The sequence below is a fragment of the Curtobacterium citreum genome (assembly GCF_006715175.1).
Lineage (GTDB): Bacteria > Actinomycetota > Actinomycetes > Actinomycetales > Microbacteriaceae > Curtobacterium > Curtobacterium citreum.
This window is the reverse complement of sequence record NZ_VFMQ01000001.1, coordinates 2,918,321-2,974,990: the sequence shown is the minus strand read 5'-3', so window position 1 is coordinate 2,974,990 and position 56,670 is coordinate 2,918,321. Positions and strand designations below refer to the sequence as shown.

Sequence of the window (56,670 nt, the reverse complement as noted above, 5' to 3'; positions counted from 1 at the left end):
GCACGGCGTCGTCGACGATCGCCCGCAGGCTGGCCCGGTCGTCCGGGATCGCGGCGTCCGAGGGCAGCGTCGCGGCGACCTCGGCGCGGTCGGCGCTGACGAGCCGGGGCACGGGGTCGAGCCCGCGGAGCGTCCGCACGGCGACGAGGGCCTCCTCGAACGTCGGGAACGACGCGTACACGGCGCGCCACTCCTGCAGCGGTTCGAGCCGGACGGTGGCGCGGGCGATGATCCCCGCGGTGCCGTAGGTGTGCACGAACGGCTGCGCCTCGTCGCCCTCGACGTGCAGCAGTCCGTCGGCGCCGGGCAGCGCCACGTCGAGCGCCGTGACGAAGCCCTGCCAGTTGGACCCGTGCGCGATGGACCCGGTGCCCCCGGACCCGCCGGACAGGAACCCGCCGATCGTGGACTGCGCGGTGGACGGGTACATCCAGAGCTGCTGGCCGGTGGCGGCGGCGGCCTGCTCGAGCGCGACCATCGAGGCGCCGGCCTCGGCCGTGACCCAGCCCTCGCCGACCTCGACGACGGCGCGCGCCCGCGAGGTGTCGAGCACGAGTCCGCCGTGCAGCGGGATGCCCTGGCCGTAGTTGCCGGTGCCCTTCCCCCGCGTGGTGACGGGGACGCCGTGCCGGACGGCGGCGCGCAGGGTGGCCGCGACGTCGTCGGCCGACGCGGGGTAGGCGACGAGGTCGGCGAGGCCGAGGGGCAGCTGCGCGCTGAGGATTGGGCTCATGGTCGCCTCGTCGACGGAGGCGCGGGCGCGGGTGCGCTCGTCGGCGCTCACCCCGCGCTCGCCGAGGAGCGTGACGAGATCGGCGCGGAGCGCCGCCAGGGCGGCGGGGGTGACGGTGGTGGCGGCGGGGGTGACGGTGGTCATGCTCACTCCTGTGGGGTGGGTGGTGCGGGAACGGCGGACGGGAGGCGCGGGGCGGGCGTGCCCCGCGCCTCCCGTCCGGTGGTGGGTCGGCTCAGTGCGGTCGGCTCAGCCGACCCGGGTCACTTGCCGAGCCCGATCTGCTTGTCGAGGAACTCGTTCGTGTACAGGTCCGAGGCCTTGAGGTCGCTCTTCACGTCGCCGGAGCCGGCGAAGACGGGCTTCGCCTTCTCGATGAAGTCCTGCATGCGCTGGTCGTCGACGGAACCGATGTACCCGTCGGTGTCCTTCGCGATGCCGAGCTTCACCATCTGCGCGGCGGCGAACGCACCGACCTTCGAGTCGTACGTCCAGCCGTTGTTGTACTGCTGCACGAGCTTCGTGATCAGGTCGTTCGTCGCCTGGGGTGCCTTCAGGTAGTCGACGTCGGCCTGCTGCATCACGGGGACGAGCTTCTGCAGGCACGGGGTGAGCTTCGTCAGGTCGCCGCTGCGCACGGACATCGCCTCGGGGTAGGGGTTCCACCCGGTGCTCGAGATGAGCGCGTAGTCGACCTTCTTGCCCCAGGCCGCGACCTGGTTCTGGTAGATGTACGGCTCGGCGGTCGCGAAGCCCTGCTGCGCGTCCTTGCCGCCGGCCGACACGAACTTCGACGGGGTGCCGTCGTAGCTGCCGTCGAGGACGCTCTTCGGCAGGGTGCCGGACTGCTCGAGGTAGGTCATGTACGCGGCGCCGTTGAAGTAGCGGACGACACCGCCGTCCTTCGCCAGGGCCTTGCCGAGGCTCGCGATGCTGTCGACCTTCGGGTAGGTCTTCGGGTCCCACATGATCGCCATCGGGGACGTGTCGTTCTCGGCGAAGACGGACGTGGTCGGCAGGTTGCCGGAGAACTGCACGGCCTCGTCGGTGGAGACGTAACCGAGGGTGATCGACTTGTCCTGGTACATCTGCGACGAGACCTTCGAGTAGCCGATCGCGGGGCCGCCGGCGCGGATCTCGAGCTTGACGCCCGTGCTCTTGCCGTTGGCGTACAGGTCGCCGGTGACGGTCTTGCCCGAGGCGTCGATCTGCGGGTCCGGCCCGAGCATCTGGTACAGGTGGCCGTGCTCGCCCTCGGGGTTCCAGTCGGTCTGGACGACGACGGTCGCGGGGCAGACCCCGGACAGGTCGACCTTCGGGCCGGAGGCGGACTGCGCGGTCGCGGCGGTCGTGCTCGATCCGGAGGACGAGCCGGCGGCACATCCGGTGAGGGCGAGCGCGGTCGCGGCGAGGGCGGCGGTCGCGACGCCGAGTCGGGTGGTGGTGCGCATGGAGGCTCCGTTCGTGGTGCGGGTCTCGTGGTGCTGTCGGGAAGGGGTGGTGCGGGGAGGGGTGGTGGGGGACGGGTGTGCTGTGGGGGTGGAGCGGGACCGGCGGGCCGGTCAGCTGAAGTCGTGCCAGCGCCCGACGGCCAGGCGGCCGACGAGTCCGAACACGAGGAAGACGGCGACGCCGTAGAGCGAGGCGATGATGATCGTCGCGTAGAGCTCCGCACCCATCAGGCGCGAGGCGGTGACCTGGATGAGGACGCCGAGGCCGGGGTTGCCGCGCTGGAAGAACTGGTCGCCGACGATCGCGCCGATGACGCTCAGGCCGGCCGAGGTGCGCAGGCCGACGAAGATCGACGGCAGGGCGGCGGGGAACTGCAGCTTCACGAGCCGGGCGAACCGGCTCGCCCGCTGCAGCCGGAACAGCTCGCGCTGCGCCCGGTCCGCGGACTGCAGGCCGAACAGGGTGTTCGACACCATCGGGAACAGGGCGATCATCACGGTGACGATGACCCGGCTGGCGAACTCGTAGCCGAACAGGGCGCCGATGAGCGGCACGAGCGCCAGGATCGGCACGCACTGCAGCACGACGGCGTACGGGTAGAGCGAGCGCTCGAGCCACTTCGCCTGCGCCATCGCCATCGCCCAGGCGACGCCGATCACGATCGCGAAGGCGAGTCCGACGAGCGACACCACGGTGGTGCGGCCGAGGGCGGACCACAGGTCGGTGCCGAAGGTGGAGGGCGACCCGTCCGGCATCGTCGGCGCGACGATCGCCTTGAGCACGAGGTGCGGGTACGGCACCAGGAAGGCGAGCCCGCGGACGTGGTCGTAGTACGCCGCCGCCGCGTACCAGATGCCGACGAGCACGGCGAGGACGACGAGCGGCGGCCACCACGTGACGGCACGACGGGGACGGCCTGCGGTGCGGCGCGCGGCGGTCCGGACGGCCCGGGCCTCGGAGACCTCCTGCAGGGTGACCATCAGCGGTGTCCTTCCCGGAGTGCGTGCGAGACCTCGCCGACCAGTTCGGCGAACTCGGGGGTGAAGCGGATGTCGGGGTCGCGGGGCATCGGGAACGGCACCTCGAACCGGCCGACGATGCTGCCCGGACGGCCGGACATCACGATGACCTCGGTGGACAGGTACACGGCCTCGGACACCGAGTGCGTGATGAACAGGCCGGCGAAGCGCTGCTCGACGAACAGGCGCAGGAGTTCGTCGTTGAGGCGCTCGCGGGTGATCTCGTCGAGGGCGCCGAACGGCTCGTCGAACAGGAACAGCTCCGGGTCGAGCGTCAGCGACCGGGCGAGCGAGACGCGCATCCGCATGCCGCCGGAGAGCTGCTTCGGCAGGTTCGTCTCGAAGCCGGTCAGCCCGACGAGGTCGATGGCGCGCGCGGCCCCGGCGGCTCGCTCGGCCTTCGGGACGTGGCCGAGCTCGGCGAGCAGCTCGACGTTGCCCTGCACCGAGCGCCATGGAAGCAGGGTGGCGTCCTGGAACACGTAGCCGATCCGGTCGGTCGCGACCCCGGCGGTGCCGTGCGACGCGGACTCGAGCCCGGAGGCGATGCGGAGCAGGGTCGACTTGCCGCAGCCGGAGGGGCCGACGACGGACACGAACTGTCCGCGGTCGACGGTCAGGTCGACGCCCTGCAGGGCGACGGTCCCGTTCGGGAAGGTCATCTCGACGTCGCGGAAGTCGAGCAGGGTGTCCGTCGCGGTGACGGGCGGTGGGGCGGTGGTGGTCACGGTCACCTCGGGTCCTCGGTGGGTGTGCGGATCGGGTCGGGGGTGTCGGGGTCAGGCGGGCACGGGCGCCGCGGTCGCGGCGACGGTGGTGCGCACCTCGGTGCGGGCGACGAGCCGCCCGCGGGACAGGACGATGCGGTCGGCCGGGGCGTTCGCGACGGCGTCGGTGACGCTGGTCGCGGCGATCGCGAGCAGGTCGGCTCGCCGTCCGGGGACGGGACCGGCGGCCGGGAGGCCCATCACGCTCCGGGCGGTGTCGCTCACCATCGCGTACGCCTGGTCCGGCGTCACGTGGCCGGCCGTCACGAGCAGGGACGCGGTCTCGAGTGCGTCGCTGCGGCCGACCGGGTTGAACGGGTCGCGGACGTTGTCGGCGCCGGCGGCCACGCGGACGCCGGCCGCCGTGAGCGCCTGGATCGCGGTGAGCCCGCGGGGCGTGGACACCGGGTGCTGCCAGCCCTGCAGGTACAGGTTCGTGATCGGCAGCGTGACGATGCCGAGGTCCGCCGCGGCGACGTCGGCGACGACCTCCGCGCGGCGCTCGGGCCCGAGGGTGCCGAGCCGGACGCAGTGCCCGGCGGTCCAGGTGCGGCCGTCCGTGCCCGGATCACGGCGAGCACTGACGGCGCGGGCGAAGTGGTCGAGCGTGACCGGTCCGTCGAGGTTCTCGTCGGTGTGCAGGTCGACGCCGACCCCGTGCCGGTCGGCCAGGGCCAGCAGCCGGTCGACGTCGGCGAGCGGGTCCTCGGCCAGGTGCGGGGCGCCGCCGACCAGGTCGACGCCGCACGCCAGCACGGCCTCGACGTGGTGGTCGGGGGCGAGCGGTCCGGCCAGGGCCACGAGCTCGAGGTCCATCAGCCCGGCGAGCTCGTCACGGACCCGCACGAGGGCCTGCGCACCGCGCACGGCGGACTCGACGGGGGCCGGGGCGTCGTCGACACTGCGGCGACCGCTCAGGACGTCGACGTGGCTGCGGACCGCGGTGGTGCCGGCGGCGAGCATGGTCAGCGCTGCGGTGCGGGCGCGGTCGGCGATCTCGTCGACGGTCATGGTCGTGGCGTGGGCGGACCAAGACGCGATCGCGGCACCGAGGTCGCCGAGCGGCGGGCGGATCGCGTCGGCGCTCAGGGCCTTGTCGAGGTGCGCGTGCGGCTCCGCCGGGGCGGTCAGGAGCAGTCGTCCGGCGAGGTCGAGTGTGCCGTCGACCGAGCCGCGGAGCGTGCCGGCCGGGGCGACCTCGGCCACGGTGTCACCCGAGATCGCGACGTCGACGAGCCGTCCGTCGTGCAGCAGCGCACCGCGCAGCAGGTCGACCGGACGCGGTGCTGACGAGTCCATGGCGGCCTCCCGGGTTGTGTGAGAATGTTGATCGCATCAACATCTCCGATGCTAGGGCGGGTGTGTTTCCCCCTCGTTTCACGGCGGTTGCCGTGTGTGACACCCGCTCAGACCCGGAACGACACCGAGAGGAGTCCGCGTGAGCACCGCGACCCCCACCGAGAACGACCGCGTCGTCGACGAGCAGACGCAGCGCATCGGCGAGCACATCCGCGCACGTCGTCGCGCCGCCCGGTTGACGCTCGTGCAGGTGGCCGAGACCACCGGCCTGTCCCACCCGTTCCTCAGCCAGGTCGAACGCGGACACTCCCGCGCGAGCATGGTGTCGCTCGAGAAGATCGCCGCCGCGCTCGGCACCACCCAGGTCGAACTGCTCGCCGCCGGCGCCCCCGAGCGCCCGGAGCAGGACGACCGCGCCCCCGAGGTAATCCGGGCGGGGGAGGGCGCCCGCGGGCCGTTCTCGAGCGGCGAAGCGCGGCTGCTCGTGCACGCCGGACCGCACGCCTTCGAACCGCTCGAGTGGACCGGGGACAACACCGACCTCGGCGAGTACTTCGAGCACCGCGAGGACGAGTTCCTCACCGTGCTCGCCGGCGACGTCCTGCTCGACCTCCGCGGACAGGAGCCGCTCCGCCTGGGGCCGGGCGACTCCGCCTACTACCGCGGCGGCACCGGCCACCGGTGGTGCAGCGCGGACGGCAGCCGCTTCCACATGATCGTGGTCAAGGAGACCCCGCGCGCCGGAGTGGTCGCGTGACCGGGGCGCCCGAGCGCCGGCGGCTGCGCGTCGCCGCCCGCCGGACGGTCGCGACCGACGTCGTCGCGCTCGACCTCGCGCCCCTCGACGACCCCGCGCTGCCGGACTGGGAGCCGGGCGCGCACGTCGACCTCGAGGTCGCGCCGGGCACGGAGCGGCAGTACTCCCTGGTCGGCACGACCCCCGAGGGGCACTGGCGGATCGCGGTGCTCCGGGAACCGGACGGGCGCGGCGGCTCGGCGGCCGTGCACGACGGCCTGGCGGTCGGCACCGAGGTCGCGGTCGCCGGTCCCCGCAACCACTTCGGCTTCGACCCGTCCCGCCCCGCGGTCTTCGTCGCCGGCGGCATCGGGATCACCCCGATCACCGCGATGATCGCCGCCGCGGAGCGTGCCGGGACGCCGTGGGAGCTCCACTACGCCGGGCGCACCCGCGACCGGATGGCCTTCGTCGACGACCTCGTCGCGGCGCACCCCGACCGGGTCGCCCTCGCGGTCGCCGACGAGCACCCGCGGCTCGATGTGGTCGGGCTCCTCGCCGAGCCGCGCGACGCCGTCGTGTACTGCTGCGGCCCTCGCGGCCTCATGGACGCGGTCGAGGCCGCGGCCGCGCACTGGCCGGCCGGCAGCTTCCGGGTCGAGCGCTTCGAGCCGGCCGCCGACGTGGACGCCCCCGGCGAGCCGTTCGAGGTCGAGCTCGCGGTCACCGGCGTCACCGTCACGGTCCCCGCCGACCGGACCCTGCTCGAGGTCGCCGAGGAGGCCGGCGCGTTCGTGCTGTCCTCCTGCCGCGAGGGCACGTGCGGCACGTGCGAGACCCCGGTGCTCGAGGGTGCGGTGGAGCACCGCGACACCGTCCTCAGTCCCGAGGAGCAGGCCGACGACCGCAGCATGATGGTCTGCGTCTCGCGCGCGCGGCGCGGCTGTCCGCGCCTGGTCCTGGAACTCTGACGGGGCCGGGGCCGGGGACGGACGGACGGGAGGCGGTGCGCACGACGTGCGCACCGCCTCCCGTCCGTCCGCGTCCCCGACCCGGGTCGGGGACCGCCCCTACGGACGCTCGGTGTCGTCGAGTGCGCCGCCGGTGAGCGCCGAGAGGCGCTCCAGCCCCGCCTCGGCGACCAGCTGACGGGCGAGGGGGCGGGCGCGGGCGACCGCCTCGCGCACGTCCACCCGTGTGACGTCGTGGTCGGCGACGCTCAGCTCGCCGTCGACCCAGACGTCGCGGACCTCACGGCTGCCGGCGACGAAGACGACCGCCTGGTACGGGTCGTGCACGTTCGCCAGCGTGGGGGAGTCGCCGTCGAACACGACCAGGTCGGCGCGCTTGCCCGGCTCGAGCGAGCCGATCTCGGCGTCCATCCGCAGCGCGCGGGCGCCGCCGATGGTCCCCATCTCGAACGCCTCGCGCGCACTCATGGCCGTGGCCTGCAGGTCCCGGACGCGCGCCAGGAGCGCCGCCGTCTTCATCGCCTGCAGGAAGTCCTGCGAGTCGTTGGACGCCGGCCCGTCCACGCCGATGCCGACCGGGACGCCGAGGGCCCGGAGCTCCGCGACCGGGGCGATGCCGCTCGCCAGGATGCCGTTCGCGACCGGGTTGTGGGCGACGCCGACGCCGTTCGACGCGTAGCGCTCGCGGTCCTCCCGGTCGACCCAGACGCTGTGCGCCGCGATCACCGGCACCTGGAACATGCCCGTGGCCTCGGCGTGCCCGATGGCCGTGCGGCCGGTGCGCTGCCGGGCTGAGGTGACCTCCTCGCGGACCTCGTGGAAGTGCACGTGCACGCCGTGGCCACCGGCGACCGCGTAGTCGACGTGCTCCTGCCAGGTGTCGTCGGTGTACCGCCCGATCGACGACACCCCGACCCGGAACGTGCTGTACCGGCTGGCGTCGGCGGCCTCGCGCAGGGCCTCGAACTCCTCGAGGATCGGCGTCGCACCGAAGTCCCGGTCGACGTCCCCGGAGCCGAACGACACCACGCCGCGCAGGCCCAGGTCCTCGAGTGCCGCGACGACCCCGGGGGTCGCCGGTTCGTCGGGCATCGGGTCCGCGCAGAACATGTCGTTCGCGGTCGTGACACCGCTCCGGAGCAGCTGGATGCCCTGCAGCACGGTGCCGGCGTAGGCCTTCTCGCGGGTCATCACCGGGTTGACGCGGCCGATCAGCGCCGTGAGCCACTCCCACAGGGTGTACTGCGAGCCGATGCCGGTGATGAGCCCCTCGCTGAAGTGCCCGTGCGTGTTCACGAACCCCGGGGTCACGACGTCGTACGCGCCCCCGCGGACCGGGGCGTCCGGGTGGGCGGCGGACAGTTCCGCGAAGGTGCCCACGGCGGCGATGCGGTCCCCGTCGAGCAGGACGGCGCCGTCGCGGATCGCGGCGGGGGTGGCGGCGTCGTCCGGTGCTGCGGTCAGCACCCAGCCGGCGCGGATCAGGGTCTGTGACATGGGGCGAACCTAGGGTGCGCGTGTTTCGCGGGTGTCACCGCGGGGTTTCCCGGAGCGTGCCGGGTGCCCCGTCGGAACGGCGGAGCGGTACATTGCGGTGTGGTCTCACTGCAGGACGTCTACGACGACGAGGACGCCGGGCTCGACCAGGCCTCGCGTCTCCGGACCGTGCAGGCTGCGCTGCTGCCGGACGGTCGCGCGGGCACGGGGTGGTCTGCGGCACACGTCGCCCGGGCCGCTGCGGGGGTGTCCGGCGACCTCGCACAGTGTGCGACGGCCCCGGACGGCCGCAGCCTGGTGGTCACGGTCGGCGACGTGATGGGCAAGGGCGTCCCGGCGGGCTTGCTGGCCGCCCACCTGCTCGGCGCGCTCGACGCCCTGGTCCGCGAGACCCCCGGCGTCGCGGTGGAGGGGGCGGAGGGTGCCGTGCGGGGCCGGTTGGAGCGGGCCTCGGCGTTCGCCACGCTCTTCCACGCCCGACTCCGCCTGGCCGACGGCGCACTCGAGTTCGTCGACGCCGGCCACGGGTTCGCCGCGATCGCCCGCACGGACGGCTCGACCCGGCGCATCCCGTCCGCCGACCTGCCGATCGGGCTGCAGCCCCGGGGCTTCCCGCGGTTGCCGCGGCACGACGCGCTCGGGCCGGGCGACGTGCTGCTCGTCGCGTCCGACGGGATCCTCGAGCTCCCCGACGCCGACTTCGAGACCCTGACCGCGCTCGCCCGGCGGCTCGTCGACGCGCCCGCGCTCGACGACACGCTCCGGGCGTTCCTCGACGACGTGCCCGCAGTCGTGGGCGACGACCTCACGGTGCTCGCGGTCCGACGTGACGTGGACCCCGCCACCGCAGCAGCCACGACCGATCCTGACGGAGCCGACCGATGACCCTCCGCTGCCTCGTCTTCACGACCGCACGCACCGGCCGACTGAGTCACGACGACCTCGCTCACCTCGTCTCCGTCGAGCGGGCGAGGAACGCCGAGCTCGGCATCACGGGGGTGCTCGCACTGCACGACGCGAACGTGCTCGGGATCGTCGAGGGCCCCGCCGACATCGTCCGGCAGCGCGTGCACGAGGTGGCCGCCGACCCGGCGAACGTCGACGTGCAGGTCCTCCTCGACGACCCGGTCGAGGAGCGGTCGTTCGACGACTGGACGATCGCGTTCCGGACCGACGACCCCGCGGTGCACGCGACCCCGGGCTACGTGGACCTGTTCGACCCGGAACGACCGGCGGACCCCGCAGCCGAGACCTCGCGGGCACACGCCCTGCTGGAGTGGTTCCGCAGGACCCCGCCCGAGCAGCTCTCGACCCGTCGGTCGAGCGAGCCGGTCCGCACTCGCGTGCTGCAGGGGGCGATCGGCGTCCTGCGGGACGTGGGGCCGTCTCGCTGCACGTCCGGCCTCGTCGCCGAGCGGTCCGGCGTGTCCGAGGAGACGGTGACGGCGCACTTCCCGACCACGCCGCACCTGCTCGCTGCGACGCTCGCGACGTGGCTCGAGCAGGTGACGACGCCGCTCGCCCCGCTCGCCGCGACCGAGGGGACGGTGCCGTGGCTGCGTGCGCTCGTGGTGGCGTTCTCGGCTGACCCGGCACTCGACCGCCTCATCGTCTCCGCACTCGCCCCCGCTGCCGACCCGGGCGAGGCGGCCGGTGAGGCGTTCCTGGTGAGCTACCGCGCGTTCCGATCCTCGATCCAGCAGGCGTTGGCGCACGACGTCGCGACCGGACGGGAACCGTCGACCACCGACCCGGTCCGCGGGGCGCACCAGCTCCTGGCGCTCTTCGACGGGTTGCGGATCCAGAACCTGTTCGACCCCGACCCGGACATCGCCACGTCCTTCGCGACCGCTGCCGAGCAGTTGCGGACGGGATGGGCGACGGGTCAGGGGGCCGGCGAGGGCGTGCCCGTGGCGAGTTCGCCGAAGTCGCCGTCCGCGCACGGTGACCCACCGTCGATGCTGTAGCCCCCCTCGGCCGACGAGAGGAAGTCGATGCTGGTGAGCGGACCGCCCCGTCCGGACACCCCGAGGTCCGGGTCGTCGCCACCGCTGCGGTACCGCTTCGTCGTGATACCGAGGCGCTGCCAGAACGCCTCGACCCTGCGGAGATCGTCCTCCGGGTCGTCCGAGCCGGGCCGCTGCGCGATGTACACCCACGTGACACCGCCCGGGTCCTCGGCATCGCCGGACCCGTCGGAGCCCGGGCACAGACCGAGTCGCGGCCCGCTGAGGACCTTCCAGTCCCCGTCGACGATCGCCGCGGTGCGGTCCACCACGTCGGTGACCGACCGTCTCGCGGCGTCCGACGAGACGCCGCGGTGCAGGGATGCGCCGGACTCCACGGGTTCTCCTCCTGCACAAGCAGTCGACAGCGACATCGTCAGGGCCACGACCACCGCCGCGCCGATGCGCTTCGAGAGGATGCCGAGCATCGACCGCGCCACGACACCGTCCGACCCGAGACCACCCACGTCGTCCACCCCCATCCGACCTGGTGCGAGCGTACACAGGCACCCCCGAGGCATCCGCCGTCACGCCCCGGAAACAGGCGGCTGCTAGAACCGTCGCATGCTGACCGTCACCGGTGCCCGCCGTGTCCTCGTCGACCCCCGCACCGAACGGGACGGTGACGTCGTCGTCGACGACGGCAGCGACCTCGAGACCACGCTCGACGCGTCCGGATGCGTCGTGACGTCCGGCCTCGTCAACGCCCACCACCACCTGCTGCAGACCGCGTTCCGGACGCTGCCGGGCACGCGCGGTGTCCCGATGGCGGACTGGCTCCCGACGATGGCCGCGGCGTACGCCCGGGCGGGGCACGATCCCGAGCTGTACGGACTGGCCGCGTCCGCCGGAGCCGCGGAGGGCCTCCTGTCCGGCGTCACGACGATCGCCGACCACCACCTGAACTGGCCCGCGGACGCGACCACCGACGACACCGTGGTGCTTGCGGGCGCGACGGTCGACGCCGTCCGCGGGCTCGGCGGACGGCTCGTGTTCGTCCGGGGGTCGGCACGCGACGACCCGGAGCATGCCGCCGCGTCGGCGGACGCGATCGCCGGGCGGCTGCTGCACGAGCGCGCCGTCGGCGGGGTGGATCCGGACGGACGGCTCCAGGTCGCGGTGGGGCCGGCCGGGGTGCACTCGGACGGTGAGGCGACCTTCCGGGCGCTCGGCGAGGTCGCGGCGCAGCACGGGTTGCGCCGGCGGACCCAGGCGAACGAGCAGGTTGACACCGCCATCGCCCTCGAGCGGTACGGGCGGCGGCCGCTCGACCTGCTCGAGGAGTGGGGGTGGCTCGCACCGGACGTGACGATCGCGCACCTGTGCGACGTCACCGCCGACGAGGTCGCCCGGCTCGCGGACGCCGGGGTGAGCGCGACGCACGCGCCGGGGTGCGACGTGCCGATGGGGTGGGGGATCGCCCCGGTCGCGGCGCTCGCCGACGCGGGGATCCCGGTGGGCCTCGGGACGAGCGGAGGCGGGAGCAACGACGCGGGGCACCTGCTCGCCGACGGCCGGCTGGCAATGCAGGTGTCGGCGCTCGTCGGGCAGCAGCTCCCGGCACGGCAGGTGCTCGGGATGATGACCGAGGGGTCGGCGGCGGGACTCGGACGCCCGGAGCTCGGGCACCTCGGTGCGGGCTCCGCGGGCGACCTGTGCGTGTGGGACGTCTCGGGCGTCGCGGACGCAGGCGTTGCCGACCCGGTCGGCGGGCTGCTCTGGGCGTCCCCGGGGCGGCGGCCGAAGCACGTGGTCGTCGGCGGGCGCGTGGTCGTCCGGGACCACCGGCTCGTGACGGGGGACGAGCGCGAGATCGCGGCGCGGCTCGCGGAGCGCCTGGCGCGCACGCCGGTGTGACGGCGGCGGGCCGTCACGCGCCCGGATGCGGGACACCCGGGATGCACGAGACGCCTCCAGGTGTGCGAGACGCCCCCGGATTCGGCGGCGCCTCGCGCGCTCGGAGGCGTCTCGGCGGGACGGCGACGCCCCGCGCCCCCGCAGCCCGCCGCCGCCGCGACCGCCCTGGCAGGATCGGAGCGTGCTGACCGACCAGGCGATCGTCGCCGCGCTCCGGGCCGCTCCGCCACGGGACGGCTACCGGTGCTCCGACGTCCGGGCCGAGGGCGGTGTCCTCGGCGTGACCTTCTCGCACTCGGGAGCTCCCTCGGCTCGGCTCGAGGTCCGCCTGCCCTCGACCGGTGCGCCCCAGTGGTGGCTGTTCGCACCACCGGAGGACGCCGACGACTGGGTGAGCCAGTTCCTGGTCTGGACGGACGAGGAGGTCCACACGGACGGCCTCGGCGACAGCCGGGAGCGTCTCGACGTCGACGGTGTGAGCCACGTCGTCCCCACGAACTACGGATGGCAGCTGTCCGACCCGCGGGAGCACGCCCGGCTCACCGTGCTCGCCGGACCCTTCGGCTGGCACGACGGTGGGCGGACGACCTGGCCCGACGGCTCGCGCTCGGTGCCGGCGGAGTGGGAGCTCGAGGTCGACGGCGAGCGCTTCCTCGTCAGCGTGCGGGGCAGCAGCACGCAGGTCACGTGGCTGACCGGGCCGAACCCCGGCTACGGCTTCGGCGGGACGCTCTCGTCCTCCGCCCCGGGACCAGCGCCCGACGAGCTCGCTGCCACGAACCTCCGGCTGTGCGCGGACGACGAGCGGATGCGCAGCGACCTCCGTTCCTTCCTCGCGGAGATCGACCCCGACACCGGGTACGTGCGCGACGACTGACGCCCGCGGGCGCTCGCCAGAGCGGGCGGGACGGAGAGCGGGACCGGGCGTACCTGGGCGGGACGTCCGACCAGGTACGCCCGGAACGACCAGGCACGCCCGAGACCGGCCCCGTCCCACCGCTCAGCCCGCCGCCACCGCCCGCCGGTGGATCGGCCCCGCCCCGCCGGCGAGCGCCCCACCCGGAGCACCCCGACGCACGGCGATCACCTCGGCCATGATCGCGACCGCCATCTCGGCCGGGGTCTCCGCGCCGATGTCGAGCCCGATCGGGGACCGCAGCCGCCCGAGGTCCGGCGTCCCGAGCGCGCGCAGCTCCGCCGTCCGCCGTTCGTGCGTCGCACGGGAGCCCATCGCCCCCACGTACCCGGCACCGCGGCGGAGCGCGAGGTCGATCACCGCGGCGTCGAACCGCTCGTCGTGCGAGAGGACCACGACCACCGTCGACGCGTCGATCGGCAGCCCCTCGAGCACTCGCGTCGGCCACCCCACGATGCGCTCGTCCGCGGCGGGGAAGCGCTCGTCGGTCAGGAACACCGGCCGCGGGTCGACCACGGTCACGGCGTGCCCGAGCACCGCCGCCGCGTTCGTCACGGCGACGGCGAACTCCACGGCCCCGACGACGATGCACCGCGGCCGGGCGTCGGCGCGCTCGACGAACACCCGGCCGCGGCACCCGTCCGGCGCGGTGACGACCGCACCGAGCGTGTCGGGCTCGAGCGAGACCGTGAGCGACGTCGGCACGCCCGACGCCGCCCGTCGCAGGACGTCCACGACGGGGTCGCCGGGGACGATCCGGCGCACCAGGACCTCGACCCGGCCCCCGCAGCGGAGCGCCGGCGCCCACACCGCGTCGGGGTCGTCCGTGTCGTCGTCGAAGCCGAAGCGCTCCAGCACGGGCACGCCGTCCGCGAGCACCTGCTCGGCGGTCACGAACAGCGACCCCTCGACGCAGCCCCCGGAGATCGTCCCGACGACCTGGCCGCCCGGCAGGACGGCCATCGACGTCCCCACCCCGCTGGGCGCGCTGCCGGACATCGCGACGGCCGTCGCGACGACGACGGGGTCGCCGCCGTCGAGCACGGCCAGGAGGCGCGGTGCCAGTTCGAACATCACGCACCCCCGGCGTCGGTCCGGTCCACGGCCGCGTCCTGGAGGAGCGCCCAGACCCGGTCACGCGTCATCGGCAGGCGGTACGGCCGGACGCCGAGGGCGTCCCGCACGGCGTTCGCGACCGCCGGCGCGACGGGGTTGTACGGCGCCTCGCTCATGGACTTCGCGCCGAGCGGTCCGAGCGGGTCCGAGGTGACGGCGAACCGGACATCGGTGCGCGGCACGTCGGAGATCTTCGGCACCCGGTAGGAGCGGAACGCGTCGGTCGTCACCCGACCGTCGTCGTCGAGCACGACCTCCTCGTACAGCGTCGAGCCGATGGCCTGCGCGGCACCACCCTCGACCTGTCCGCGCAGCTGCTCGGGGTTCAGGACCGTGCCGGCGTCGACGGCCTGCACGCTGTGGAGCACGCGGACCTCACCGGTCGGCCGGTGCACCGCCACCCGGGCGCCGTGCACCGTGAAGGCCAGCGAGCGCGGGGTGCCGTCGTGGCTGCCGTGGGCGACGAGCGGTCCCTCGGCGAGCAGTTCGGCGTGCCCGACGAACTCGTCGCCGACCCGCACCCCGTCGGGCAGCACGGCGACCGCGGGGCCGAGCGGACCGACGGCGGCGCGCGGCGTCCGGGCCGCGACGAGCGTGAGCGCCCTGCCGGTCATCTGCTCGCGCAGGTCGAGCGCGGCGGCGTACAGCGCCTTGCCCGCGACGACCACCCCCGCCGACCCGAACGCTCCGGTGTCGTACCGTGCGGCGTCGGTGTCGGACTGGTGCACGTCGACCCGGTCGGGCGTGGTGCCGAGCGCCGTGGCGACGAGCTGGGTGTGCACGGTCGTGGTCCCGTTGCCGAACTCCGCCGTGCCGACCCCGATCCGGTAGCGGCCGTCGGCGTTGGCCTCGACGGACGCGTGCGCGTGGTGTCCGCGGGGCGGCATCGTGGCGATCGCGGCGAGGGCGATCCCGGTCCCGTGGGCCCAGTCGCCGGAGTCGTCGAGCACGGGCCCGTCCATCGCGGGGACCTCGGACAGGGGTGCGCGGAGGGCGTCCTCGACCAGGTCCAGGCACTGGTCGAGGCCGTAGCTGCCCTCCCAGCGCAGGTCGTCCTGTTCGTCGGGGTCGGTGACGACGAGAGGGTCCCCCGGCACCACGACGTTCCGGCGGCGCAGCTCGAAGGGGTCCAGGTCGAGGCGGCGCGCGAGCTCGTCCATCGCCGACTCGATCGCGAAGACGACCTGCCCGAGGCCGTACCCGCGGAACGCCCCGGACGGCAGGTTGTTCGTGTAGACGGACTCGGCGTCGACCCGCTTGACCGGGCAGCGGTACACGGCGACCGACTCGCTGACCGAGTGGAACATCACGCCGACGCCGTGGTTGCCGTACGCCCCCGTGTCCATCGTCTGGTCGACGTGCATCGCGGTGAGCCGGCCGTCCGCGTCGGCGCCCAGCCGCACCCGCACGCGCATCGGGTGCCGCGTCGGCGCGATCGTGAACTCGTCGCGTCGGCTGAACTCGTACTGCACGGTCCGTCCGGTGCGGAGCACCGCGAGCGTCACGAGGTCCTCGGTGAGCATCTCCTGCTTGCCGCCGAACCCGCCGCCCACGCGCCCCGCGACCACGCGCACCCGGGCCGGGTCGAGACCGAAGACGTGCGCGATCTCGTCCCGCACCAGGAACGGGACCTGCGTGGCGGTCCGCAGCACGAGCCTCCCGTCCCGGTCCAGCGACCCGCGGGTCGCGTGCGTCTCGAGCGCGGCGTGCGAGACGCGACCCGTCGACCACGTGCCCTCGACCGTCGCCGCGGACGCGGCGAGCGCGCCATCCAGATCTCCGGTCCCGCCGTGCAGGGCGGCGACGACGTTCCGGTCGGGCTCGGCGATGCGGTGCTCGGCGGTGGTCTTGTCGCCGTGCAGCAGCGGCGCGCCAGGACGCCGAGCGGCGTCGACGTCGTGCACGCTCGGCAGCACCTCGTACGAGACCCGGAGCAGGGCGCAGGCCTGCTCGGCGACCCGGATGCTCTCCGCGACGACGGCCGCGACGCGCTGTCCGCGGAACCGCAGGACGGTGTCGAACACGCGGGTGTCGTCGGGGTCGTCGAGCCGGGAGTCGTGCCGCCCGGTGGAGAACAGCACACCGGGGTCGTCCCGGTGGGTGAGCACGGCGTGCACGCCCGGGAGCGCCTCGGCGGCGCTCGTGTCGATCGCGGTGACGCGGGCGTGCGGGTGCGGGCTGCCGAGGACCGCGAGGTGCAGGAGCGCCTCGGTCCGGCGGACGTCGAGCGTGTACTCCTCGTCGCCGGTGACGATGCGCATCGCCGCGGGTGCCGCGACCGAGGTCCCCACGGCGTCCCCGGCCGTGGCGCAGGCGGTGTTGCGGACCCCGTCGAGGGCGTCCTCGATCGCGCGGTACCCCGTGCACCGGCACAGGTTCCCCTTGAGCGCCCGGTGCCGGTCGGTCAGCTGGTCGTCGTCGAGCGTCGACGCCGTGACGACGTACCCGGCGGTGCAGAACCCGCACTGGAAGCCGGGCGCCTCGGCGAACGCGCGCTGCACGGGGTGCGGGTCGGCGGCGGTGCCGAGGCCAGCGGCGGTGGTGACCGTGCGGCCCTCGAGCCGGTGGGCGGGCGTGATGCAGGAGTGCACGGGGACGCCGTCGAGCAGGACCGAGCAGGCACCGCAGTCACCGGCGTCGCAGCCCTTCTTCACCGCGGTCACGCCGTGCTCGCGGAGCAGGGTGCGGAGGACCTGGCCGGGCTGCGGGGTGGTCTCGAGGGCGGTGCCGTCGACGGTGAGCCTCATCGGGCGCCCCCGGCTCGACGGTTGCCGCTGTGCCCGGTCGCGCCGGCCTCGGCGACGAGCTCCGCGGCGAAGCGGCGCGAGACCCCGCGTCGCCAGGTGGGGGAGCCGTGCGGGTCGTCGTACCAGTCGTCGTGGCCGGCGAGGACCGCGTCCACCGCGGCCGCAGTCGGGACGGTGTCCCAGCGCAGCACGAGCGGGCGCGGGACGCCGCCGGTGACGACCAGGACGAAGCCGGCACCGGTGGCTGTGCCGGCACCGGTGCCGGTGTCGGCGTCGCGGTCGGTGCTGCTCCACCGTGCGGTGACGAGCGTCCCGGTCCGGCCGTGCGGGCTGAGCGACACCCGGCGGAACCCGGTCTCCTGGCGCAGCGCCGCGGCCGGCACGTCGAACGCACGGACGACCTCGCCCGGGGCGAGCGTGGTCGAGCGCGGTCCCGTCACGAGCTCGGCGACCGGCACCCGGCGCTCCCCGCCGTCCGTCGTCCACACCACGGCCGTCGCGTCGAGCGTGACGAGCAGCGCCGTCACCGCGCCCGCCGGCAGCGCCGTCGCGACGTTGCCGCCGACGGTCGCCGCGTTCCACACCTTGAAGGACGCGAGCAGGGCGTTCACACACCGGTCGACGAGCGGCCAGGCGCGCCAGTTGCTCCGGGGTCAGCCGCAGCAGCGCCGCGAGCGTGCACGTCGCGCCGAGCCGCAGCCCGTCCGGGGTGCGCTCGGCGTCCGGCCAGCCGAGGCCCGTCAGGTCGACGAGGCCGGTCGTGCCCGGCTGCTCCTCGGAGTACAGCCAGGTGCCGCCCGCGAGGGGCTGCTCACCGGGGGCGAGCGCGAGGTCGTCGCGGTGCGACGGTGTCCGCACGGTGCGGACGGAGACGAGGTCCATGAGGGGGTCCGATCAGGGTGACGGTCGACGGGTCGGGTGTCGTCGCCGGCCGTCGACCGTGCGCGATCATGCCGCGGTTCCACGCCCCATGGGCAGACCTGGACGCCGCTCGGGGTGCGGACGTGCGCGCCACGGGGCCTCCTCGGGTCGGATCGGTTCGTGGCGGCAACGCTAGGGAACCGGTGTTTCAGCGTCGTTACGGGCCAGCGACGCCCGGGTCACGTCCGGTGCCGGAACCCGTGACCTGATCGACGCACCCCCGAAACAACCGGGTGTCATCGTCGCCGCATGGACACCACCGCCACCGCAGCCCCCGTCACGACCTCCGTCCGCCTCGGCGCGAACCAGTACGGCAAGGCCGAGGTCCGACTCGTCCGGGTGACCCGCGACACCGACCGGCACGAGATCGAGGACCTCACCGTCACGACGCAGCTGCGGGGCGCGGCGCTCGCCGAGTCCTACACCGAGGGCGACAACGCGAAGGTCGTCGCCACGGACACGCAGAAGAACACCGTCTACGCCTTCGCGAAGGAGCACGGCGTCGGCACCCCCGAGGACTTCCTGCTCCGCCTCGGTCGGCACTTCGCGACGGCGTTCGACTGGTACGACGGCTCGACGCTGTCCGCCGAGCAGCACGCCTGGGAGCGCATCGCGGTCGACGGCCGGGAGCACGACCACTCGTTCGTCCGCTCGGGTCGGGGCACCCGCACCGCCGTGGTGCAGGTCGACGGCGACGACGTGCACGTGCTCGCCGGTGTCACCGACCTCACCGTCCTGAAGTCGACCGGCAGCGAGTTCCACGGCTTCCCCCGCGACGGCTACACGACCCTGGCCGAGACCGACGACCGGATCCTCGCGACCTCGGTCACCGCCCGCTGGCGGTACACGCCCGAGGCGGTCGCCGCCGGCATCGACTACGACGCCCTGTACGCCGGGGTCCTCGACCGGATGCTCGCGACCTTCGCGGACCTGCACTCGCTCGCGCTCCAGCAGACCCTGTTCGCGATGGGCCGCACCGCGATCGAGGCGTTCCCGGAGATCGCCGAGGTGCGCTTCTCGATGCCGAACAAGCATCACTTCCTCGTCGACCTCGCGCCGTTCGGCCTCGAGAACCCGGGCGAGGTGTTCTTCGCCGCGGACCGCCCCTACGGCCTGATCTCCGGCACGGTCGTGCGGGACGGGGTCGCCGAGGCCCCGGCCGCGTGGGCGTCGGTGCCCGCCTTCGTGTGACCGGCGACCCCGTGCCGGAACGGCGCCGCGTGGTCGGGGTCGTCCTCGCCGCGGGTGCCGGCACCCGGATGGGCACGCCGAAGGCGCTCGTGCGGAGCCCGGACGGCGTGCCGTGGCCGACGCTCGCAGTGGACGCCCTGCGCGCGGGCGGCTGCGCCGAGGTCGTCGTGGTGCTCGGTGCCGCCGCCGACCGTGCACGGCCGCACGTCCCGACCGCTCCCGACGTGCGGGTCGTCGTCGCCGAGGACTGGGCGGCCGGGCCGGGGGCGTCGCTCGCCGCGGGGCTGCGTGCCCTCGGCGACGAGGACACCTCCTGCGTCACCCTCGTCGACCTGCCGACGCTGCCCGCCGCGGTCGTCCGGCGCGTGCTCGGCCCCGGGTCGGACCGGGACGTCCTGCGGCGGGCGGTGTTCGGGGAGCGGCCGGGTCACCCGGTGCTCGTCGGTCCGGACCACCGCGCAGCGCTGCTCGCCGCGGTCACGGCGGACCCGGGGGACCGGAGCGCGGGCGTCTGGCTGCGGCGGGCCGGCGTGACGGGCGTCGACTGCGCCGACCTGTGGGACGGCGAGGACCGGGACCGGGACCGTGATGGTTCCGAGTGTCCCGTCCCATCGCAGCTGCCGTAGGAAGCCGAACCGCGCATGGTCGGTCGTTCCTCCCGGCCTGCAACGCGCGGATCAGCATCCGATGCGCGGATCGTCCTCCTCCGCGCGGTTCGGCAGGGCGGGTGGCGGAAGCGACCGGGAGACGGACGGGAGGCGCGGTGCCGGCTGGCACCGTCCTCCCTCGCAGGCTCGGTCGGCGCGCCCCGCGCAACGCTTCGCGTTGCCGCTGAGCGGGGCGCGCCCGTCCTGTGCTGTGGTCGCGTCGACTACGCGGCCTGCTCCTGGGACTCGGCCAGCGTCGGGTAGTCCGTGTACCCCTCGGCGGTCGCGCCGTAGAAGAGCTCCGGGCGTGGCTCGTTGAGCGCCGCGTCCTGCTCCCAGCGCTCGGCGAGGTCCGGGTTCGCGATCGCGGCACGGCCCACGGCGACGGCGTCCGCGAGGCCACCGTCGAGCAGGGTGATCGCCTCGTCGCGGGTGGTCATGGAGGAGAAGCCCGAGTTGGCGATGAACGGCGCGCCCGCGGTGCGGCGGACGTGCTGCACGAGCTCGCTGCCCGGCTCCGCGTTCAGGACGTCCACGAAGGCGAGCCCGAGGGGCGCCAGGCCCTCGGCGACCGCCGTGTAGGTGGCCAGCGCGTCGGCGTCGTCCTCCTCGAGCACGCCCTGGATGTTGTGCTGCGGCGACAGGCGGATGCCGACGCGGTCCGCGCCGATCGCCTCGGCGACCGCCGCGGTGACCTCGACGGCGAAGCGCGCGCGGTTCTCCGGGGAGCCGCCGTACTCGTCGGTGCGGGTGTTGGACACGGGGGAGAGGAACTCGTGGACCAGGTACCCGTTCGCGCCGTGCACCTCGACCCCGTCGAGCCCCGCCGCGATCGCGTTGCGGGCGGCGCGGACGAAGCCCTGCACAGCCTCGCGGACCTCGTCGGTGGTGAGCTCGTGCGGGACCGGCATGTCGGCCTTCGAGCCGTCGGCCAGGTGCGTCTGGCCCGGGGCAGCGATCGCGGACGGGCCGACGATGCGCGGGGTGCCGGAGATGTCGGTGTGCGACACACGGCCACCGTGCATGAGCTGCATGACGATGGTGCCGCCGCGCTCGTGGACGGCGTCGGCGACGCGACGCCAGCCGGCGACCTGCTCGTCGGTCTCGATGCCGGGCTGGCCGGGGTAGGAGCGGCCCTCCTGCACGGGCCAGGTGCCCTCGGTGATGATCATGCCGAGCGAGGCGCGCTGGGCGTAGTGCTCGACGAGGAGGTCGTTCGGGACACCATGGGCCCCGGCGCGCGTCCGGGTCAGGGGTGCCATGACGATGCGGTTGCGGAGGTGGAGTGCGCCGAGATCGGCGGGTTCGAAGAGCTTCACGGCTCCGTTGAACCACGTGTTGCCGGGTGCAATTCCCCGGGCACGGCAGATGCTCAGCGACCGGGGCACACGAGCGTGCTCGAGCGGACCTGTCCCTCGGGGCGGATCACCGTGTGCTGCGACAGCGGCTGGTGGCAGATCGGGCACGGACGGTCCACCGAGCGGTCGTCGACGCCTTCGGCGTGCCCGGCGCCGATCTGCGACGGACCCATCTTCTCGATGAGCGTACGGTTCCAGCGGTCGTACCAGCTGCCGAAGCGACCCATGGTCCGTCCTTTCATTCGTGCACCAACCATTGTGGCACGAAGGAGTTCGTCAGTCGAGGGCGTCGATCCGACCGAGCAGCTCGGTCAGGTCGTCCTTCAGGCGCTCGAGCCGTTCGAGTGGCCAGCCCAGCCGGTCCGCCACGGCGAGGGGGACCGCGCGCGCCTGTTCCCGGAGGGCACGGCCGGCGGTGGTGAGCGACACCTCGAGCTGTCGTTCGTCGGCGGTGCTCCGGGCCCGGCGGACGTACCCGGAGGCCTCGAGCCGCTTGAGCAGCGGGCTGAGGGTGGCCGAGTCGAGGCGGAGCTCCCCGGCGATCTCGCGCACCGAGCGGGGGTCGTGCTCCCACAGGGCGAGCATCACGAGGTACTGCGGGTGCGTCAGGCCCATCGGGTCGAGCAGGTCGCGGTAGAGCCCGATCACGCTCCGGCTCGTCGCGGTGAGGGCGAAGCAGAGTTGGCGGTCGAGCGCGAGCGGGTCGACGTCGGTCGAGGTCATGCGTCCACGGTACTTCGTGCGCGAACGGTCGGCGAGGTTCGAGCCCATCGCAGCCGACGTGGGATGACGAACCGCGCGAGGGAGGCCGGAACTTCCTGCCTCCCTCGCGCGGATCGGTCACCCACGCGCGGAACGGTCACCCACGCGCGGAACGGTCACCCACGCGCAGCGCGGCCCCCTACGCGCGGTGCGTCGGCGTGTGTCCCTCGTGCGGGTTCGCGTCCGGGGCGACGTCCGCCGCGTGCGACCCGCGGTGCTCGGCGTCGCCGTGTCCGCGGCCGTCCGTCGGGTGCGAGCGCTCCAGGCTCGCGCCCTCGACGTCGACGTCCGGCAGGATCCGGTCGAGCCACTTCGGGATCCACCAGGCGCTCTTCCCGAGCAGGTGCATCACCGCCGGGATGAGGAGCATCCGGACCACGAAGGCATCGATCAGCACGCCGAACGCGAGCCCGAAGCCGATCGGCTTGATGGTGGAGGAGTCCGAGAAGATGAAGCCCGCGAACACCGAGATCATGATGATCGCGGCGGCCGTGACCACCGCGCGGCCGGCGTGCAGCCCGCGCTGGACCGCGACCTTCGCCGAGGCTCCGTGGGCGTAGGCCTCCCGCATGCCGGACACCAGGAAGAGCTGGTAGTCCATCGCCAGGCCGAACAGGATGCCGATCTCGATGATGGGCAGGAAGCTCAGGATCGGCGCCGGGTCGTGCACGCCGAACACGGAGCCGAGCCAGCCGAACTGGTAGATCGCGGTCAGGCCGCCGAACGAGGCGAGCACGGACAGGATGAACCCGGCGGTCGCGGTGATCGGCACGAGGAACGACCGGAACACCACGATCAGGATGATCAGCGACAGGCCGACGACGACCGCCAGGTACAGCGGCAGCACGTTCGAGAGCTTCTCGGACACGTCGATGTTCGCGCTCGCGTTGCCCGCGACGCCGAGGGTGACCGTGCCGTCGTCGGTCGACACCGTCTGCTCGCGCAGGTCGGTGACGAGCCGTTCGGTCGAGATGCTGTCCGGGCCGCCGGCGGGCTTCACCTGGAACGCGATGATGTCGCGGTCCTTCGAGGCGCCGATCGGCAGCACGGCCTGCACGTCGGAGTTCTTCGCGATCGCCTGGCCGATGGTGACCTCACGTGCGGTGACGTCGTCCTCCGACACCGACTTCGGCAGGTCGGCGACGACGAGCAGCGGGCCGTTCTGTCCGGCGCCGAAGTCGCGGTCGAGCGCCTTGTACGCCTTGTACTGGCTCGAGTCGACGGACTCGGACGCACCCGAGGGCAGGCCGAGGCGCATCTGCGTCGCCGGGATCGCGACCACGCCGAGCACGAGGACGCCGGCGACGAGCGTGACGACCGCGCGCCAGGTCGACATCGGCTTGTTCGGCACCCGGATCGAGCCCGTGTTGCCGATCCGCTGCCGCTCCTTCCTCCGCAGGATCCGCATGCCGAGCAGCGAGAGCAGCGCCGGGGTGAACGAGGTCGCGATGAGGATGGCGAACAGGACCGCGACCGCGCCGACGGTGCCCATCAGGCCGAGGAACGGGATCCCGGTGATGTTCAGCGCGAGCAGGGCGACGATGACCGTCGTGCCCGCGAACACCACGGCGTTGCCGGAGGTGCCGTTCGCGAGCCCGATGGACTCGTGGACGTCCATGCCGGCCTTCAGCTGTGTCCGGTGCCGGTTCAGGATGAACAACGAGTAGTCGATGCCGACCGCCAGGCCCAGCATCACCCCCAGCACGGGCGTGACCGAGATGAACTCGACCAGGCTCGAGAACGACAGTGAGGCGAGCGACGCGATCCCGACGCCGAGCACGGCGGAGAGCAGCGGGATCGCGGCGCCGATGATCGTGCGGAGCATGAGGAACAGCACGAGCGCCGCGATGATGACGCCGACGATCTCACCCGGGCCGAGGATGGACGGCACGCCCTGCGCAATGTCGTTCGAGACGTACACGGCGACGCCGTCGATCTTCGCCGACTCGGCCTTGTCCGAGATCGCCTGCTTGGTCTCCTGCGGCACCTCGTAGGTCGACTTCGTGAACTGCACGGTGCCGATCGACGACTGGCCGTTCGACGACACGAAGCGGATGTCCTTCGACAGGTCGAGCAGGTCGGAGCCCTGCTCGAGCTCCTGCTCGCTCGTGTCGAGCTTCTTCGTGTTCTCGTCGATTTGCTGCTGGGCCTGCGTGATCTGCTGCTCGCCCGCGGTGATCTGCTGCTGCTGGGCGTCGATCTGCGCCTGCGCCTGGGCGAGCTGCGCCTGGGCCGCGGTGGCTGCGGCACCACCGGCCGCGGCGGCCTGGGCCTCCTTCGCGTCGAGCTCCTGCTGGGCGGTCGCGATCTGCTGCTTGCCGGACTCCAGCTGCGCCTTCTGCTGGTCGAGCTGCTGCTGTCCGCTCGTGATCTGCGCGCGGCCGTCCTCGATCTGCTTCCGACCGTCGGTGATCTTCTGGCGCTGCTCGTCGAGCTGGTCCTGCGTCGTGAACCCGTCGCGGACGCCCTTGACCCCGTCGAGGTCCTTCAACCCGTCCAGGAACGACTTCACGTCGGCCTTCTGGGTGTCCGTGAAGGCCTTGCCGTCGGTGGTCTGGAACACGATCGTCCCGTTGCCGCCGTTCGCCGACGGGAACTTGTCGGCGAGCTCGTCCTGCACCTGGCTCGTCTTGGTGTTCGGGATCGTGATCGACGACGAGATCGACCCCTGGAACAGGCTGAAGGTGAGCCCGGCGATGCCCATGATGACGATCCAGGCGATGATCACCAGCCAGTGCCGTCGTGCGGAGAACCGTCCGAGACGGTAGAGGAGACCGGCCATGCGGCTGCCCCGTCCTTTCGTGTCAGGTGCTGTTGCGGTTCGGGGTGCGCCGGTGGACCCCGGGGGAGGGAGGTGTCAGTGCGCCGGCATGTAGCCGGAGCGGACGCTGTGCACGAGGCGGCTCAGCAGCTCGTCCCAGGCGCGCAGGGTCGCCGGGGTGAGCTCGGGGCCGTGGTGGACGAGCCAGTGCTCGGCGATCACGACGATGCCGCTCATCAGGGAGTCGACGAGCAGGGCGGTGTCGAGGACGTCCGCGCCGGGGTGCCGCCTTGCGACCTCGTCGCGCAGGCGCTCGGTGACCCGGCCGAACGCGGTCTGCGTGAGCACCGCGGCCTTCGGGTCCTCTTTCCCGGGGTCGCCCAGGATGTTGTACATCCCGGCGATCGCGGGGGCGAGGTCGGCACCGCGCGCGGCGGACTCGAGCTCGTCGAACATCGAGGCCCGGCTGCCGTCGCCGATCGGCGTGCGCGCCATGTCCGCCAGGAACCGGTCGATGATCACCGACAGTTCCTGCTCGCACACCGCGAGCAGGACCTCGTCCAACGAGGCGAAGTGGTTGAACACGGTGCGCCGGGCGATGTCCGCCCGGGCGGCGAGGTCGTCGACGCTGAACCCGCGTCCACCCTGCTCGTCGACCAGGTCGCGTGCGGCCTGCAGGATCGCCGCACGGTGCTTCGCCTTGAGGGCGGCACGGCGGTCGGTCGAGATGGTCACGGGTTTGAACACTAGGTGCATCGATGCACTCGGTGCAACGACTCCGAGGGCTTGCCCAGTTTCGTCCCCCGACCCTGAGACGACGAGCGGGACGGCGGCGCGCGGGTCGCGCGCGGTGCACGTCGGACCGGCGGTCGGACGGGAGGCACGGGGCGGGCCCGCCACGCGCCTCCAGGCCGTACTGTGGTCGCGTCGTGAACCGCACCGATCGTCTCTACGCGCTCGTCGAGGAGCTGCGCGCGGCCGCGCCCGCGCTGCGGAGCGCGCGGACGCTCGCTGCGCGGTACGGCGTGAGCGCACGGACCGTCGAGCGCGACCTGCGCTCCCTGCAGGAGGCGGGCGTGCCGATCTGGGCGGAACCCGGCCGGACCGGCGGCTACACGCTCGACGCCCGCGCGACGCTGCCGCCGCTCGGGCTGACCGCGGAGGAGGCGCTCGCCGTCGCCGTCGGCCTCGGGGCCCTCGCGACGAGCCCGTTCCGCGACGCCGCGCGCAGTGCCGCGCAGAAGGTGCGGGCGGTCCTGGCGGAGGACGACGCACGGCGCAGCGCCTCGCTCGCCCGACGGGTGCACCTGCTCGAGACCGGTGACCGGGTGCCGGGACCGACCGCGCTCCTGCCCGCCCTGGCCGGCGGCCGGGTCGTCCGGCTGCGGTACCGGGACGCGCAGGGGAACGAGACCGACCGGGCGGTCGAGCCGCTCGGGTACGTCGGCAAGGGCGAGGACTGGTACCTCGTTGCGTGGTGCCGGCTGCGCGACGGGGTCCGCGCCTTCCGCGGCGACCGCGTGCTCGGGGTCGAGTCGACGGACGAGCGTGTGCCACGGCGGGCCGTGCGGTTCGAGGAGCTCGACATCCCGCACGGGGTGCTCCGGTCCGTGCTCGCGGACTGAGCGCATCCGGCGGAACACCGACAGGACGCTGTCGCGGGGCTGCGTGAACCTGGTGCCGGGCGGTCACCGCAGGCCGCCCGGAGAGGACAGCGTGGAGTTCACGTCGATCAGGATCATCACCGCCGACCTGGCGGGCACGACCGCCTTCTACGAGGCGGTCACCGGCACCACCGCACACGGACCGGCGCCGGTCTTCGCCGAGGTCCGTGCCGGCGGGCTCGTGCTCGCGCTCGCGGCGCCGGAGACCGTCGCGGGGCTCGGTGCGGGGGCGCCGGTGCCCGGGCCGAACCCGGGGCTCGTCGTGGAGTTCTCGGTCCCGGACGTCGACGCGGCGTTCGACCGGCTGCAGGGGTCCGGCGTGCTCGGCGAGGTCGTGCTGCCGCCGACGACGATGCCGTGGGGCAACCGCTCGACCCTGTTCCGGGACCCGGAGGGGAACCTCGTCAACCTGTTCAGCCGGCCGGCCTGAGCCGCAGCCGGACCGTTCCCAGCGCTGCGTCGGCCGGGTGCGGCAGGCTCCGACGCGTGGGAGCGACGAGGACGACGGACGCGCGGACGACGGGCGTGCGGAAGGCCGGCGCGCGGGCGGCGGCGGTCGGGGTGGTGGCGCTGACGGCGGTGCTGCTGACGGGGTGCACCGCGGGCGGGGGCCCGGGCGGGTCGGGGTCGCCGGCCGGGTCCGCCACGCCCGCTGCGGCACCCACCCCGACACCGTCCGCCGTGCCGACCGCCACCGTGCCGACGGCGACGGTGCCGATCATCGACGGCACGACCCGGCAGGCGTTCGCGGACCTCGAGCGTCGGGACGGTGCCCGGGTCGGGGTCGTCGCCGTGGACACCGGCACCGGCCGGTCGCTCGGGTACCGCGCGGACGAGCGGTTCGCCTTCGCCTCGACGAACAAGGTGCAGATCGCCGCCGCGGTGCTCGCCGCCTCGTCCCCGGCGGACCTCGACGAGGTCGTGCACTACGACCGCGGCGACCTGCTGTCCCACGCCCCGGTGACGACCCCGGCCGTCGACACCGGCCTGACCGTGCGGCAGCTCGTCGACGCGGCCATCCGGCAGAGCGACAACACCGCGGCGAACCTGCTCGTCGAGCGGGTCGGCGGCGTCGCCGGGGTGACGCGGTGGCTGCGCGGCCTCGGTGACACGACGACGGACGTCTCGCGCACCGAACCGGACCTCAACACCGCCGTTCCGGGGGACCGTCGTGACACCACGACCGCGGCGCAGTCCGCCGCGGACCTCCGCGCCGTGCTGCTCGGGGACGCGCTCGACGCCGACGACCGATCGCTGCTCCGCGACTCGATGCTCGGCACGACGACCGGGGCGTCGACGATCCGCGCCGGCGTCGACCCGTCCTGGACCGTGGCGGACAAGACCGGGACCGCGTCCTACGGCGTGCGGAACGACGTCGCGGTCGTGACCCCGCCGTGACGGGACCCGATCGTGCTCGTCGTGATGACGGCGCACGGCGCGGCGGACGCCGAGCCCTCGGACGCGCTCGTCGCCGAGGCCACGCGGATCGCGATCGCGCACCTCGGCTGACACCCGCCGTCGGTCACGACGGGGTCACGACGAGCCCCTCGGGGTAACGATCCGTACCGACTCGGTCCTTTCCCAGCGCGCGTGCCGGTGTCACCCCGGGAAACCCGGGCGGACGTCCGAACAGCGCTGGGAGGGTCACCCCCCGGACGCCATCGATCGACGAGGGGGAATCATGACCGGACGACGGGTGACGGGGGCCGCTGCCGGCTTCGTGGGCGGCAGCGTGCTCGCCGGGCTGCTGGTGGGGATCGGGGTCACGCCCGTGCTGGCGGTCGCGGGGGTGGGGACGACCTCGGCGATCGACCTGTTCGACTCGATGCCGGAGTACATCGAGATCGGCGACCTGCCGACCCGGAACGAGGTCTGGGCGTACCAGGGCGGGCAGCCGGTGCACCTCGCGGACGTGTGGGACCAGAACCGCCAGGAGCTCGCGCTGGACCAGATCAGCGACACGCTCGAGCACGCCGCGATCGACGGCGAGGACAAGCGCTTCCGGGAGACCGGCGGCGTCGACCCGACGAGTCTCGTGCGCTCGCTCGTCAGCGTCGTCGCGTCGGGCGGGGACGGCGGGACGGGCGGGTCGACCCTGACGATGCAGCTCGTCCGGAACATCAAGATCCAGCGGGCGAGCGAGCTGCCGACCGAGCAGGAGCGCGAGGCCGCGACCGCCGAGGCGACGAAGCGTTCGCTCGACCGGAAGCTCGCCGAGGTGAAGCTCGCGATCGGGCTCGCGAAGGAGTACTCGAAGGACGAGATCCTTGCCGCCTACCTGAACATCGCGTACTTCGGCGACCAGACCTACGGCGTGCAGGCGGCCTCGCAGCGGTACTACGGCAAGGACGCCGGCGACCTGTCCCCGGCCGAGGCGGCGTCGCTCATCGCGATCGTGCAGTGGCCGGACGCACGCGACCTCTCCTCGCCGGAGCACCACCCCGACAACCAGGCGCGCCGAGACGTCATCCTCCGCTCGATGCACCAGCAGGGGCACCTCAGCGACGCCGACCTGCAGGCCGCGTTGGCATCCACCCCCGCTGACTACGTCCGCCTGACGGCACCGAGGCAGGGGTGCGAGTCGGCCGTCCGCGGCGCGGAGTTCTTCTGCGCGTACGCCGTGCAGGTGGCGCAGTCCCTCCCGCAGCTCGGCGCCGACACCGCCGCGCGGGAGCAGGCCTGGCGCACCGGCGGCTACCGGGTCCAGACGACGCTCGACCTCGACCTGAACACGCAGCAGAAGGACCTGCTCGATCGGTACGACCGCGCGGGGGAGACCCGGTTCGCCCTCGGCGCGACGCTCGACACCGTCGAGGCCGGCACCGGGCGCGTGCTCACCATGGCGCAGAACACCGACTACGACCGGTCGTCCGCGGCACCGCCGACCGCGACCTCGCTGAACTACGCGACCGACGAGTCGAACGGCGGCTCGAAGGGGTTCCAGGTCGGGTCGACGTACAAGATGTTCACGCTCCTGCAGTGGCTCGAGTCCGGCCGCAGCCCCGACGCCGTGGTCGACGGCACCCGCACGGCCCGCAGCGTCTGGACGCAGTGCGGGGAGCGCGTCACGACGAAGGCGTGGAACCCGAAGAACGACTCGGCGGGCCAGACCGGGCCGTACTCGGTGCGGGCAGCGACGGCGCAGTCGGTGAACGCCGCCTACGCGGACATGGCGTCGAGGCTCGACCTGTGCGACATCCGCGACACCGCCGCCCGCCTCGGCGTGCACCCGGCGACGGGCGGCGAGCTCCCCGCGAACCCCGCCGCGGTGCTCGGGACGACGAGCATCGCGCCGCTGACGATGGCGGCCGCGTACGCCGGGATCGCGAACGGCGGCGTGTACTGCGCGCCGGTCGTCATCGACCAGGTGACCGGCCGCGACGGCACGCAGCTCGGTGGACAGCCCGCCGCGTGCACCCGGGCGGTCTCCGCCTCGGTCGCCCGGACGGCCTTCCAGGTGATGCAGGGCGCGTTCCGCGGCGGCACCGCGAGCGGCGGGCAGACGCCGGACGGCACGACCCTGTTCGGCAAGACGGGCACGACCGACTCGGCGGACCAGATCTGGCTCGTCGGGGGCAGCGAGCGGGCGGTCACGGCGTACTGGCAGGGCAACACCGATGGTGGCCAGGCGAACCTGCGGCACTCCGCGAACGGGCAGGGCGGCACGTACGCCGGGTCCCGCGCAGCCGTGTGGCGGCAGGCGCAGACCGCCGTCAACGCCGCCCTGCCCGTCGGCTGACCTCCGCCGTCCGACATCGATGGAGCAGCAGACGTCGGGTCGTCACCGGACACCCGACGGCTTCTGCTCCATCGACGGGACGGGACGGGACGGGGACGGGGACGAGACGACGGCGGGCAGGGACGGGTCGCGTCCGGACGCGACCGGGAACGGACGGGAGGCGCGGTGCCAGCCGGCACCGCGCCTCCCGTCCGTGGGGTGGTGGGGTCTACGAGACCTTCTTGCTCTCGCCCAGCCAGCCCGCGAGCTTCGTCATGTAGTCGGCCTGCGACGCGTAGTCGAGGGCCGGGAAGGTCCAGCTGTGCACCTGGCCGGCCTGCAGGGCCGCGTTGTCGGCGAACGTCGGCTGCTTCTCGAGGTCGGACACCTGGTAGCCCTGCTGCGACAGCAGGATCACGTCACCGGAGATCTGGCCGGCGTTCTCCCACGAGTAGATGCCCCAGTAGAAGCCCTTCGGCTTCGGGGTCACGAAGTCGACGCCGAACGACGAGTACATCTGCAGCGTGGGCTCGTCGGAGGGTCGCGTGACGTACGCGCCGTCGCCGTCCGCGTACATCGAGACGACCGAGACGTCGCTCGCCTTCGCGGCCTTCTCGAGCTCGTCCTCGGCCTTGTCGAAGCGGTCCTCGGCGGTCTCGACCGTCGACTCCGGGGCACCGAGCGACTCGGCGAGGTCGGCGATCTTCTCGATGACGTCCTCGCCCTTCCCGCCCCACTCGACCTGGACGACGGGCGCGATGGCCTCGACCTGCTGCTGCTGTTCCTTGTCCTTGAAGCCGTAGCCCGGCTGCGTGGTGTCGAGCGTGCCCTTGTCGTCGGTGGGGTAGACCGACGTGACGACGAGGTCCGGCTTGAGTGCCGCGAGCTGCTCGAGGTCGATGTCGCCGTAGCCGGTGCCGAGCTGCGCGATGCCCTTGGTGTCCAGGCCCTCGAAGCGCTGGTCCTTCGCCATGGTGAGCTGCCCGAAGGTGCCGACCGGGCGGAGGCCGTACTCGATGAACGAGATGGCGATGTCGTTGAGGACCACGACGCGCTTCGGGGTGCTGTCGAGCTTGACGGTCTTCCCGGTGGCGTCCTCGTACGACCAGGGTCCCTTCGCGGCGGCGCTCGAGCCGGAGCCGGCGGCGCTGCCGTCGCCGGAGCGGCCGGAGCCGTTCGAGCCGGTGCAGCCGGCGAGCAGGAGGGCCGAGAGGGCCACGGAGGTCACGAGGGCGGCGCGCAGGGAGCCGCGGCGGGGGATCTTCACGTTAGGAGAGCCTAACCTAAGTCTGTACGGCCTGCCAGCCCCTGCTGGTTCAGGCCGGTCCTGCTCGTCCGGTTCAGTCCTGCTCGTCCGCCTCGGGGACGATCATCGGGGCGCCGGTCACCGGGTCGGGGACGACGCGGGCGTGCAGACCGAAGGCCCGCTCGAGCACTTCGGGCGTCAGGACCTCGTGCGGGGTGCCGTCCGCGACGACCCCGCCGTCGTGCAGCACCACGAGCCGGTCGGAGTACCTCGCGGCGAGCGACAGGTCGTGCAGGACCATCACGACGGTGGAGCCCTGCTCCCGGTTGAGCCGTCGCACGAGCCGCAGGACGTCGAGCTGGTGCGCGAGGTCGAGGTACGTCGTCGGTTCGTCGAGCAGGAGCGTCTCGGCCTGCTGCGCGACCACGAGCGCGATCCACGCCCGCTGGCGCTGCCCGCCGGACAGGCTCGCCACGTCGCGGTGCGCCACCTCGGTCAGCCCGGTCGCGGCGATGGCCTGCTCGGCGACGTCGGCGTCCTCGGCGGTCCAGGGGCGGGCCCAGGACTGGTGCGGGCTCCGGCCCCGCATCACGAGGTCGAGCACGCTCGTGCCGGCCGGGGCCACGGGGGTCTGGGGCAGGATCGCGAGCTTCCGCGCGACCGCACGGTTCGGCTCGCGTCGGATCGGGGTGCCGTCGAGCAGGATCTCGCCGGCCTGCGGCCGCAGCACCCGGCCGAAGGCCTTCAGCAGGGTCGACTTCCCGCAGCCGTTCGCTCCGAGGAAGGTCGTCACGGTGCCGCGTTCGATGCGCAGGTCCAGGTCGCGGAGCACCGGTTCGCGGTCGTAGCCGACGGACAGGCCGCGGGCCTGCAGCACGGGCACTCCGACTGGAGGCGCGGTGCGGGTCGGTCCGTCGGCCGGCGTCGTCGAGGTGGTCGCGGCTGCGTCCGTGGTGGCGGACGTGGCGGCCGTCGCTGCCGTGGTGTCTGCGGTGGTCGCGGGTGCGGTGCGTGCGGTCATCGGGACATCTCCTTGCGGTGCCGGACGAGGAGCCAGATCAGGTATGGGGCGCCGACGACGGTCGTGACGATGCCGACGGGGACCTGCCAGGGGAAGGCGGACCGGGCGAGCAGGTCGGCACCGAGCACGAGCACGGCCCCGAGGGCGCCGGCGAGCAGCAGCGGCGGCCGGTTCGTCCCGGCGAGCCGCAGCGCGACCTGCGGCACGACGAACGCGACGAACCCGACGGGTCCCGCGGCGGCGACGGCGGCGGCGGTCAGGACCACGGCCAGCGCGATGACGAGCAGCCGGTGCCGCTGCACCCCGAGGCCGACGCCCGTCGCGACCTCGTCACCGAGCTGCCCGATGCCGAGCGCCGCACTCGTCGCGAGGGCCAGGGGGACGGCGAGGGCGGCCACCACGAGCAGGGGCCACACGGACGACCAGGACGTGCTCGACAGGCTGCCCACGAGCCACTGCGAGGCGGCGGTCGCCACGGTGATCTTCGCGCGGACGAGCAGGTAGCTCGTCATCGCGTCGAGGGTCGCGCTGACGCCGATGCCGACGAGCACGAGCCGGTAGCTCTGCACACCGCCGCGCCACCCGAAGCCGTACACGGCGGCGGCCGCGACGAGGGCGCCGATCGTCGCGGCGACCGGGATGCCGCCGCTGGTGACGACGCTCGACACCGAGTACGAGCCGCCGCCGAGGACGATGGCCGCCACCGCACCGACGCTCGCGCCGGAGGTGACGCCGATGATGTCCGGCGTGCCGAGCGGGTTGCGCGTGACGGTCTGGGTCAAGGCGCCCGCGACGCCGAGGACGAGCCCGACGAGCGCGCCGACCAGCACCCGGGGGAGTCGGAGCGTCGTGACGATGAAGCCCTCCGGGCCGTCCTCGACGCCGAACAGGGCGCGGACGACGGTGCCCGGTGCGATCCAGGTGCTGCCGACCGCGACGCCGAGGACGACGAGCACGACGGCGAGGGCGAGCGCGGCGACCGTGTACCCGAGCACCCGCGGGCGCCAGGCCAGGCCGACGGGGCCGACACGGACGCCGCGGCGGACCGGGGCGGCGGTGCTGCGGGGTGCTGCGGCGCTGCGCGGTGCGGCGGCGCTCACAGGGACACCAGCGATCGGCGGCGGGCGACGGCGACGAAGACCGGGCCGCCGATGACCGCGAGGACGATGCCGACCTCGACCTCGGAGAACCCGCCGACGAGCCGCCCGACGACGTCCGCGACGAGCACGAGCGACGCGCCGACGAGGGCCGAGACGGGCAGGGTCCACCGGTGCCCGGTCCCGACGAGGGCACGGGCGACGTGCGGCACCGTGAGTCCGACGAACCCGATCGGACCGGCGGCCGCGGTCGCGCCGGCGGCGAGCAGGGTGATGCCGCCGAGGCCCACGAGCCGGGCGACGAGGACGTTCTCACCCAGGCCGCGCGCGAGCTCCGCGCCGAGGCCGAGCGCGTCGAGCGACCGGACGTTCCAGATCGCGAGCGCCAGCCCGACGAGCAGGAACGGTGCCGCGGCCGTCAGCACGTCGAGCTGCCGTGCCGCCAGGGAGCCGACCACCCAGAGCCGGTACGCGTCGAGAGACTGCTGGTCCGTCAGGACGATGAAGGACGTGACCGCGCCGAGCAACGCCGAGACCGCGGCGCCGGCCAGGGCGAGGGGCACCGGGCTGGCCGTCCCGCTGCCGGCGATCGTCACCGAGAACACCACGACGCTCGCGACCACCGCGCCGGCCAGGGCGAACCACACCGTCGCGCCGGTGCTCGTGACGCCGAACACGTAGACGCCGAGGACGACCGCGAGTCCGGCTCCCGACGAGACGCCGAACAGGCCCGGGTCGGCGAGGGGGTTCCGCGTGTGCCCCTGCATGAGCAGGCCCGCGATGCCGAGGGCTGCGCCGACCGCGGCGCCGATGAGCGTTCGGGGGATGCGTGAGCCCCACACCACGGCCTCGGTCGTCCCGGATCCCGAGCGCGTCAGGCCCGCAAGCACCTGGTCCACGCCCAGGCGGTTGCTGCCGAACAGCATGCTGGCGACGGCGGCGAGTGCGAGGACCGCGACCAGGCCGAGCACGACGGTCGTCCGACGGCGGACCGCGGTGCGGTGGACGCCCGTGGCGCTCGGCGGAGCGGGCGGTCGCGCGGAGGTCACGACGAGATCGGGGGATGGCACGCGGACCATATTAGGTTAGCCTTGCCTCATGGCGAAGATCCCGCGGCTCATGCCCGAGAACCCCCGGCTCTTCCGTGCCCGCGTGCTCCGCTCAGCCCGGGTCACGCCGTCGATGCACCGGGTCACGGTCACCGGGGACGACATGCACGAGTTCCCCTTCGCCGGGTACGACCACTGGTTCCGCCTGTTCCTGCCGCTCCCGCACCAGCAGCACCTCACGCTGCCCGAGATCGACGGCAACCGCTGGTACCCGCAGTACCTCGCCATCCCGCAGGACACCCGACCACACCTGGCGAACTACACCGTCGCGGGCTTCCGACGGCTGCCGGACGGCACCGCCGAGCTCGACGTCGACTTCGTCGTGCACGCCGACGCCGACGGCGCGCTCGAGGGTCGTGCCGCGATCTGGGCGTGCGCGGCCCGACCCGGCGACGAGCTCGCGATGCTCGACCAGGGGCGCATCTTCGACTGCCCGGACGACGTCAGCCAGGTCCTGGTCGCCGCCGAGGAGACCGGGCTGCCTGCGGTCGTCGGCATCGCCGCGTCCCTGCCACGGGACACCGTCGGCCGCATCGTGCAGGAGGTCCCGACGGCCGCCGACGTCCGCGTGCTCGACGCCCCGGCCGGCGTCGACATCACCTGGATCGTCCGTGAGCACCTCGACCCGCACGAGGTCCCCGGTCGTGCCGCGCTCGCCGAGCTCCAGCGGCACGTGCCGTGCGACGACCGGGTGTACGCCTTCGTCGTGGGGGAGTCCCGGCTCGCAACCGAGGGGCGCCGGCACCTGCACCGCGCGGGGGTCCCGAAGTCCCGGATCACGTTCTCCGGGTTCTGGAAGCACGACGCCGGCAGGCCGTCCCCGCGTGAGCCCGGCCGTCCCCGCCTGACCCCGGCCGGGTAGCGTGCGGGCATGAGCGTCCGACTGAGCGAACTCGTGCTGAACTGCGACGACCCCGAGGTGCTGTCGCGCTTCTGGTGCGCCGTCCTGGACTACGTCGAACTCGGCAAGGACGAGGACGGCATCGAGATCGGCCCGGCGTCCGGCTTCGGCGGGGCGACCCCCACGATCATCCTGTCGAGGAACCCGCAGCCGAAGCACCAGCCGCTCCGCCTGCACCTCGACGTCTCACCGGTCGACCAGGACCAGGACGCCGAACTCGAGCGACTGCTGGCCCTCGGCGCGCGCCCGGCCGACGTCGGGCAGACCGGGGAGGAGTCGTGGCACGTGCTCCAGGACCCCGAGGGCAACGAGTTCTGTCTCCTCCGGACCCGCCTCGATCCGCTCTGAGTCGTCTCCGACGCGGACGTTCCTTCCCATCGCACTCGCGGTAGGAGGACGTTCCGCGCACGGAACGCCGTTCCTCCGGGTCTCCTTTGCGCGGATCTGCCTCCCACGCGCGGATCGGCTTCCGACGCGCGGATCGGCGACCGGCGAGCGTGGGCGCGGGGTCGCGCCGGGACGGACGGGAGGCGCGGTGCCAGCCGGCACCGCGCCTCCCGTCCGTCGTGGGGTGGCGTCAGCCCTTGAGACCGGAGCCGGTCACACCCTCGACGATCTGCCGCTGGAAGACCAGGTACAGGATGATCAGCGGCAGGGCCGCCAGGATCGCCCCGGCCTGGATGTCGGCGTACCGCTGGCCGAAGCTGCCCTGGACCGTGGCGAGTCCGACCGGGATCGTCATGAGGTCCGGGTTCGACAGCACGAACAGGGGCAGCAGCAGGTTGTTCCACACCCCGACGAACGTCAGGATCGCCACCGCGGCGATGACCGGACGCGACAGGGGCAGGATGACCGACCAGTAGATCTTCCACATGCCGGCGCCGTCGATGCGCGCGGCCTCCTCGAGCTCCTTCGGGATGCCGTCGAAGAACTGCTTGAAGATGAACACCGCGATCACGGCGGGCACCTGCGGGAAGATCACCGACCAGTAGGTGTTCAGCAGGTTGACGGCGTTGAGCTCCTGGAAGATCGGGATGATCAGGACCTGCGTCGGGATCATGATGCCCAGGATGATGAGCAGGAACGCGACGTTCCGCCCGCGGAAGGCCAGCCGGGACAGTGCGAACGCCGCCATCGAGGCGAACAGCACCGTGAGGGCCGTGGTGAGCAGGCTCGTGATGCCGCTCGCCAGGTACCAGTTCCAGATGTCGCCGGCCTGGAACAGCGACGCGTAGGAGTGCAGCGTCGGGTTCCAGTTCGACAGGATCGCGTTCGCGCCCAGGGCTGCGACGCCGTTGTCGGACAGCGACGTCTTCAGGGCGAACAGGCTCGGGATGAGCCAGATGATCGCGAACACGGTCAGGATGATCGCGGCCGTGATGTTGAAGCCCTTGCCGGAGACGCCGATCTTCGCGGCGTTCGCGGGAGCTGCGGCCGAGACGCCCGTGCGGACGCGCCGGCGGCCGGTGGTGATGCTCTCGGTGGCGGTCATGTCAGGCACCGATCTCTCGCTTGGCGGCAGCGCGCTCGACGAGCTGCCGGATGACCGCGATCGCGACGATCACGATGAACAGGAGCACCGAGGCCGCGGACGCCGCACCGAGGCGGTTGTCCGTGAAGCCGACGCCGGTGATGAGCTGCAGCGAGACCTGGGTCGAGATGCCCGGGCCGCCGTTCGTCATCAGGTACACCTGGTCGAAGATCTTCAGGCTCGCGATGATCTGCAGCAGGATGACGAGCGTCGTGGTGCGGGCGAGCAGCGGCAGCGTGATCGACTTGATCTGCTGCCAGCTCGACGCCCCGTCGACGGCTGCGGCCTCGTAGAGCTCGCGGGGGATCTCCTGCAGCCCGGCCAGGTACAGCACGAAGTTGAACCCGAGCGTCCACCAGACCGTGGCGATCGCGACGCCGATCATGGCGGTGTTCGGGCTCGCCAGGACGCCCGCGCCGGGGGTCAGGCCGATCGCCTGCTGGACCGAGGCGAACAGGCCGGTGGCCGGGGTGAAGATGAACACCCAGATCAGCGAGATCGTCGCCGACGGCAGGATGAACGGCAGGAAGAACGCCAGGCGGAAGAACCACTGCCCGCGGTTCATCCGGTTGGTCAGCACGGCGAACACGAACGCCAGGATGACGAGCGGCGGGGTCGTGTAGAGCGTGAACTGCAGGGTGTGCCAGAGCGACGACCAGAAGTCGGCGCGTCCGAGCATCTCGGCGTAGTTCGCGAACCCGGCGAAGCTGCCGAGTCCGGTGCGGACGGTCGAGGTGTTGAAGAAGCTCGTGACGAGCATCCACACCGTCGGGCCGAGCAGGAAGGCCAGGTAGAACAGGCCGAAGGGGGCGAGGAAGAGCCAGCCGGAGCGTCCCTGACCACGGCTCATGGCGTTGACGCGGGGACGCGAGCGGCCGGTGACGGCCCTGGCGTCCGTGGGTCGGGTGAGAACTGGTGCAGCGGTCACGTCATCGTGCCTCTCGTGCGGGGTCCACGTGGATCGAAGGGGTCGCGCGCCGGATCACAGCGGGCTCGGGGTGTTGAGGTACGTGGACAGCTGGTCCTTGATCGCCGAGAGCGCCTGGGCCGGTGAACTGCTGCCCTGCTGCACCAGGGCGAGCTGCGCCCCGACGGTGTTCTCGAAGGTGGACCCGGAGCCGCCGTACCAGGCGGGGTCGTCGAAGACGGCGGTCTCGGCGGCCGACGCGTAGTTCGACTGCGGTGTGAGCTCCTTGAACGCCGTGCTGTCGAACGTCGGCATGTAGGCCGGCACGTGCCCGCCCTGCGCCCACGTCAGGCTCTGCTCGAGCATCTGCTTGATGAACAGCATGTGGGCCTTGCGCTGCTCGGGCGTGCGGTCCTTGCGTGGCAGGATGAACGTGTGCGAGTCCGCCTGGGTGGCCGGCTCGTCGTACAGCTGCGGTACGGGCACCATGCCGAACTTCAGGCCCTTGATCGACTGGGCGGTGCTGATCTCCCACTCGCCCTGCATGAAGAAGCCCGCCTTGCCCGTGAACATCAGTGTCTGGGCGGTGGCGTAGTCGAGGCCCTTGTTCAGCCAGCCGTTCTTCACCCACTTCTGGGTCATGTCGGTGACCTTCATGTAGGCGTCCTCGTTGACGGTGAGCTTCGCGCCGCCGTCGCTGATGAACGGCGTCGCGCCGTTGATCTGGTTGTACATCGTCCAGAAGAAGCGCCACGGGGTCGCGACCTCGCTGACGTTCGCGACGTTCAGCGCGGTGCCGCCGGTGACCTTCGCGACCGCGGCGAGCGCGGCCTCGAAGTTCTCGAGCCCGTTCAGGTCCTTGAGCTTGCCGTCCGAGTCGATCAGGCCCGCCTTCTGGCACACGTCAACGTTGTAGAAAAGGACGAAGGGGTGCGTGTCGAGCGGGATGCAGATGTTCTTGCCGTCGGTCTTCTGCGCCGTCCACGCCTTCTGGTTGAAGTCGCTCGCGCTCAGGCCGACGCTGGCCAGGTCGTCCGCGGAGATCGGGTCGAGCAGGTCCCCGTCCCAGAGCGGCTTCGCCCGGGTCAGGTGCGCGATGGCGACGTCCGGTGGCTTGTTCCCGACGGTCGCCAGTGTGACCTTCGAGTAGTACGGGTTGCCCCAGGCGAACGTGGTCGCCTGCAGGGACGACGAGCCGCCGTGCTGCTTGGCGTAGCCCGCCTCCATCGCCTGCATGCGGAGGCCGTCGCCGCCGCCGAACAGGTTCCAGAAGACGAGCGTCTCGGGGTTGAGGGGAGCGCCGGCGACACCGGCGGCGAGCGGGCTGGAACACGCTGCGAGGGGCAGGACCGCGGCTCCGGCGGCTGCTCCGGCGAGCAGGCTCCGCCGGGTGAAGGCACCGCCGCGGGACTGCGGGGTGGGGACAACGGATCGGATCGGCATGGCATCACTCCATCGGGACAGGCCGAGTCGGAGCAGGGTCGGTGCTCCGTGAGCGCTCACACTAGTGGTGCTCGGGGAGCCCCGCCACCCCTTCCGTGAACGTCACGACGAGGGCGCCTCCCCGCTTCCGCACGGCGCCGGAACCCGCTAGCGTTGCCGAAGGACGTGAGCGCTCACTTTCGTGTCGGGCTGCGCACGTCCACCTGCAGCACGACGCACGAACCGCACACGGCACCGCCGCCGCCAGCAGATCGAAGGAGATCCATGCCCCGCACACACCTCGTCCTCGACAGCGCGTTCACCGTGGGGCCGGTGCGCCGTCGCCTGTTCGGCGGGTTCGTCGAGCACCTCGGACGCCACGTCTACGACGGCATCCACGAGCCGGCGCACGAGACCGCCGACGAGCACGGCTTCCGGAAGGACGTCGTCGAGCTCGTCAAGGAGCTCGGCGTCTCCGCCATCCGCTACCCGGGCGGCAACTTCGTCTCGGGCTACAAGTGGGAGGACGGTGTCGGCCCGGTCGAGCAGCGCCCCCGCCGCCTCGACCTCGCGTGGCACTCGACCGAGACGAACGAGGTCGGCCTGCACGAGTTCCAGCACTGGCTCGACGCCGTCGGCTCCGAGCTCATGCTCGCCGTGAACCTCGGCACCCGCGGCACGCAGGAGGCCATCGAGCTCCTCGAGTACGCGAACATCGACGCCGGTACCGCCCTCAGCGAGTACCGCCGCTCGAACGGCCGCCAGGAGCCCTTCGCCATCAAGATGTGGTGCCTCGGCAACGAGATGGACGGCCCGTGGCAGCTCGGTCACAAGAACGCCGAGGACTACGGCAAGCTCGCCGCGATGACCGCCAAGGCGATGCGCCAGATCCAGCCCGACCTCGAGCTCGTGGCCTGCGGATCGTCCGGTGCCTCGATGCCCACCTTCGGCGAGTGGGAGCGCACGGTCCTCGAACACGCCTACGACGATGTCGACTACATCTCCGCCCACGCCTACTACGAGGAAGAGGGCGACCTGTCCTCGTTCCTGGCCTCCGGCGTGAACATGGACCACTTCATCGACACCGTGACGACCGCGGCCGACCACGTCAAGGCGCACAAGAAGTCCGACAAGCGGATCGACATCTCGTTCGACGAATGGAACGTCTGGTCGCTCAGCAAGTGGAACGAGCAGCAGAAGACGTTCGAGCTGCAGGACTGGCCGGTCGCGCCGCGCCTCCTCGAGGACGTCTACACCGTCGCGGACGCGGTCGTCGTCGGCGGCCTCCTCATCACGCTGCTCCGACACGCCGACCGCGTCGCGTCGGCGAGCATCGCGCAGCTCGTCAACGTGATCGGCCCGATCATGACCGAGCCCGGCGGGCCGGCCTGGCGCCAGACCACGTTCTTCCCGTTCTCGCTCACGTCGCGCCTGGCGAACGGCACGTCGCTGCAGGTCAAGGCCTCCGGTGACACCGTCGACGGCGGCAAGTACGGCGAGGTCCCGGTCGTCGACTCGGCCGCCACGGTCGAGGACGGCAAGGCGGCGGTGTTCCTCGTGAACCGCCACCAGACCGAGACCACCACGGTCACGATCGACCTGGCCGGCCTGCAGGTCGACGGTGACGTCCGTGCCGAGGGCGTCTGGGACGACGACGTGCACGCCGTCAACGACCTCGGGAACCGCGAGCGCGTCGGGCTGCGGACGAACGACACGGTCCGTCGCGACGGCGACACGATCACCATCGAGCTGCCGCCGGTCTCCTGGACCGCGGTGTCGATCGGCTGAGCTCCGCCGGCTGCGGCCGGCGGTCGAGCGCCTCGGCGAGCGCCACGGTGAGCGTCGAGTGAGCACGGGAGGGCGTCGGTCCGCGTGAGCGGGTCGGCGCCCTCCCGCCGTCCGGTGGTCGGCTCGCGACCCGACCCGACCCGACCCGACCTGACCCGACACGGGACGGACGGACGGGAGGATCGTGGCGGGCCCGCCACGATCCTCCCGTCCGTCGTTGGGCGCCGACACGACCGCCGGTGGTCCGCTGGACGCGACGACCGGTCCGCGGGCTTGACCGCGACGGGTCCGCCAGAGCATCCTCGGTGCAGGCAGCGCCGCGGCGGAGGATCAGGTCCCCGAGGCGCTTCAGGTGCCGGGGAACGTGTTCGGGTCACGCCGGCACCCGGTGGTCGCGACCGTCGGTCGCGACCACCGCCAGCCCCGGCCCGACCAGTGCAAGCCGGATCAGTCGGCGGCGCGGCGCGCGCGGTCCTTGATCGCCTCGATCACCTCGGTCTTGGCGTCGGCGTACGCGTTCATGTCGTCCCAGCTCCGGATCATCAGCGCCCGCTTGACGTCCTCGTACCGCTGGCGGTCCGCGGCGTCCCGGCGGAGGTGGTCCCGGAGCAGCAGGTACGCGTCGAGGGCCGGTGCGCCGTGCTCGTACACGTGGACGTGCGCGTCCCGCTCCGGGGTCCGGACGAGCCGGTGCCCGGGCTCGCGGACGCGCAGCTCGTAGCCGGCTGCCAGGAGCGGCTCCAGGTACGCGGCCTCGTCGGTGACGTCCGGTACGGCGACCGCGACGTCGACGATCGGTTTGGCGGCGAGCCCGGGCACCGCCGTCGACCCGATGTGCTCGACCGCGACGTGCTGCCCGGCGAGCGCGGTCGTGATGCGGTCCCGGTGCGTCGCGAAACGCTCCGCCCAGGCCGGGTCGTGCTCGTGCAGCCCGACGGTCAGTGCTTCGGGACCGCCGACGATCTCGGTCGTGTCGACATCCGGCGCGCGGTGGGCGCCGGTGCGGATCCAGAAGCGCAGCAGGGTCTGGCCGTCCGGGGTGACGACGCTCCGCTCGTACCGGCCGCCGTTCCGTTCGATGACCCGACGGGACGCGGGGTTCGTGGCGTCGCACGTCAGGAGCACCTCGGGCATCCCGCGCTCGGCGGCCGTGTCGAGCGTGGCCGCGAGGGCCGCCGACGCCAGGCCACGCCCGCGCGCGGACGGGCGGATGCCGTACCCGACGTGGCCGCCGTACTCGCGGAGCCAGTCGTTCAGCTCGTGCCGCAGGGCGATGCTGCCGAGGTACTCGTCGCCCTCGACGACCCATCGGTAGGTGCAGGTCACGTGGCCGAGCTCGACCGCGGCCGTGGTCTCCTCGGCGAGCAGCTGGTCGACCCAGCGGCCGAAGCCCTCCGGGTCGCGCAGTGCCGCGGCGTCCCGGACACCGGCGCCGTCCTGGTGGGCGTCGCCCCACTCGTCGAGGGCGCGGACGAACGAGGGGAAGAAGGCGTGGGACGGCGGGACGAGTTCCATCACGCCGAGCCTAGGGGCTGGCCGGGCGGCCGGGCGCGCACGCAGCGCTGTCCGGCGTGGTCAGGCCGGTGGTGCCGCCGTGCTCGCCCGCTCCACGAGCCGCACGGGGACCAGGTCCGTCGCGGTGTGGACCGGGTCGCCCTCGATCTGCGCGAGCAGGTTCGCGACCGCACGGCGGCCGACCTCGTCGAAGGACTGGTGCACGGTGGTCAACGGCGGCCAGAAGGAGTCGGACTCGGGGGAGTCGTCGAAGCCCACGACGCTGAGCGAGTCCGGGACGCTCCGGCCGGACTCGTGCGCCGCGCGCAGGACCCCGAGCGCGGTCTGGTCGTTCGCGGCGAACACGGCCGTGATCTCCGGTCGCCCGGCGATCTCGAGCCCGGCGGAGTATCCGTGCTCGGTCGTCCACCCGCCGTGGAACACCGGCGGGACGGTCCGTCCGGCGCGCTCGAGGGTGTCCTGCCACGCGGCCAGCCGGCGTGCGGCGGAGTACGACGACTCCGGGCCGGCGACGTGCCAGACGGTCTCGTGCCCGAGGTCGAGCAGGTGCTGCGTCGCCTGGCGGGCACCGTCGGCCTGGTCGGTGTCGATCGCAGGGTGCTCGGTGGTGCCGGTCGAGTCGACGACGACCATCGGCACACCGTCCGGCAGGGCGACCTCGGCCGTGTCGATGATGTGCGACTCGATGATGATGACGACCCCGTCGACGGCCTGCTCGTGCAGCCGGGAGAACGCCGACCGCACGCCCTCTTCGGTCCGGGAAGCCATCGGCAGCAGCGTGATCGTGAAGTCCGCGGCGCCGGCGGCGTCGGCGATCGCCTCGAGCGTGCGCATGTTGCCGAAGGACGCGAGCGTGAACATGATCACGCCGATCGTGCGGAACCGGCCGGAGCGCAGTGCCCGGGCGGCGCGGTTGGGGCGGTAGCCGAGGGTGTCCATCGCGCGCTGGACGCGTTCGCGGGTGTCGGGGCTGACGTTGTCGAACCCGCGGGACACGCGGGAGACGGTCTGCATCGAGACCCCGGCGGCCTCGGCCACGGCGGCCAGCGAGGGCGCGCGGCGCGCGGCGGCGATCTCGGTCGACACGAGCGCTCCTTCCCCCTCGGGCGGCTCCCGCGATGGTGCCGTCCCCGAACGGTAGCGCATGTTGACGTTGCCATGCTACGGTTCCCAAGTTCGATGTTGACGTCAACATCGACGCACCCGAACGCAGCACGACAAGGGAGTCACATGACCACGCTCGAAGCGCGTGCGCCAGGAGCCGCAGCTCCGGCGACACCGCCGCGGCGCCGGAACCGGCAGCGCGGCCGCTGGACCGGCTGGATGTTCGTCGGTCCGTTCGTCGTGGTCCTCGTGGCCATGCTCGTCGTCCCGATCGGCTACGCGCTCTGGCTCAGCCTGTTCCGCGATCAGCTGATCGGCGGCAACCAGTTCGTCTGGTTCGCCAACTACGTGCAGCTGTTCCAGGACGCCAAGTTCTGGACCGGGTTCGGCCGCGTCGTGCTGTTCCTCGTCGTCCAGGTGCCGATCATGCTCGTCGTCGCGCTGATCGCGGCGCTCGCGCTCGACAGCGCCCGCCTGTGGGCGGCGTCCTTCTTCCGGATCGCGATCTTCCTGCCCTACGCGGTGCCCGGCGTGGTCGCGGCGCTCATCTGGGGCTTCATCTACGGCAACCAGTTCGGTCTCACCGGCACGATCAACTCGGCGCTCGGCATCGACCTGCTGCAGCCGTTCAGCCCGGACTGGATGCTCGCGTCCATCGGCAACATCGTCACGTGGGAGTTCGTCGGCTACAACATGCTGATCTTCTACGCGGCCCTGCGCGTCGTGCCCGGTGAGCTCTACGAGGCCGCCGAGATCGACGGTGCCGGCCCGATCCGCACGATCTGGTCGATCAAGATCCCGGCGCTCCGCGGTTCGATCGTCATCGCCACGATCTTCTCGATCATCGGCAGCTTCCAGCTCTTCAACGAGCCGAACCTGCTCAAGACGCTCGCCCCGAACGTCATCGGCACCTCGTACACGCCGAACATGTACGCCTACTCGCTGTCCTTCAGCGGCCAGCAGTTCAACTACTCCGCCACCGTCGCGATCGTCATGGGCGTCATCACCGCCGTGATCGCCTACGTCGTGCAGGTGCGCGGGACCCGAGCGGAGAACCGATGAGCACCCTGGACACCCGCACGACGCCGCCCACCGTGACCGAGGCGGTGACCACCCGCGGACGCAGCGGGGCGGGCCGCACCCGTGCCTCCCGTCCGAGCGGCCCGAAGGGCCGTGGCCCCCGCGCCCGCAAGTCGACGCTCCTGCTCGTGGTGATGATCGTCATCACCGTCTACTCGCTGCTGCCGCTCTTCTACCTCGTCGTCAACGCGACGAAGTCGCAGGACGACCTGCTCAGCACCTTCGGGCTCTGGTTCGGCAACGGCTTCTCGCTGTTCCAGAACATCGGCGAGACGCTGACCTACAACGGCGGCATCTACCTGCGCTGGCTCGCGAACACCGTGCTCTACGTGGTGGTCGGCGCCGGCGGGGCGACGCTCCTCGCGACGATCGCCGGCTACGGCATGGCGAAGTTCCGGTTCCCGGGCCGCCGTGCGGTGTTCGCCGTCGTGCTCGGCGCGATCGCGATCCCCGGCACCGCGCTCGCCGTCCCGACGTTCCTGCTGTTCTCGTCGGTCGGCCTGACGAACACCCCGTGGGCGATCATCCTGCCGTCGCTCATCAGCCCGTTCGGCATGTACCTCATCTGGACCTACGCGATCGACGCGGTCCCGACCGAGGTCATCGAGGCGGCGCGGATGGACGGCGCGGGCGAGTTCCGGATCTTCTTCACGATCGCCCTCCGCCTGCTCGCCCCCGGCGTCGTGACGGTCCTGCTGTTCGCCGTCGTCGCGACCTGGAACAACTACTTCCTGCCCCTGATCATGCTGAGCGACCCGAACCTCTACCCGCTCACGGTCGGCCTCAACCAGTGGAGCGCGCAGGCGCAGGGCGTCTCCGCGCACCCGATCTACAACCTCGTCGTCACCGGATCGCTCCTCACGATCATCCCGATCGTCGTCGCGTTCCTCTTCCTCCAGCGCTCCTGGCAGTCCGGCCTCGCGGCCGGGTCCGTCAAGGCCTGACCTCCCGCACCACCCAGCAGCACCACCCGAAGCACCTGCTTCACGATGAAGTGAAAGGCACCCTCATGCACAAGCGTCTCCGTCGCGGGCTCAGCGCCCTCGCGATCGGCGTCACCGCAGCCGTCGCCATGACGGCCTGCGCCGCCGGCGGCTCGTCCTCCTCCGGTGGATCGGCCGACGACATCACGAAGGCCCTCGAGAAGGGTGGGTCGCTGACCTACTGGTCGTGGACCCCCTCCGCCCAGGCCCAGGTCGCCGCCTTCGAGAAGGCGTACCCGAAGGTCAAGGTCAAGCTCGTCAACGCCGGCACCGGCAACGACCAGTACACCAAGCTGCAGAACACGATCAAGGCCGGCTCCGGCGCCCCCGACGTCGCGCAGATCGAGTACTTCGCGCTGCCGCAGTTCGCCCTGAGCGACTCGCTCGTCGACCTGAAGTCGTACGGCTTCGACAAGCTGGCGGACAAGTACGGTGCGGGCACCTGGCAGTCGGTCGACCTCGACGGCAAGGTCTACGGCCTGCCGCAGGACTCCGGCCCCATGGCGATGTTCTACAACAAGAAGACGTTCGACGACGCCGGCATCACCACGCCGCCGAAGACGTGGGACGAGTACGTCGCGGACGCCGAGAAGATCCACGCGTCCAACCCGAACGCCTACATCGCCGCGGACAGCGGTGACGCGGGCTTCACGACCTCGATGATCTGGCAGGCCGGCGGCCGTCCGTTCGAGGTCAAGGGCACCGACGTCACGGTGAACCTGCAGGACGCGGGCACCAAGAAGTGGACCTCGACCTGGAACCAGCTCGTCGAGAAGGGCCTGCTCTCGCAGACGCCCGGCTGGACCGACGACTGGTACAAGCAGCTCGGCAACGGTGAGATCGCCACGATGGTCACCGGCGCCTGGATGCCCGGCGTGCTCGAGTCGAGCGTGAAGGACGGCAGCGGCAACTGGCGCGTTGCCCCGATCCCGACCTACGACGGCTCCTCCGACGTCACCGCGAACAACGGCGGCTCCGCCGAGGTCGTCATGAAGCAGTCGAAGAACCCGGCGCTCGCAGCCGGCTTCCTGAAGTGGCTGAACTCCTCGCAGGACTCGATCGACGTGTTCCTGAAGTCGGGCGGCTTCCCGTCGACCAAGGCGCAGCTCACCTCGTCGACCTTCACCGCCGAGAAGCCGGAGTACTTCGGTGGCGAGGCGATCAACGAGACCCTGTCGAAGGCGTCCTCCAGCGTCGCCGAGGGCTGGCAGTACCTGCCCTTCCAGGTCTACGCGAACAGCGTCTACGCGGACACCGTCGGCCAGGCGTACCAGGACAAGTCCGACCTGAACGCCGGGCTCGAGGCCTGGCAGAAGGCGATCGTGAAGTACGGCAACGAGCAGGGCTTCAAGGTCACCTCGAAGTAACACCGTTCCACCACCACCTCGGGGCCGTGCGGATCCTTCCGCACGGCCCCGTTCCCTGAGAGGGTCACACCATGCGCTTCGCCATCGGCGACACCGACTTCCTGCTCGACGGCGAGCCGCACCGGGTCCTGTCCGGCGCGATCCACTACTTCCGCGTCCACCCGGACCTGTGGCAGGACCGGATCCGCAAGGCCAAGCTCATGGGTCTCAACACCGTCGAGACCTACGTCGCCTGGAACGCGCACGCACCCCGTCCGGGCGAGTTCGACCTGACCGGCGGGCTCGACCTCGGCCGCTTCCTCGACCTGGTCGCCGCCGAGGGCATGCACGCCATCGTCCGCCCCGGGCCGTACATCTGCGCCGAGTGGACGAACGGCGGCCTGCCGTACTGGCTGTTCACCGACGGCACCGTCGGCGTCCGCCGCGACGAGCCGGGGTTCCTCGCCGCCGTGCAGGACTACCTCGAGCAGCTCGCGCCGGTGCTCGTCCCGCGGCAGATCGACCACGGCGGGCCGATCGTGCTCGTGCAGGTCGAGAACGAGTACGGCGCGTACGGCTCCGACCCGGTCTACCTGACGAAGCTCGAGCAGATGCACCGGGACATCGGGCTGACGGTGCCGTTCACGAGCGTCGACCAACCGATGGGCACCATGCTCGAGGACGGCTCGCTGCCGTCGCTGCACAAGACCGGCTCGTTCGGGTCCCGCTCGGCCGCGCGGCTCGAGCGGCTCCGCCAGGCGCAGCCCACCGGTCCGCTGATGTGCTCGGAGTTCTGGGACGGCTGGTTCGACAGCTGGGGCGAGCACCACCACACCACCCCGGCGGCCGAGTCGGCGGCGGACCTGGACGTCCTGCTCGCCGCCGGCGGCTCGGTCAACGTCTACATGTTCCACGGCGGTACGAACTTCGGCTTCACGAACGGCGCGAACGACAAGGGCGTGTACCGGCCGATCGCGACGTCGTACGACTACGACGCCCCGCTCGACGAGGCCGGTCGCCCGACCGACAAGTTCCACGCCTTCCGCGCGGTGATCGAGCGCTACGCGCCCGTCCCGCCGCTACCCGCGTCGATGCAGCCCGGCGGGTCCGGTCGGCTGGCCGAGGACGGGTCCGGCCTGGAGGCACGCCCCGCCCCCGCCAGGGACGTCGCCGTCCGGCTCGACCGGGTCGCGTCGCTCCGCTCCCTGCTGCCCACGCTGACCGAGTGGACGGCCCACGACGAGCCGCCGACCTTCGACGCGCTCGGGGCGGCCAGCGGTTTCGTGCTCTACCGGACCGAGGTCGACCTGCCGACCGGCGGCGTCCTGACCGTGGGGGACGAGGTCCGCGACCGCGCGGTCGTCACCGTGGACGGTGTCGTCGTCGGCGTGCTCGAACGCGAGCACCACGACCGTGCGATCGTGCTCCCGCCCGTCACCGGAACCCTCGAGCTGCTCGTCGAGGACCAGGGCCGGGTGGACTACGGCCCGCGGATCGGCGAGCCGAAGGGGCTGATCGGCCCGGTCGCGGTCGACGACACCCCGCTGGAGCGCTGGAGCGCGACGCCCCTCGCCCTCGACCCGATCACGCCCGCAGCGCTGGCGCAGCTCGCCGGCACCGCGCCGTCGGACGGCGACGTGCTCGCCGGTCCGGCCTTCGCCGCGGGGTCGTTCGAGCTCGCTGAGGCGGGGGACCGGTACCTGTCGCTCGACGGCTTCCGGAAGGGCGTCGCCTGGGTGAACGGCTTCTGCCTGGGGCGGTACTGGTCGCGGGGGCCGCAGCGGACCCTGGCCGTGCCGGGTCCGGTGCTCCGAGCCGGCCGGAACGAGGTCGTCGTGTTCGAGGTGCACGCCGCCGCGTCCCGTCGGGTGTGCCTGCTCGCCGAGCCGGACCTGGGCCACACCGAGGCCTGAGCGGCCGGTCGAGTTCCGGCTGTACGGTCGGGCCGACACGGCCGGTCGAGGCCTGCGCACACGGACGGTCCGGCGCGACCGGATCAGCTCGGCGGAGTCGACGTCACCACGTTCGCCCCGGCGACGAAGAGCCAGGCGCCGTCGCTGCGCAGCGCCGTGAACGTGAGCACTCCGGCGCTGTCCGGGACGGCGAGCGCGGGGTCGGCGTCTGCCGCTCGTTCGAGGCGCCATCCGACCTGCACCACCGCGACACCGTCCGCCGCGGCGTGCTGCTCGACGTCGTGGGCGCTGAGGGTCGCCCCGTCCAGGCGGCTCGCGAAGGCCGCCTCGTGACCACGTTCGATGCCGGTCCGACCGGACATCCGGATGCCGTAGATGTTGACGAACTCGGCGTCGTCGGTGAACAGGTCGGCGAGTGCCCCGGCATCACCGTCGTTGAAGGTCGTGACGAAACGGCGGGCGAGGTCCGTCGCCCCGAGGTCGTTGGCAGTGCGGGACGACGAGGAGGACGGTCGCTGGGTCGGTGATCCGGTGTCGGCGCAGCCGTGCAGACCGATCGAGGAGACTGTTGCGATCGCGACGGCGGCGGTGACGGCGAGCGGGCGAGTCGTGGGCATGGTGGTCCTCCTGGCAGTGATGTCCAAGATTTCAATGTAGCGGTTCGTCGGACTGCGCGCCGTCGAGCACGGCGAGCGCGCGCTCGGCGTCCGCGACCCGGTCGGCCTCTGGACGGGTCCACCACTCGGGTCCGCGTTCGCCGAGCCCGTGCTTGGCCAGGCCGTTCCGTCGCCGCGCCGCCGCCAGGGCCTCGTCGTCGCCGTCGCGCCTCGCCCGGCGGACGGCATTCCTCCCGCGACCCAGGTGCGACCGGAGCGCGGCCGCGACGTCCTCGGGGATCGCCGGGTCCGTCCGGCGCCACCGTCGACCGTCGACGACGAAGAAGTGCTCGTCGGGTTCGCTCATCCTGCGAGTCTGCACCCGTGACGGACGGTGACGCCGGGTCAGCTGCGGGTCAGTGAGAAGACCTTCGAGGTCGTGTCCTGGCCGTCGACGGTCTGCACGAACCGCAGGTGCAACGAGTACAGGTCCGCGGGGACCGTGTGGTCGAAGCTCCACGTGCCGTCCGCGGCGACCGGGATGACCTGGTCGTGGCTCTGCCAGCCGTTGAGGAACTCGACGTGCATCGTTGCCCCGGGGGTCGCGGTGCCGGCGAAGTGGTTCTCGACGCCGGGACGGAACGTCGAGTTCTCCAGTGTCGGGGCGACGACGCCGGCCTCGCCGTCAGCGGGGGTCGCGCCCTCGACGTCGACGGACAGCGGGTCGGAGACGCCGTGCAGCGCGCCGAGGAACTGCTCGACGCGGAACACGAACGTGCTGGCGGTCGTCGGGACGGCTACCTCGGCGCTCCAGGTACCGTCGTCGCCGACGCGCAGGTCGCCCGGGACGACCTGGCGACCGTCGACGTCGAGGATGCGGACGTGGGCACCCGGCGTCGCCGTCCCCGCGATGCGGGCCGTCGTGCCTGCGCGCACCGGCCCGGACACGACGGTGGGGGCGGTGAGTTCCTGCGGGTCGTTCGGCGCGGGCGTCCCAGGGCCTGCGGCGAGCGTGAAGAGCTCCGAGACGCGGGTCTCGTCGCCGAGCGTCTGGGAGAAGCGGAACTGCAGCGTGGTCTCACCAGCCGGTGGCGTGTGGTCGAAGGACCAGGTGCCGTCGGCCGCCACCGGGATGTCGAACGGGTGGCTCTGCCAGCCGGTGGTGAAGCCGACCCGGAGTGTCGCGCCCGGCGTGGCCGTGCCGGTGAAGCGGTTGGCCACACCGGGGACGAAGCTCGTGTCGTCCACCGTGGGGGCGACGAACTCGGGTCGCCCCACAGGCGGGGTGGCGCCGTCCACGTGCACGGTGAGGACCCCGGACACGGCGCGCCGGTCGCCGAGCTCCTGCGCGAGCCGGAACGCGAACGTGTCGTCGGTGCTGGGGACGTCGACCTCGAAAGACCAGGAACCGTCATCGCCCACTCGGGTCTCACCCGGGACCATCGTCCGTCCGTCGGGGTCGAGGACCGTGAGGTACGCCCCGGGCGTCGCGGTCCCGTCGATGCGGCGCTTCCCGCCGGCCTGCACGCGCTCGGTCACGACGGCGGGATCGGCCAGTTCGGCGGGGACCTCGGGCGCGGGCGTCCCGGCGCCGGCGGTCAAGGTGAAGACCGGCGAGACCCGTTCGACGCCGTCGACCCGCTGCGAGAAGCGCATGAGCAGGCTTTCCGAGCCGGCCGGGGGCGTGTGGTCGAACGACCAGGTGCCGTCCGCGCCGACGGGGATGTCGTGGGGGTGGGACTGCCATCCGGTCAGGAACCCGACGCGCAACGTCGCGCCGGGGGTGGCCGTCCCGCTGAACCGGTTCGCCATGCCGGGGATGAACGTCGTGTTCTGCAGCGTGACGTCGCGCGGGGCGGTCGGGTCCTCGGGGGTGGGCGTCCCCGCACCCGGCGCCAGGGTGAAGATCTGCGAGACCCGCTCGGTGCCGCCGACCTGCTGCGTGAAGCGCATCAGCAGGCTGCTGAGGCCTGCGGGTGGGGTGTGGTCGAAGGACCACGTGCCGTCAGCACGCACGGTGATGTCCTCCGGGGACTGCTGCCACCCGGTCAGGAACCCGACCCGCAGGGTGGCGCCCGGGGTCGCGGTCCCGCTGAACCGGTTCTGCACGCCGGGGGCGAAGCTCGTGTTCGTCACGACGACGTCGCGGATCTCGGCCGATGCAGCGGCGGCGGACGGCCACGCCGACGCAGGGACGACGGCGAACACGACGGATGCGAGGCCGAGGCAGCCGAGGCCGACGAGGGCGCCGAGTCGGTTCCTGCGGTGGGACCGGGACGGTCGGGTGGGGGATGGGTTCTGCACGGGAGTCCTCTGCTGGGTGTGGGATGCGGACGGTCCATGCAAGCCGACCCGACTGGAGGAATAGAGAATGCGATGTATTGCTCGTGCGCTGCTCTGGCCACGGACACGTCGGTGGGTGCTGGTAGGAACGTGCCGGTGAACACTCGTCCCGAACGACCGCTCCTCGACGTCCGGCGCATCTACGCCGAAGCCGCCGCGCTCGACCTGCCGCGCGGACAGGACGTGGTGGTGCGGTGGCCGGACGCCGAGATCGTCCCCGTGGCCTCGCACTGGAACATCCCCGAGGTCCACGGCGACGAACGCAACGTCCGCCGCTGGGTGCGGATCAAGACCGAGGCGCTCGTCCTCGGCGTGAAGAAGTCGCTCGTCACCCGGCCGAACGGCCGCTCCGCCGACTTCATCGCCCCCTCGACCGCGAACGGCTGCGCGATGGCGTGCGCGTACTGCTACGTGCCGCGACGCAAGGGCTACTCGAACCCCGTGACCGTCTTCGCGAACATCGAGCAGATCACGAAGCACGTCGCGCGGAACATCGCGAAGCAGGGGCCGAAGACCGAACCGAACCAGTGCGACCCCGACGCGTGGGTCTACGACATCGGCGAGAACAGCGACTGCTCGGTCGACGCGCAGCTCAGCGAGAACGTCCGCGACCTCTGCGATCTGTTCCGGATGAGCCCCACCGCCAAGGCGTCCTTCGCGACGAAGTACGTCAACCGGGACCTGCTCGACTGGGACCCGATGGGCCGCACGCGCATCCGGTTCTCGCTCATGCCGCAGGAGACCGCGAAGGTCACGGACATCCGGACCTCGCCCGTGGCCGAGCGGATCGCCGCGGTGAACGACTTCGTCGACGCCGGCTACGAGGTCCACCTGAACTTCTCGCCGGTGATCCTGACGCCGACGTGGGAGTCTGACTGGGCCGACCTCCTGCGACAGGTGGACGACGTCCTCTCCCCGGCGGCCAAGGCACAGCTCGCGGCCGAGGTCATCTTCCTCACCCACAACCAGGGCCTGCACGAGGTCAACCTCGGCTGGCACCCGAAGGCCGAGGACCTGCTCTGGCGCCCGGACCTGCAGGAGCAGAAGGTGTCGCAGAACGGCGCCGTCAACGTCCGCTACCGGGCGGCGACGAAGGGGCAGCTCGTCGAGCGCTTCCGGGAGCTCGTGGCGGAGCACGTGCCGAGCTGCCGCATCCGCTACGCGTTCTAGCGGCTGAGCGGCTGAGCGGCTGAGCGGCTGAGCGGCTGAGCGGCAGAGCGGCAGGGCCCCGGAACGGCGGACGCCCGCACCGCCTGGTGGCGGTGCGGGCGTCAGCGGTGCTCGAGGCTCACTTGCCCTCGAGGTGGTCCTTCGCCTTCTCCTTGTCGAGGCGCGCCTCGCCCATGACCTGGTCCTTCTGGCCCTGGTGCGTCAGTTCGGCGTCGTCCGTGTGCTTGCCGACGGCCTCCTCGACCTTGCCGACGATCTTCTGGGTGGCGTCCTTCGCCTTGTCTCCGAGCGACATGGTGTCGTCCTTCCTCCGGGGATCCCGCCGAGGGTCCCCGGCGCCTGTGCACCCGACTGAACCACGAGCCTCCCGTCCCTTCGCGGCGCAGCCGGAGGTTCACGTACCCCGATCTCGCCGACGGGGTACGACTACGGGACCAGGCGGTCCGCCCGGTAGCGGTCGAACAGATCGGCGAACGCGCGGTCGGTGCGCCGGTACCCGGTGAACCCGGCCTCGCGGCTCTTCCCCATGTCGGTGACGACCTCCATCTCGCGGCCGAGGTCGGCGTCGGTGTGCCACCACGAGGCGAGCCGCGTGACGTCGGGTTCGACCAGGCCGTGCCGTTCGGCGATGCCGGCCCAGGCGTGCTCGTGCGGCGCCATCTGCTCCTCGAGCGGGCGCGGACCGTCGGCGTACCCGACGACGCGCGCCGGGTCGACGCCCAGGTGCGCGGCGAGTCGCGGCCACATCCACCGCCAGCGGAAGACGTCGCCGTCCACGACGTTGAACGCCTCGTCGGCACCCTCGGGGCTCGTCGCCGCCCACACCATGTGCTCGGCGAGGAGCCCGGCGTCGGTCATGTCCGTGAGCCCGTCCCACTGCGCGGCGCTCCCCGGGAACACGAAGTCCAGGTCGAGCTCCTTCGCGAGCGTGGCCTGCACGGCGAGCGTCAGGCCCATGTTCATCGCGTTGCCGACGGCGTGGCCGATCACGGTGTGCGAGCGGTGCACCGACCACGTGAATCCCTGGCGCTCGGCGGCGGCGAAGAGCTCGTCCTCCTGCGCGTAGTAGAAGTTCGGGACGTCCAGCCGCGGCTCCTCCTCGTGGAAGGGCGTGTCCGGCACGACCCCGGCGGCGTACGCCTCGAACGGTCCGAGGTAGTGCTTCAGGCCGGTGACGAGCGCGACGTGCTCGAGCGGCGCGTTCGACAGGGCGGCGAGCAGGTCGCGGACCATGCCGCCGTTCACGCGGATGTTCTCCGCCTCGGTCTCCTGGCGCTGCCACGCGGTGAAGAACACGTGGGTCGGGCGTTCGCCGGCGAGTGCCGCGTCGAGGGACGCCGGGTCGCGGAGGTCGGCGGCGACGGTCCGGACGCCGTCGCGGGCGAGCGGTCGGCGGGACAGCGCGGTGACGCGCCAGCCCAGGGAGAGGAGGTGGTCGACGAGGGCGGAGCCGGTGATGCCGCTGGCGCCCACGACGAGGGCTTCGGGACGGACGGGGGTCGCTTCGGTGGAGGTCGTCATCCCCGGGTGCAACGCGGTCGGGCGTCAGGTGTTCCCTACCGGGGACGTCGGATCCGGATCGGTCCCTTGGCGGTGGACGGGTCGACGACGGTGCCGTGCTGGGTGATCTCGACCTCGCCCCGCGCCACCATCCGGCGGGCAGCCCGGCGCGCCGGCTCCATGAGCGGGCGCCAGTCGTCCGGCTCGAGCGAGCGGGCGGCCTCGGACGGGCAGATGCTCGCCGTGCGGGGGCGGGCGGCGAGCAGCTCGTCGATCCGCTGCTCGAGCGCCCGGTCGGTGGCGTCGACACCGTGCTTCCGGCACGCGGCGGAGCACCACTTCGCGTCCGGGGCGGCGGACGACGGCATCCGGCGGCCGCACGAGGCGCACGTCCGCTCGGCCTGCGCCTCGGCCGACGCCGACGCGTCCGCAGCGGTCCTGATCGCTCGTCCCATGCCGACCATCCTGGTCCCGCTGTCCGGTCCCGCACACAGCCCAGGCTCGGGCTGGCAGCATCGGGTCGGTGAACGCCGCCGACGAAGCAGCCCCCGCCCGCCCGGAGGATCCCGCGTGGGTCGAGCACGCGATGTGGTGGCACGTCTACCCGCTCGGAGCCGTCGGGGCCGAGATCCGTCCGACGACGCCGGTCGACGAGCGGCCGGTCGAGCACCGGTTGTCCCGGCTCGTGCCGTGGCTCGACCACGTGGTCGACCTCGGGCTGAACGGGCTGCTCCTCGGTCCGGTGTCCGCGAGCAGCACCCACGGCTACGACGTCGTCGACCACTTCCGCGTCGACCCGCGCCTCGGCGACGACGCCGACCTCGACGCCCTGCTCGCGGCGGCGCACGACCGCGGCGTGCGGGTGCTGTTCGACGGGGTCTTCAACCACGTCGGACGGGACCACCCCGCGTTCCGCGCGCTCGAAGAGCACGGACCCGACGCCCCGACCGCCGACCTGTTCGCGGTGGACTGGACGGGCTGGCAGCCGGGCGACCCGGTGCCGGTGGGGGACTTCGAGGGGCACGACATCCTCGTGGCGCTCGACCACGACTCCCCGGCGGTGCAGGACCTGGTGGTCGAGGTGATGACGCACTGGCTCGCACGGGGGATCGACGGCTGGCGGCTCGACGCGGCGTACGCGGTGCCGCCGGCGTTCTGGACGGCGGTGCTGCCCCGCGTGCGGGAGCGGTTCCCGGACGCATGGTGCAGCGGCGAGGTGATCCACGGCGACGCGACCGCGATCGTGACGGCGTCGACGATGGACTCGACCACGCAGTACGAGCTCTGGCAGGGCACATGGCACGGGATCGCCGACCGGAACTGCTTCGAGCTGGCGCACGCGGTCGAGCGCCACGACGCCCTGCTCGGCACGTTCGTCCCCACGACGTTCGTCGGCAACCACGACGTCACCCGCATCGCCAGCGCGGTGGGAGAGCGCTTCGCCGGGCACGCGGCCGCCGTCCTGTTCACGGTCGCCGGGACCCCCGTGGTCTACGCCGGCGACGAGTACGGCTGGACGGCCGTCAAGGAGGAGCGCCTGGGCGGGGACGACGCCGTGCGTCCGGAGCTGCCCGCGACGCCGCCGAGCCCGACCGACCTGACCCGCACCTACCAGGCCCTCGTCGCCCTCCGCCGGCGGATGCCGTGGCTGCACCGCGCCCACACCGACGTCGTGCACCTGACGAACACGGCACTGGTGCTGCGGACGGCGACCGCGGACGCGGCCGTGGTGACCGCCCTGAACCTTGCCGACGACCCAGCCGAGGTGCCCGCAGCCGACGCGACGCGGGTCGAGGCGGGCGGTGGCGACCTGCGGGACGGGACCCTGCGCCTCCCGGCCGGTGGGTGGGCCGTCCTGACCGCCTGACCCGGTCCGCAGAACGAAGCGGTGGAGCAGAAGACGTCGGGCGCCACACGGCGACCCGACGTCTTCTGCTCCACCAGGGAGGGGCCCTCCACC

At 72.6% G+C, this 56,670-nt stretch carries 52 protein-coding genes (1 of these 52 running past the window's edge); 21 read left to right on the top strand and 31 right to left on the bottom strand.

Annotated features, from left to right (window positions below; genetic code table 11):
• The 5 genes from FB462_RS14025 to FB462_RS14005 all read right to left on the bottom strand — a co-directional run.
• A protein-coding gene (locus tag FB462_RS14025) for an FAD-binding oxidoreductase (RefSeq protein WP_141862494.1) crosses the window boundary here: on the bottom strand, positions 1 to 877 show its 5' portion. The gene continues 509 nt to the left of window position 1, outside the view; only the first 877 of its 1,386 coding nucleotides appear in the window; the start codon lies at positions 875 to 877; its stop codon lies off the left edge, out of view.
• A 119-nt stretch (positions 878 to 996) separates the two neighbouring features.
• Positions 997 to 2,184: a hypothetical protein gene (locus FB462_RS14020; RefSeq protein WP_058743376.1), complete on the bottom strand. Its 1,188-nt coding sequence runs from the start codon at positions 2,182 to 2,184 to the stop codon at positions 997 to 999.
• A gap of 111 nt (positions 2,185 to 2,295) precedes the next feature.
• Positions 2,296 to 3,165 carry an ABC transporter permease gene (locus FB462_RS14015; protein ID WP_141862492.1) on the bottom strand — a complete coding sequence of 290 codons (870 nt, stop codon included), beginning with the start codon at positions 3,163 to 3,165 and terminating at the stop codon, positions 2,296 to 2,298.
• A complete protein-coding gene (locus FB462_RS14010; RefSeq protein WP_229666973.1) occupies positions 3,165 to 3,938 on the bottom strand; it encodes an ABC transporter ATP-binding protein in 774 nt (257 codons plus the stop codon). The genes FB462_RS14015 and FB462_RS14010 overlap by 1 nt, the downstream gene beginning before the upstream one ends.
• Positions 3,939 to 3,983: 45 nt before the next feature.
• Positions 3,984 to 5,270 (bottom strand): amidohydrolase family protein, encoded by a 1,287-nt coding sequence (locus FB462_RS14005; protein WP_114850463.1) that lies wholly within the window; start codon positions 5,268 to 5,270, stop codon positions 3,984 to 3,986.
• Positions 5,271 to 5,409: 139 nt separating this feature from the next.
• Between FB462_RS14005 and FB462_RS14000 the strand changes: the two genes are divergently transcribed.
• Both FB462_RS14000 and FB462_RS13995 read left to right on the top strand, forming a co-directional pair.
• Positions 5,410 to 6,027, top strand: a complete 618-nt coding sequence (locus FB462_RS14000) for a helix-turn-helix domain-containing protein (RefSeq protein ID WP_141862490.1) — start codon at positions 5,410 to 5,412, stop codon at positions 6,025 to 6,027.
• Entirely contained in the window at positions 6,024 to 6,977 is a 954-nt protein-coding gene (locus FB462_RS13995; RefSeq protein WP_114850461.1) for a PDR/VanB family oxidoreductase, read from the top strand. Before FB462_RS14000 ends, FB462_RS13995 begins: the two co-directional genes overlap by 4 nt.
• 99 nt (positions 6,978 to 7,076) lie before the next feature.
• On the opposite strand, the gene FB462_RS13990 is transcribed toward FB462_RS13995, so the two are convergent.
• Positions 7,077 to 8,474 (bottom strand): amidohydrolase family protein, encoded by a 1,398-nt coding sequence (locus FB462_RS13990; RefSeq protein WP_114850460.1) that lies wholly within the window; start codon positions 8,472 to 8,474, stop codon positions 7,077 to 7,079.
• A gap of 99 nt (positions 8,475 to 8,573) precedes the next feature.
• On the opposite strand from FB462_RS13990, the gene FB462_RS13985 reads away from it, so the two are divergent.
• Entirely contained in the window at positions 8,574 to 9,359 is a 786-nt protein-coding gene (locus FB462_RS13985; RefSeq protein ID WP_114850459.1) for a PP2C family protein-serine/threonine phosphatase, read from the top strand.
• Positions 9,356 to 10,441 (top strand): BLUF domain-containing protein, encoded by a 1,086-nt coding sequence (locus FB462_RS13980; protein ID WP_114850458.1) that lies wholly within the window; start codon positions 9,356 to 9,358, stop codon positions 10,439 to 10,441. The genes FB462_RS13985 and FB462_RS13980 overlap by 4 nt, the downstream gene beginning before the upstream one ends.
• Here FB462_RS13980 and FB462_RS13975 read toward each other — a convergent pair.
• Positions 10,360 to 10,962 (bottom strand): hypothetical protein, encoded by a 603-nt coding sequence (locus FB462_RS13975; RefSeq protein WP_141862488.1) that lies wholly within the window; start codon positions 10,960 to 10,962, stop codon positions 10,360 to 10,362. The genes FB462_RS13980 and FB462_RS13975 overlap by 82 nt on opposite strands.
• Before the next feature lie 82 nt (positions 10,963 to 11,044).
• On the opposite strand from FB462_RS13975, the gene FB462_RS13970 reads away from it, so the two are divergent.
• Together FB462_RS13970 and FB462_RS17705 are read left to right on the top strand one after the other, a co-directional pair.
• Positions 11,045 to 12,337 carry an amidohydrolase family protein gene (locus tag FB462_RS13970; RefSeq protein ID WP_141862486.1) on the top strand — a complete coding sequence of 431 codons (1,293 nt, stop codon included), beginning with the start codon at positions 11,045 to 11,047 and terminating at the stop codon, positions 12,335 to 12,337.
• A gap of 181 nt (positions 12,338 to 12,518) precedes the next feature.
• Positions 12,519 to 13,214, top strand: a complete 696-nt coding sequence (locus FB462_RS17705) for a hypothetical protein (protein ID WP_229666974.1) — start codon at positions 12,519 to 12,521, stop codon at positions 13,212 to 13,214.
• A gap of 123 nt (positions 13,215 to 13,337) precedes the next feature.
• Here FB462_RS17705 and FB462_RS13960 read toward each other — a convergent pair whose 3' ends face one another.
• Genes FB462_RS13960 through FB462_RS13950 form a run of 3 tightly spaced genes read right to left on the bottom strand, consistent with a single transcriptional unit; the run spans position 13,338 to position 17,727 of the window.
• Positions 13,338 to 14,327, bottom strand: a complete 990-nt coding sequence (locus FB462_RS13960) for an XdhC family protein (RefSeq protein WP_141862484.1) — start codon at positions 14,325 to 14,327, stop codon at positions 13,338 to 13,340.
• Positions 14,327 to 17,116, bottom strand: coding sequence for a molybdopterin-dependent oxidoreductase (locus FB462_RS13955; protein WP_141862482.1), 2,790 nt, complete (start codon positions 17,114 to 17,116; stop codon positions 14,327 to 14,329). Before FB462_RS13955 ends, FB462_RS13960 begins: the two co-directional genes overlap by 1 nt.
• Entirely contained in the window at positions 17,113 to 17,727 is a 615-nt protein-coding gene (locus FB462_RS13950; protein ID WP_229666975.1) for an FAD binding domain-containing protein, read from the bottom strand. Before FB462_RS13950 ends, FB462_RS13955 begins: the two co-directional genes overlap by 4 nt.
• Positions 17,728 to 18,286: 559 nt before the next feature.
• Here FB462_RS13950 and pucL point away from each other — a divergent pair.
• Both pucL and FB462_RS13940 read left to right on the top strand, forming a co-directional pair.
• Positions 18,287 to 19,228, top strand: a complete 942-nt coding sequence (gene pucL / locus FB462_RS13945) for a factor-independent urate hydroxylase (protein ID WP_058740553.1) — start codon at positions 18,287 to 18,289, stop codon at positions 19,226 to 19,228.
• Positions 19,225 to 19,854 (top strand): nucleotidyltransferase family protein, encoded by a 630-nt coding sequence (locus FB462_RS13940; protein ID WP_244289137.1) that lies wholly within the window; start codon positions 19,225 to 19,227, stop codon positions 19,852 to 19,854. The genes pucL and FB462_RS13940 overlap by 4 nt, the downstream gene beginning before the upstream one ends.
• A gap of 245 nt (positions 19,855 to 20,099) precedes the next feature.
• Here FB462_RS13940 and FB462_RS13935 read toward each other — a convergent pair whose 3' ends face one another.
• The 5 genes from FB462_RS13935 to FB462_RS13915 all read right to left on the bottom strand — a co-directional run bounded on the left by FB462_RS13935 (position 20,100) and on the right by FB462_RS13915 (position 25,491).
• On the bottom strand, positions 20,100 to 21,194 hold the full coding sequence (locus FB462_RS13935) for an alkene reductase (protein WP_114850450.1): 1,095 nt from the start codon (positions 21,192 to 21,194) through the stop codon (positions 20,100 to 20,102).
• Between the two features lie 53 nt (positions 21,195 to 21,247).
• Entirely contained in the window at positions 21,248 to 21,460 is a 213-nt protein-coding gene (locus tag FB462_RS13930; RefSeq protein ID WP_114850449.1) for a hypothetical protein, read from the bottom strand.
• Positions 21,461 to 21,509: 49 nt separating this feature from the next.
• On the bottom strand, positions 21,510 to 21,956 hold the full coding sequence (locus tag FB462_RS13925) for a MarR family winged helix-turn-helix transcriptional regulator (protein ID WP_114850592.1): 447 nt from the start codon (positions 21,954 to 21,956) through the stop codon (positions 21,510 to 21,512).
• 178 nt (positions 21,957 to 22,134) lie between these two features.
• Positions 22,135 to 24,777, bottom strand: coding sequence for an MMPL family transporter (locus FB462_RS13920; protein ID WP_141862478.1), 2,643 nt, complete (start codon positions 24,775 to 24,777; stop codon positions 22,135 to 22,137).
• A gap of 75 nt (positions 24,778 to 24,852) precedes the next feature.
• The gene (locus tag FB462_RS13915; RefSeq protein WP_167510121.1) at positions 24,853 to 25,491 is read right to left on the bottom strand and encodes a TetR/AcrR family transcriptional regulator; all 639 of its coding nucleotides are present in this window, start codon (positions 25,489 to 25,491) and stop codon (positions 24,853 to 24,855) included.
• A 194-nt stretch (positions 25,492 to 25,685) separates the two neighbouring features.
• Between FB462_RS13915 and FB462_RS13910 the strand changes: the two genes are divergently transcribed.
• Positions 25,686 to 26,381, top strand: coding sequence for a helix-turn-helix transcriptional regulator (locus FB462_RS13910; protein ID WP_141862475.1), 696 nt, complete (start codon positions 25,686 to 25,688; stop codon positions 26,379 to 26,381).
• 91 nt (positions 26,382 to 26,472) lie between these two features.
• On the top strand, positions 26,473 to 26,850 hold the full coding sequence (locus FB462_RS13905; RefSeq protein ID WP_141862473.1) for a VOC family protein: 378 nt from the start codon (positions 26,473 to 26,475) through the stop codon (positions 26,848 to 26,850).
• Here the strand turns inward: FB462_RS13905 and FB462_RS17700 are convergent.
• Positions 26,834 to 27,142 (bottom strand): hypothetical protein, encoded by a 309-nt coding sequence (locus FB462_RS17700; protein WP_244289136.1) that lies wholly within the window; start codon positions 27,140 to 27,142, stop codon positions 26,834 to 26,836. The two genes, FB462_RS13905 and FB462_RS17700, sit on opposite strands and share 17 nt — an antisense overlap.
• Between FB462_RS17700 and bla the strand changes: the two genes are divergently transcribed.
• Positions 27,132 to 27,818: a class A beta-lactamase gene (gene bla / locus FB462_RS13900; RefSeq protein ID WP_244289135.1), complete on the top strand. Its 687-nt coding sequence runs from the start codon at positions 27,132 to 27,134 to the stop codon at positions 27,816 to 27,818. The two genes, FB462_RS17700 and bla, sit on opposite strands and share 11 nt — an antisense overlap.
• Before the next feature lie 283 nt (positions 27,819 to 28,101).
• On the top strand, positions 28,102 to 30,159 hold the full coding sequence (locus FB462_RS13895; RefSeq protein ID WP_229666978.1) for a transglycosylase domain-containing protein: 2,058 nt from the start codon (positions 28,102 to 28,104) through the stop codon (positions 30,157 to 30,159).
• Between the two features lie 208 nt (positions 30,160 to 30,367).
• Here FB462_RS13895 and FB462_RS13890 read toward each other — a convergent pair whose 3' ends face one another.
• The 4 genes from FB462_RS13890 to FB462_RS13875 form a co-directional block, all read right to left on the bottom strand.
• The gene (locus FB462_RS13890) at positions 30,368 to 31,405 is read right to left on the bottom strand and encodes an ABC transporter substrate-binding protein (RefSeq protein ID WP_141862471.1); all 1,038 of its coding nucleotides are present in this window, start codon (positions 31,403 to 31,405) and stop codon (positions 30,368 to 30,370) included.
• 73 nt (positions 31,406 to 31,478) lie between these two features.
• Complete coding sequence (locus FB462_RS13885) at positions 31,479 to 32,405, bottom strand: ABC transporter ATP-binding protein (protein WP_229666979.1); 927 nt, start codon at positions 32,403 to 32,405, stop codon at positions 31,479 to 31,481.
• A complete protein-coding gene (locus FB462_RS13880) occupies positions 32,402 to 33,505 on the bottom strand; it encodes a FecCD family ABC transporter permease (RefSeq protein WP_229666980.1) in 1,104 nt (367 codons plus the stop codon). The genes FB462_RS13885 and FB462_RS13880 overlap by 4 nt, the downstream gene beginning before the upstream one ends.
• On the bottom strand, positions 33,502 to 34,572 hold the full coding sequence (locus FB462_RS13875; protein ID WP_229666981.1) for a FecCD family ABC transporter permease: 1,071 nt from the start codon (positions 34,570 to 34,572) through the stop codon (positions 33,502 to 33,504). The genes FB462_RS13880 and FB462_RS13875 overlap by 4 nt, the downstream gene beginning before the upstream one ends.
• A 28-nt stretch (positions 34,573 to 34,600) precedes the next feature.
• On the opposite strand from FB462_RS13875, the gene FB462_RS13870 reads away from it, so the two are divergent.
• Entirely contained in the window at positions 34,601 to 35,473 is an 873-nt protein-coding gene (locus FB462_RS13870; RefSeq protein ID WP_141862468.1) for a siderophore-interacting protein, read from the top strand.
• Between the two features lie 9 nt (positions 35,474 to 35,482).
• Positions 35,483 to 35,860: a VOC family protein gene (locus FB462_RS13865; protein ID WP_058740502.1), complete on the top strand. Its 378-nt coding sequence runs from the start codon at positions 35,483 to 35,485 to the stop codon at positions 35,858 to 35,860.
• A gap of 229 nt (positions 35,861 to 36,089) precedes the next feature.
• On the opposite strand, the gene FB462_RS13860 is transcribed toward FB462_RS13865, so the two are convergent.
• The 3 genes from FB462_RS13860 to FB462_RS13850 are packed head-to-tail and all read right to left on the bottom strand — an operon-like array spanning position 36,090 to position 39,393.
• Positions 36,090 to 37,004 carry a carbohydrate ABC transporter permease gene (locus FB462_RS13860; RefSeq protein ID WP_114849850.1) on the bottom strand — a complete coding sequence of 305 codons (915 nt, stop codon included), beginning with the start codon at positions 37,002 to 37,004 and terminating at the stop codon, positions 36,090 to 36,092.
• A gap of 1 nt (position 37,005) precedes the next feature.
• A complete protein-coding gene (locus FB462_RS13855; protein ID WP_114849849.1) occupies positions 37,006 to 37,971 on the bottom strand; it encodes a carbohydrate ABC transporter permease in 966 nt (321 codons plus the stop codon).
• Between the two features lie 54 nt (positions 37,972 to 38,025).
• The gene (locus tag FB462_RS13850; RefSeq protein ID WP_114849848.1) at positions 38,026 to 39,393 is read right to left on the bottom strand and encodes an extracellular solute-binding protein; all 1,368 of its coding nucleotides are present in this window, start codon (positions 39,391 to 39,393) and stop codon (positions 38,026 to 38,028) included.
• Positions 39,394 to 39,657: 264 nt separating this feature from the next.
• On the opposite strand from FB462_RS13850, the gene arfA reads away from it, so the two are divergent.
• A complete protein-coding gene (gene arfA, locus FB462_RS13845) occupies positions 39,658 to 41,160 on the top strand; it encodes an arabinosylfuranosidase ArfA (RefSeq protein WP_058740505.1) in 1,503 nt (500 codons plus the stop codon).
• Between the two features lie 447 nt (positions 41,161 to 41,607).
• Here the strand turns inward: arfA and FB462_RS17695 are convergent, their stop codons facing one another.
• Complete coding sequence (locus tag FB462_RS17695; protein WP_229666667.1) at positions 41,608 to 42,675, bottom strand: GNAT family N-acetyltransferase; 1,068 nt, start codon at positions 42,673 to 42,675, stop codon at positions 41,608 to 41,610.
• Positions 42,676 to 42,735: 60 nt separating this feature from the next.
• A complete protein-coding gene (locus tag FB462_RS13835) occupies positions 42,736 to 43,761 on the bottom strand; it encodes a LacI family DNA-binding transcriptional regulator (protein WP_141862466.1) in 1,026 nt (341 codons plus the stop codon).
• 144 nt (positions 43,762 to 43,905) lie between these two features.
• Here FB462_RS13835 and FB462_RS13830 point away from each other — a divergent pair, with 144 nt between their 5' ends.
• From FB462_RS13830 to FB462_RS13815, 4 genes are all read left to right on the top strand, one after another.
• On the top strand, positions 43,906 to 44,841 hold the full coding sequence (locus FB462_RS13830; protein WP_114849845.1) for a carbohydrate ABC transporter permease: 936 nt from the start codon (positions 43,906 to 43,908) through the stop codon (positions 44,839 to 44,841).
• Positions 44,838 to 45,803 (top strand): carbohydrate ABC transporter permease, encoded by a 966-nt coding sequence (locus FB462_RS13825; RefSeq protein WP_058740512.1) that lies wholly within the window; start codon positions 44,838 to 44,840, stop codon positions 45,801 to 45,803. Before FB462_RS13830 ends, FB462_RS13825 begins: the two co-directional genes overlap by 4 nt.
• Positions 45,804 to 45,868: 65 nt before the next feature.
• Entirely contained in the window at positions 45,869 to 47,209 is a 1,341-nt protein-coding gene (locus FB462_RS13820; protein ID WP_174777809.1) for an ABC transporter substrate-binding protein, read from the top strand.
• Between the two features lie 71 nt (positions 47,210 to 47,280).
• Complete coding sequence (locus FB462_RS13815; protein WP_141862464.1) at positions 47,281 to 49,101, top strand: glycoside hydrolase family 35 protein; 1,821 nt, start codon at positions 47,281 to 47,283, stop codon at positions 49,099 to 49,101.
• An 83-nt stretch (positions 49,102 to 49,184) separates the two neighbouring features.
• Here FB462_RS13815 and FB462_RS13810 read toward each other — a convergent pair whose 3' ends face one another.
• From FB462_RS13810 to FB462_RS13800, 3 genes are read right to left on the bottom strand one after another with little or no spacing between them, the layout of a single operon-like run.
• Positions 49,185 to 49,718, bottom strand: coding sequence for an SgcJ/EcaC family oxidoreductase (locus FB462_RS13810; protein WP_141862462.1), 534 nt, complete (start codon positions 49,716 to 49,718; stop codon positions 49,185 to 49,187).
• A gap of 31 nt (positions 49,719 to 49,749) precedes the next feature.
• Positions 49,750 to 50,064 (bottom strand): biopolymer transporter Tol, encoded by a 315-nt coding sequence (locus tag FB462_RS13805; protein ID WP_114849842.1) that lies wholly within the window; start codon positions 50,062 to 50,064, stop codon positions 49,750 to 49,752.
• Between the two features lie 38 nt (positions 50,065 to 50,102).
• Complete coding sequence (locus FB462_RS13800; protein ID WP_141862461.1) at positions 50,103 to 52,001, bottom strand: hypothetical protein; 1,899 nt, start codon at positions 51,999 to 52,001, stop codon at positions 50,103 to 50,105.
• A gap of 135 nt (positions 52,002 to 52,136) precedes the next feature.
• On the opposite strand from FB462_RS13800, the gene FB462_RS13795 reads away from it, so the two are divergent.
• Complete coding sequence (locus FB462_RS13795) at positions 52,137 to 53,210, top strand: spore photoproduct lyase family protein (protein WP_229666665.1); 1,074 nt, start codon at positions 52,137 to 52,139, stop codon at positions 53,208 to 53,210.
• Between the two features lie 118 nt (positions 53,211 to 53,328).
• Here the strand turns inward: FB462_RS13795 and FB462_RS13790 are convergent, their stop codons facing one another.
• The 3 genes from FB462_RS13790 to FB462_RS13780 all read right to left on the bottom strand — a co-directional run bounded on the left by FB462_RS13790 (position 53,329) and on the right by FB462_RS13780 (position 55,165).
• On the bottom strand, positions 53,329 to 53,505 hold the full coding sequence (locus FB462_RS13790) for a CsbD family protein (RefSeq protein ID WP_114849839.1): 177 nt from the start codon (positions 53,503 to 53,505) through the stop codon (positions 53,329 to 53,331).
• Between the two features lie 131 nt (positions 53,506 to 53,636).
• Positions 53,637 to 54,731 (bottom strand): SDR family oxidoreductase, encoded by a 1,095-nt coding sequence (locus FB462_RS13785; RefSeq protein WP_114849838.1) that lies wholly within the window; start codon positions 54,729 to 54,731, stop codon positions 53,637 to 53,639.
• Positions 54,732 to 54,766: 35 nt separating this feature from the next.
• On the bottom strand, positions 54,767 to 55,165 hold the full coding sequence (locus tag FB462_RS13780) for a DUF3253 domain-containing protein (RefSeq protein ID WP_141862459.1): 399 nt from the start codon (positions 55,163 to 55,165) through the stop codon (positions 54,767 to 54,769).
• Positions 55,166 to 55,296: 131 nt separating this feature from the next.
• On the opposite strand from FB462_RS13780, the gene FB462_RS13775 reads away from it, so the two are divergent.
• On the top strand, positions 55,297 to 56,577 hold the full coding sequence (locus FB462_RS13775) for an alpha-amylase family glycosyl hydrolase (RefSeq protein ID WP_141863371.1): 1,281 nt from the start codon (positions 55,297 to 55,299) through the stop codon (positions 56,575 to 56,577).
• Positions 56,578 to 56,670 lie beyond the last annotated feature (93 nt).

What these genes read in the sequence shown, in the direction of transcription:
- FB462_RS14020 (WP_058743376.1), bottom strand. Translation starts at nt 2,184, where the DNA reads ATGCGCACCACCACCCGACTCGGCGTCGCGACCGCCGCCCTCGCCGCG.
- FB462_RS14015 (WP_141862492.1), bottom strand. Translation starts at nt 3,165, where the DNA reads ATGGTCACCCTGCAGGAGGTCTCCGAGGCCCGGGCCGTCCGGACCGCC.
- FB462_RS14005 (WP_114850463.1), bottom strand. Translation starts at nt 5,270, where the DNA reads ATGGACTCGTCAGCACCGCGTCCGGTCGACCTGCTGCGCGGTGCGCTG.
- FB462_RS13990 (WP_114850460.1), bottom strand. Translation starts at nt 8,474, where the DNA reads ATGTCACAGACCCTGATCCGCGCCGGCTGGGTGCTGACCGCAGCACCG.
- FB462_RS13980 (WP_114850458.1), top strand. Translation starts at nt 9,356, where the DNA reads ATGACCCTCCGCTGCCTCGTCTTCACGACCGCACGCACCGGCCGACTG.
- FB462_RS13975 (WP_141862488.1), bottom strand. Translation starts at nt 10,962, where the DNA reads ATGGGGGTGGACGACGTGGGTGGTCTCGGGTCGGACGGTGTCGTGGCG.
- FB462_RS13970 (WP_141862486.1), top strand. Translation starts at nt 11,045, where the DNA reads ATGCTGACCGTCACCGGTGCCCGCCGTGTCCTCGTCGACCCCCGCACC.
- FB462_RS13960 (WP_141862484.1), bottom strand. Translation starts at nt 14,327, where the DNA reads ATGTTCGAACTGGCACCGCGCCTCCTGGCCGTGCTCGACGGCGGCGAC.
- FB462_RS13955 (WP_141862482.1), bottom strand. Translation starts at nt 17,116, where the DNA reads ATGAGGCTCACCGTCGACGGCACCGCCCTCGAGACCACCCCGCAGCCC.
- pucL (WP_058740553.1), top strand. Translation starts at nt 18,287, where the DNA reads ATGGACACCACCGCCACCGCAGCCCCCGTCACGACCTCCGTCCGCCTC.
- FB462_RS13930 (WP_114850449.1), bottom strand. Translation starts at nt 21,460, where the DNA reads ATGGGTCGCTTCGGCAGCTGGTACGACCGCTGGAACCGTACGCTCATC.
- FB462_RS13925 (WP_114850592.1), bottom strand. Translation starts at nt 21,956, where the DNA reads ATGACCTCGACCGACGTCGACCCGCTCGCGCTCGACCGCCAACTCTGC.
- FB462_RS13920 (WP_141862478.1), bottom strand. Translation starts at nt 24,777, where the DNA reads ATGGCCGGTCTCCTCTACCGTCTCGGACGGTTCTCCGCACGACGGCAC.
- FB462_RS17700 (WP_244289136.1), bottom strand. Translation starts at nt 27,142, where the DNA reads ATGATCGGCACCGTCGCCGTCGGCACGGTGGCGGTCGGCACGGCGGAC.
- FB462_RS13895 (WP_229666978.1), top strand. Translation starts at nt 28,102, where the DNA reads ATGACCGGACGACGGGTGACGGGGGCCGCTGCCGGCTTCGTGGGCGGC.
- FB462_RS13885 (WP_229666979.1), bottom strand. Translation starts at nt 32,405, where the DNA reads ATGACCGCACGCACCGCACCCGCGACCACCGCAGACACCACGGCAGCG.
- FB462_RS13870 (WP_141862468.1), top strand. Translation starts at nt 34,601, where the DNA reads ATGGCGAAGATCCCGCGGCTCATGCCCGAGAACCCCCGGCTCTTCCGT.
- FB462_RS13865 (WP_058740502.1), top strand. Translation starts at nt 35,483, where the DNA reads ATGAGCGTCCGACTGAGCGAACTCGTGCTGAACTGCGACGACCCCGAG.
- FB462_RS13860 (WP_114849850.1), bottom strand. Translation starts at nt 37,004, where the DNA reads ATGACCGCCACCGAGAGCATCACCACCGGCCGCCGGCGCGTCCGCACG.
- FB462_RS13850 (WP_114849848.1), bottom strand. Translation starts at nt 39,393, where the DNA reads ATGCCGATCCGATCCGTTGTCCCCACCCCGCAGTCCCGCGGCGGTGCC.
- arfA (WP_058740505.1), top strand. Translation starts at nt 39,658, where the DNA reads ATGCCCCGCACACACCTCGTCCTCGACAGCGCGTTCACCGTGGGGCCG.
- FB462_RS17695 (WP_229666667.1), bottom strand. Translation starts at nt 42,675, where the DNA reads ATGGAACTCGTCCCGCCGTCCCACGCCTTCTTCCCCTCGTTCGTCCGC.
- FB462_RS13830 (WP_114849845.1), top strand. Translation starts at nt 43,906, where the DNA reads ATGACCACGCTCGAAGCGCGTGCGCCAGGAGCCGCAGCTCCGGCGACA.
- FB462_RS13825 (WP_058740512.1), top strand. Translation starts at nt 44,838, where the DNA reads ATGAGCACCCTGGACACCCGCACGACGCCGCCCACCGTGACCGAGGCG.
- FB462_RS13820 (WP_174777809.1), top strand. Translation starts at nt 45,869, where the DNA reads ATGCACAAGCGTCTCCGTCGCGGGCTCAGCGCCCTCGCGATCGGCGTC.
- FB462_RS13815 (WP_141862464.1), top strand. Translation starts at nt 47,281, where the DNA reads ATGCGCTTCGCCATCGGCGACACCGACTTCCTGCTCGACGGCGAGCCG.
- FB462_RS13810 (WP_141862462.1), bottom strand. Translation starts at nt 49,718, where the DNA reads ATGCCCACGACTCGCCCGCTCGCCGTCACCGCCGCCGTCGCGATCGCA.
- FB462_RS13805 (WP_114849842.1), bottom strand. Translation starts at nt 50,064, where the DNA reads ATGAGCGAACCCGACGAGCACTTCTTCGTCGTCGACGGTCGACGGTGG.
- FB462_RS13790 (WP_114849839.1), bottom strand. Translation starts at nt 53,505, where the DNA reads ATGTCGCTCGGAGACAAGGCGAAGGACGCCACCCAGAAGATCGTCGGC.
- FB462_RS13785 (WP_114849838.1), bottom strand. Translation starts at nt 54,731, where the DNA reads ATGACGACCTCCACCGAAGCGACCCCCGTCCGTCCCGAAGCCCTCGTC.
- FB462_RS13780 (WP_141862459.1), bottom strand. Translation starts at nt 55,165, where the DNA reads ATGGGACGAGCGATCAGGACCGCTGCGGACGCGTCGGCGTCGGCCGAG.
- FB462_RS13775 (WP_141863371.1), top strand. Translation starts at nt 55,297, where the DNA reads ATGTGGTGGCACGTCTACCCGCTCGGAGCCGTCGGGGCCGAGATCCGT.